Here is a 57,671-nt window from a genome sequence, read left to right as displayed (position 1 = left end):
CCCCGCCGGTCTCACACCTCGTCGAGCAGCGCCAGCTCGGCCCAGATCGTCTTGCCCTCGGCCGTGTGCCTGCTGCCCCAGCGCTGCGTCAGCTGGGCGACCAGGAGCAGGCCCCGGCCGCCCTCGTCCCAGGTCTTGGCCCGGCGCAGGTGCGGCGCCGTGTGGTTGGTGTCGGAGACCTCGCAGATGAGCGTGGACGCGTCGTGGATCAGCCGGAGCCGGATGGGCGGGGCGCCGTAGCGGATGGCGTTGGTGACCAGTTCGCTCACCACCAGCTCGGCGGTGAACGTGGCCTCCAGCAGCCCCCACCGTTCGAGCTGGTCGACGACCTGCTTGCGGATGGGCGCCACCAGCGCCGGGTCGGCGGGGATGTCCCAGGTCGCCACCTGGGAGGACGGCAGGCCCCGGGTGCGGGCCAGCAGCAGGGCGACGTCGTCGGCGGAGCCGCCCGGCGGCAGCAGGGCGTGCAGCACGCGGTCGCAGGTCTCGTCCAGGGAGTCGGCGGGGGCCGACAGGGCCTCGCGGAGCATGCGGTGGCTCGCTTCGACGTCCCGCTCACGGTGGGCGAGCAGCCCGTCCGTGTGGAACGACAGCACACTGCCCTCCCGCAGCTCCACATCGGCCGACTCGAACGGCAGCCCCCCGACCCCCAGCGGCGGGCCCGAGGGCAGGTCGAGCTGCCGGGCGGGGCCGCCGGGCGGGACGAGCAGGGGCGGCGGGTGCCCGGCCCGGGCGAGTGTGCAGCGCCGCGACACCGGGTCGTACACCGCGTACAGGCAGGTCGCGCCCACTTCGCCGGTGCCGGCGTCGCTGCCCGACTCCTGGGACAGCCGCACGACCAGGTCGTCGAGGTGGGTGAGCAGCTCGTCGGGGGCCAGGTCGATGTCGGCGAGGGTACGGACGGCGGTGCGCAGCCGGCCCATGGTGGCCGAGGCCTGGATGCCGTGGCCGACGACGTCCCCGACGACCATGGCGACCCGCATCCCGGAGAGCGGGATCACGTCGAACCAGTCGCCGCCCACGCCGGAGCGGGTCGCGGGCAGATAGCGGGAGGCCGCGTCCACCGCCGCGGTGCGCGGCAGCACCCGGGGCAGCAGGCTGCGCTGCAGGGTGAGGGTCGTCTCGCGCTCGCGGGAGTAGCGGCGCGCGTTGTCGATGCAGACGGCGGCCCGTGCCGTGACCTCTTCGGCCAGCAGCACGTCGTCGTCCGTGAAGGGCTCCGTGCGCCGGAAGCGGGTGAAGACGGCGACCCCGAGGGTCGTGCCCCTGGCCTGGAGCGGGACGGACATCGTCGAGTGGACGCCGTACTCCCGGACCCGCCGGAAGCGGACCGGGTCCCAGGCGAGCCACCGCTCCAGCTCGGCGGACGAGCCGGAGGCCACCACCGTGTGGCCCGCGACCAGCGAGGCGGCCTGCGGGGAGGGCTCCGGGTAGACGTCCACCTGGCCCGGCTTGGCGACGGCCTCGGGGCTGCCCGGGTTGACCGACCGGTGGGCGGCCCGGCGTAGGCTCACGGGCGGCGCCGGCGGCTCCGCGGACTCGCCGCCGTGCTCGCGCGGGTCGAGCAGGTCGACGCTGACGAAGTCGGCGAGCGCCGGGACGCACACATCCGCCAGCTCCTGCGCCGTACGGGTGACGTCGAGGGTGGTGCCGATGCGCACGCTCGCCTCGTTGACCAGTTGCAGCCGCTCCCGTGAGCGGTACTGGTCGGTGAAGTCGTGGGCGGTGACGCACACGCCCCGCACCCGCCCCGCGTCGTCGGTGAGGGGGGCGATCCGGGCCAGCCAGGCGTGCGCGCCCCGGCTCTCGCCGCTGGCCTTCATGTACGTCTGCATCTCCTGGCGCCGGCCCGTGCTCAGCACCCGGCGCAGGTACTCCTCCAGCTCGGCGTTCTGCGGCCGGCTGCCGATGTCGGTGGGCCTCAGACCCCGCAGGCGGTCGGCCGGCAGTCCGACGAGGTCCGCCATGGCGTCGTTGACGCCGCGCAGCCGGAGCCGGTCGTCGAAGATCATCGTGGCGCAGGGCGACTGGGTGAGGGCCGCCCGCACCAGCGGGTCCTCCGGCAGTTCCCGGTCGGGCGCGAGCGGCGGGGACACGGCGAGCCAGTCGGTGGTCTGCGGGCCGTCCGGCGGTCTGCGGTGGGCGAGCACCCACACGGGCACCGTGCGGCCGTCGCGGTGCCGCAGCGCGAGGGTGCCGCTCCAGCGGGAGTCCCGGGGCACGGGCGGGGCGTCCGCGCCGTCGGCCAGCAGCTCGGCGGCCGGGCGGCCCACGACCTCGGGGGCCGTGTGACCCAGCAGGCGGCGGGCCCCCTCGCTCCACTCGGTGAGCGTGCCGTCGGCGGCGATGACGGCACGGGCGGCCACGCCATCGTCGAACGGCTCGTCCGGGCTCATCGTCGCCACTCCATACGGACACTCACAGTAAACAGGGAGGTCACTTGAGTTCCAGACTAGTCCGTACACGCCCGGCGTGGACCGGTAACCCCCCGGCCGCCCGGCTCGCGGGACCGAGGAGGACATCCGGCCGATGTGACCTCCGGGGCAGAAGACGGCTCCCGCACTCTTGACGGCCCCATGTGACGCATCGACAGAATCTGTTTGTTCACGGTCGGTTGTGATTGCTTCTGAGTCCTCATGAGGGAGAACCGCCATGTCGGTCACGCGCAGATCGGTCCTGCTCGCCTCCGCCGCCGCCCCAGCGGCCGGAGCGCTGCTGGGTCCGCCGGAGGCGTGGGCCGCCGAGGAGGCGCGCGGCGCGTCCGGCCGCCGCACCGTCCCCCTGCGCGACGGCTGGCGCTTCGCGCTCGTCGACCCGGGCGGCATCACCGACCCGACCGGTGCGTATGCCGACGCCGCCCTGCCCGGGTACGACGACTCCGGATGGCGCGAGGTCGCCGTCCCGCACGACTGGAGCATCGAGCAGGCCCCCACCACCGAGCACGGCACCACCAGCGGCACCGGCTTCCTCCCCGGGGGCCTCGGCTGGTACCGCCTCGCCTTCACCCTGCCGCCCGCCCTCGCCGGCCGGCGGATCTCGGTGGAGTTCGACGGCGTCTACATGGACTGTGTCGTCCACTGCAACGGCAAGGAGGCCGGCCGCCACCCCTACGGCTACACGGGCTTCGCCCTCGACCTCACGGACCTGGTGCACACCGACGGCACCACCGAGAACGTGCTCGCGGTCAAGGTGCAGAACCGGCTCCCCAGCAGCCGCTGGTACTCGGGCAGCGGCATCTACCGCGAGGCCCGCCTGGTGATCACCGAGCCGGTGCACGTGGCCCGCTGGGGCACTCGCGTCACCACGCCCGAGGTCTCCCGCGAGCGGGCCGTCGTACGGGTCGCCACCTCGGTCGTCGACGCCTCGGGCGCCGGCGCGGACGTCGAGGTCGTCTCCCGGATCGTCGATCCGAAGGGCCGCACGGTCGCCCGCGCTTCCTCCACGGCCGCCGTCACCGGCGAGCACACCGAGACCCACGAGCTCACCGTCCCGCGCCCGCTGCTGTGGGACATCGACGCCCCGCACCGCTACACGCTGCACACGCAGCTGCGCGCCGGGGGCCGGACCACCGACACCTACCGCACGGTCTTCGGGATCCGCACCTTCCGCTTCGACCCGGACGAGGGCTTCTTCCTCAACGGCCGCCACCACAAGATCAAGGGCGTCGACCTCCACCACGACCTGGGCGCGCTCGGCGCCGCCGTGAGCCTCGACGCGGTCCGCCGCCAGCTCGAGATCATGCGGTCCATGGGCGTCAACGCCCTGCGCACCGCCCACAACCCGCCCGCGCCCGAGGTGATCCAGGTCTGCGAGGAGCTGGGCGTCATCATGCTGGTGGAGGCGTTCGACTGCTGGCGCACCGGCAAGAACCGCTACGACTACGGCCGCTTCTTCGACGAGTGGGGCGAGAAGGACGCCACCGAGATGGTGCTCGCCGCCCGCAACTCGCCCGCCGTGCTCATGTGGTCCATCGGCAACGAGGTCCCCGACTCCACCTCCACCGCCGGCCTCGCCATGGCCGACCGGATCATCGGCGCGATCAAGGCGGCCGACGACACCCGACCGCTGGTCATCGGCTCCGACAAGTACCGCCGCATGCCCGCCAAGGGCTCCGCCGCCGACCTGATGCTCGCCAAGCTGGACGGCCTCGGGCTGAACTACAACACCGCCAAGTCGGTGGACCAGCTGCACGCGGCCTACCCGCACCTGTTCCTCTTCGAGTCCGAGTCCTCCTCCGAGACCTCCACCCGCGGCGCCTACCAGGAGCCCGAGCACCTCAACACCGGCGAGAACCACACGCCCGGCAGACGCTCGACCTCCTCCTACGACAACAACCTCGCCTCCTGGACCATGAGCGGCGAGTACGGCCACAAGAAGGACCGGGACCGCAAGTGGTTCGCCGGGCAGTTCCTCTGGTCGGGCATCGACTACCTCGGCGAGCCCACCCCGTACGACGTCTTCCCGGTCAAGGCGTCCTTCTTCGGCGCGGTCGACACCGCGGGCTTCCCCAAGGACATGTACTACCTGTTCCGGAGCCAGTGGACCGAGCGGCCGATGGTCCACCTGCTGCCGATGACCTGGAACCACACCGAGGGCGACACCGTCGAGGTCTGGGCGTACGCGAACGTCGACACCGTCGAGCTGTACCTCAACGGAAAGTCCCTGGGCGTCCGGCGGTTCGACACCAAGAAGACCGTCGACGGCCGCGCGTACCTGGAGACGACCGAGGCGACCGAGGACGACAAGACCTACACCGACGGCCCCTACCCGGGCAGCTACACCAGCCCGAACGGCAGCGCCGGCAAGCTCCACCTGACCTGGAGGGTGCCCTACGCGCCGGGCGAGCTGAAGGCCGTCGCGCGGCAGGACGGCCGGGTGGTCGCCACCGACGTGCTGCGGACCGCCGGCGCCCCGCACGCGATACGCCTGACCCCGGACCGCGAGACCCTCGCCGCCGACGGCCGGTCCCTGGTCTTCGTGACCGTCGAGGTCGTCGACCGGCGCGGTGTCGTGGTGCCCGACGCCGAGCACCTGATCTCCTTCGACGTGGCGAACGGCTCCCTCGCCGGACTCGACAACGGCCGCCAGGAGAGCGCCGAGCGCTACCAGGCGAGCACCCGCACCGCCTTCCACGGCAAGGCCCTCGCCATCGTCCGCGCCGGCACCCGGCCGGGCCGGGTGACGGTGACGGCCCGGGCCGACGGCCTGCGCGCGGGCACGGCGGCCGTCCGCGCCACACCGGCCCGCGACCGGGCCGAGACCGAGCCGCCGGTGTTCAGGCCGGAGCACCCGGCGGCCCGGGACCTTCCGCACGCCGACGCCAGTTACTCGGGCCGCCCGGACACCCTGCCCGCCGCCATGCTCGACGGCGACCCGGCCACCGGCTGGTCCAACGGCTTCTTCAAGCAGGCCACGGCCCTGCTGCCCGCGTTCGACGGGGCGCGCGCCGAGGACTGGGTCTCGGTCGACCACGGGCGCACCCGCGGCTTCGACCGGGTGGACGTCTCCTTCACCGTGGACGCCACGCACAGCCTGCCCGCGTCGATCGAGGTGGCCGTGTGGGACGGCCGTGCGTGGCGGGCCGCGCGGGACACCGCGATCGACTGGGCCACCGCCTCGGGCGCCCCGACCGTGATCACCTTCGCGCCCCTGCGCGGCTCCCGCATCCGGCTCACCCTGACCAGCCGCCACCCCGACGAGGCCCGGGGCGCGATCCGCATCAGCCGGCTGGAGACCCCGGCCGCCTGACCGCCCGGGACGCGACGGTCCGGACGGGCGGTGAACGACCAGTCCTGTCCGGACCGTTGACGGGGTGTCACATCTGCCACAACCATGGCCTGCGTCCGCATCTGGGAGCGCTCCCATCGCGAGCGCCACCCGCACCTCCCCAGAGGAGCCCAGGCGTGAAACGACGCAGAACCGCCCTGTTGTCCCTGACAGCCCTCCTGGCGACCGCGCTCACCGCACTGCCCTCCGCACCGGCCGGGGCCGAGGAGGTCGAGCAGGTCAGGAACGGCACCTTCGACTCCACCACCGACCCCTGGTGGGCGACCAGCAACGTCACCGCCGGCCTGTCCGACGGCCGGCTCTGCGCCGACGTCCCCGGCGGCACCACCAACCGCTGGGACGCCGCCGTCGGGCAGAACGACATCACCCTCGTGAAGGGCGAGTCGTACCGCTTCTCCTTCAGCGCGACCGGGACCCCCGCCGGGCACGTGGTGCGGGCGATCGTGGGCCTGTCGGTGTCGCCGTACGACACCTACCACGAGGCGACGCCGCAGCTCAGCGTCTCCGGCGACACCTACTCCTACACCTTCACCTCGCCCGTCGACACCGCCCAGGGCCAGGTCGGATTCCAGCTCGGCGGCAGCGCGGATCCCTGGCGCTTCTGCATGGACGACGTGTCGCTGCTGGGCGGGGTGACGCCGGAGCCCTACGAGCCCGACACCGGGCCCCGGGTCCGCGTCAACCAGGTCGCGTACCTGCCCGCCGGGCCGAAGAACGCCACCCTGGTGACCGACGCCACGGCGAAGCTGCCCTGGCAGCTGAAGAACTCCGGCGGGACGGTCGTCGCCCGGGGCACCACCGTGCCGCGCGGCGTCGACGCCTCCTCCGGGCAGAACGTCCACTCGATCGACTTCGGCGCGTACCGCGTGAAGGGCACCGGCTTCACCCTCACCGCCGACGGCGAGACCAGCCGCCCCTTCGACATCGACGCGAGCGTCTACGAGCGGCTCCGGCTGGACTCGGCGAAGTACTACTACACCCAGCGCAGCGGCATCGCGATACGCGACGACCTGCGGCCCGGCTACGGCCGCCCGGCCGGTCACGTCGGCGTGGCACCCAACCAGGGCGACACGAAGGTGCCCTGCCAGCCCGGCGTCTGCGACTACACGCTCGACGTCAGCGGCGGCTGGTACGACGCCGGCGACCACGGCAAGTACGTCGTCAACGGCGGCATCTCCGTCTGGGAGGTGCTGAGCACCTACGAACGCGCGCTGCACGCCCGCACCGGCGACCCCGGCCGTCTCGGCGACGGCACCCTCGCCATCCCGGAGAGCGGCAACAAGGTGCCCGACCTCCTCGACGAGGCCCGCTGGGAGCTGGAGTTCCTGCTGAAGATGCAGGTGCCCGACGACAAGCCGCTGGCCGGCATGGCCCACCACAAGATGCACGACGAACAGTGGACCGGGCTGCCGTTGATGCCCCACGACGACCCGCAGAAGCGCGAACTGCACCCGCCGTCCACGGCCGCCACCCTGAACCTGGCCGCCACGGCCGCCCAGGCGGCCCGCCTGTACCGGCCCTACGACAAGGCGTTCGCCGCCAAGGCGCTGGCCGCCGCGCGCAAGGCCTTCTCGGCGGCGCTCGCCCACCCCGACCGCCACGCCTCCGAGAGCGACGGCATCGGCGGCGGCGCCTACGCCGACACCGACGTCAGCGACGACTTCTACTGGGCGGCGGCCGAGCTGTACCTCTCCACGGGCGAGAAGCGGTACGAGGACCACGTCCTGAAGTCACCGGTCCACACGGCCGACCTCTTCAAGCCCATCGGCTTCGACTGGGCCCGCACCGGTGCGGCGGGACGCCTGGACCTCGCCACGGTGCCCAACAAGCTGCCCGGCCGGGACAAGGTGCGCCGGTCCGTCGTCCAGGGCGCCGACCGCTACCTGGCCACCCTGAAGGCACACCCGTACGGCATGCCGTACGCCCCTGAGGGGGACAAGTACGACTGGGGCTCCAGCCACCAGATCCTCAACAACGCCGTCGTCCTCGCCACCGCCTACGACATCACCGGCGCCGCCAAGTACCGGGACGGCGCGGTCCAGAGCATGGACTACATCCTGGGCCGCAACGCGCTGAACATCTCCTACGTCACCGGCTACGGCGAGGTCAGCGCGCAGAACCAGCACAGCCGCTGGTACGCCCGCCAGCTCGACCCCGCCCAGCCCAACCCGCCGAAGGGCACCCTCGCGGGCGGGCCGAACTCGAGCATCCAGGACCCCTTCGCGCAGAGCAAACTCCAGGGCTGTGTCGGCCAGTTCTGCTACATCGACGACATCCAGTCCTGGTCGACCAACGAGCACACCATCAACTGGAACGCCGCCCTGACCCGCATGGCCTCCTTCGTGGCGGACCAGGGCTAGGGCCGCCACGAGCCCGTCGCGTGCCGGGGGAGTCCGCCGACAGGACGCCCCCGGCACCCGCGCGTAGCCTGGTGTCATGCCAGCGGTGCGGGTCGACGGCATCGAGGTCGCGTACGACCGGGTGGGCCGGGGCCCGCCCCTCGTGCTCGCGCACGCCGCGACGACGGACGCCCGCCTGTTCGGCCCGCAGCTCGCGGACCTGTCGGACGAGTTCACCGTCATCGCCTGGGACGAACCGGGCGCCGGCCGCTCCTCCGACGTCCCGCCCTCCTTCACCCTGGCCGACTACGCCCGCTGCCTCGCGTCGGTCGTCGAGGACGTCGGCCTCGGCCCGGCCCACGTCCTGGGCCTGTCCTGGGGAGGGACCGTCGTCCTGGAGCTCTACCGCAACCACCCCGGGCTCGTCCGCACGCTGCTCCTCGTCGACACCTACGCCGGCTGGAAGGGCTCGCTGCCGCCGGCGGAGGTGCGGCAGCGGGTCGAGGGGGCGGAGCGGATGCTCGCGGTCCCGGCCGAGGAGTTCGCGCCGACCCTGCCGGGCCTGTTCGCCGCCGAGCCACCCGCCGAGGCCGTGCGGCTGCTGTCCGTGATGTCGGCCGGCACCCGCGCCCGGACCATCCGCACCGAACTCACGATCATGGCCGGGACCGACCAGCGCGACCTGCTGCCCGCGATCGAGGTGCCGACCCTCCTGCTCTGGGGCGAACTGGACGCGCGTTCCCCGGTGGAGCCCGTCGCCCGCCGGTTCCTCGAAGCGATCCCGGAGGCCACGCTGGTCGTGCTGCCCGGCGTCGGGCACCTCAGCAGCATGGAGGCCCCGGACGCGTTCAACCGGACCGTCCGGGAGTTCTGCCGCGCCCGGTCCTGAGCGGCCCGGCCACGGCCCGGCGCGACGGCCCGTACCCGACGGGTTCCCCCGGCCGCTCATGGGCGGTCAGGGTGTGCAGCCGGACCTGGTCCAGCGGCTCGTGCACCTCGACGTACTCGCCGTGCGGCAGCCGCCTGATCACGCCGGTGGGGCGGCCGTGCGCCACCAGGTCCCGGTCGCGCTGCCGCAGCCCCAGGCAGATGTGCCGGGTGACGACGAAGACGGCCGCCGGGACGACGAACATCCCGATCCGCACCGCCCACGTCACCGTGTTGATCGACAGGTGGAAGCGCGTCGCCACGACGTCGTTGCCGCCGCCCGCCAGCAGCACCAGGTAGAGGCTGATCCAGGCCGCCCCGATCGCCGTGCGCACCGGGCGGTCGCGCGGCCGGTCCAGCAGATGGTGCTCGTGCCGGTCCCCGGTGAACCGGGCCTCCAGGAACGGGTACACGCCGATGAGGACCAGCAGCAGCGGGAAGACCACCACCGGTATCAGCACACCCAGCACCAGGGTGTGCCCCCACAGCGTGATCTCCCAGCCGGGCATGATCCGCACCAGGCCCTCGGCGAAACCCAGGTACCAGTCGGGCTGGGCGCCCGTCGACACCTGGTCGGCGCGGTAGGGGCCGTACGACCAGACCGGGTTGATCGTCGCCACCGCCGCCATCAGCGCCAGCACCCCGGACACCAGGAAGAAGAAGCCGCCCGCCTTCGCCAGGTACACCGGCATGAAAGGCGCCCCCACGACATTGCGTTCGGTGCGCCCGGGCCCCGCGAACTGGGTGTGCTTGTGGTACACGACGAGCAGCACGTGGACCACGATCAGCGCCGCCATGATCCCGGGGACCAGCAGCACGTGCAGCGCGTAGAAGCGGGCCACGATGTCGTCGCCGGGGAACTCCCCGCCGAACACGAACATCGCGAGGTACGTCCCCACGATCGGCACCGACAGCAGCGCCCCGTGCACGAACCTCAGGCCCGTGCCCGACAGCAGGTCGTCGGGGAGCGAGTAGCCGAACAGCCCCTCGAACAGGCCGAGGAACAGCAGCAGCCAGCCGAACAGCCAGTTGACCTCCCGGGGCTTGCGGAACGAGCCCGTGAAGAAGTGCCGCATCATGTGCGTCAGCATGGCGGCGACGAAGACCAGCGCCGCCCAGTGGTGGATCTGCCGGATCAGCAGCCCGCCGCGCAGGTCGAAGCTGATGTCCAGCGTGGACGCGTACGCCCCGGACATGCGCACGCCGTTCAGCGGCGTGTAACTCCCGTCGTACACCACCTCGTTCATCGAGGGGTGGAAGAACAGCGTCAGATACACGCCGGTGAGCACCAGCACCGCGAAGCTGTACAGGCAGATCTCGCCGAGCAGGAAGGACCAGTGGTCCGGGAACACCTTGCGCAGGTACTTCCGGCCGAGTGTGTGGGTGCCGAGCCGGCCGTCGAACCAGTCGGCCAGGCGCTCGCCGCGTCCGGCGCTCATACCGCCTCCTTGGGCACGTGGGCGAGCTTGTCCGGGTTGGCCACCACGTAGATGCCGCGCACCCGGTCGCCCTCGGGCGTGAGGTCCAGGACCAGGACGGCGAAGGGCGCGTCGCCGTCGAACAGCACCGCCGCGTCGTCGCCGTTGACGCGCCGGTAGCGCCAGACAGGGTGGTCCGGACCGCCCCGGCCGGACGTGAGCAGACGCGTCACCTTGTCCCGGCCGTGCACCGGGCGCAGGTTGGCCGGCCGGCGCTTGCCGCCGGCGTCCGTCCACGCCGTGACGTCCGGCGCGAGGATCTCCATCAGCGCGGTGATGTCGCCGCCCATCGCGGCCCGCACGAACCGCTCGGTGGCCTCCCGCCGCACCCGCGGATGCGCCTCGTACCGCGGCCGCCGCGCGTGCACGTGCTCCCGCGCCCGGCGCGCCAACTGCCGTACGGCGGCGGGGGAGCGGTCGATGATCTCGGCGATCTCGGCGTGCGGGTAACCGAACACCTCGCCCAGCACGAACACGGCCCGCTCCAGCGGAGTCAGCGACTCCAGGACCACCAGCATCGCCAGCGACACCGATTCGCTCCGCAGCGCCGGCCCGTCGGCGGTGCCGGCGTCCTCCTCGGCGACCAGCGGCTCGGGCAGCCACGCCCCCACGTACGTCTCCTGCCGGCGGCTGATCACCGCGCGGCGCCGCAGCGCGTGGTTGACCGCCACCCGGACGAGATAGGCGCGCGGGTTGTCGATCCCGGCGAGCGGGGCGCCGCCGCCCCGGGCCGTCCAGGACAGCCACGTCTCCTGCAGGACGTCCTCGGTGTCGGCGACGCTGCCGAGCATGTTGTAGACGACGCCGAACAGCAGCTCGCGGTGGTCGACGAACACCCCGGTCGCCTCGTCGAGCGGGGCGGCGGTGCCGGGTACGGGGATCTCGGTCATGCGGGGTCCTCCCAGAGACGCGCTCACCACTGCGAGGCCCTGAGGGACCCGGAATGTGACATCGCGCCGCCGGATGTGACCCACATCTCAGCGACAGGCCGTGCCGGACGGCCGGTAGGTACCGTCCGATCCTTGCGGTGACCTGGGGATATTTACGAGTCAGTACCCGAGCGGTACCGTGAACGCATGCCAGCTCTCAACGTCGAGTTCAGCGATCGCGAACTTGAGGACCTGCGGCAGATCGCCAAGGAGCGCGGTACGTCCATGAAGGCGCTCGTGCGCGAGGCGGCCGCGGCCGACATAGCCCGCCACCGGGCCCTGCAGGAGGGCGCGGAGGCCTTCCGCCGGTTCTTCGCGACCCACGCCGACGAGTTCGCCGCCGCCTTCCCCGACGACGAACCGTCCGCCAAGAGTGAGGGGCGGGTCGCCTGACCGATGGCACCCGTCCTCCATATCGACGTGCCCTGGCTGCTCCAGCGCCACGAAGAGGTCCTGCCGGACCAGCCGACGATCAACGACTTCTCCGCGCTGGTCGCCGCCGTGGCCCGGCACCGGGTGGATCCGCCGCGCCTCGGGGTCAACTCCGACCCGGCCTGGCGGGCGGCCGCGCTGCTGCACACCCTCGCCGTGCTCCGGCCGCTGCCCTCGGCCAACGCCCGCTTCGCCTGCTCGACCGCCGTGGCGTACATGTTCGTCAGCGGCGTCGGCATCGACCCGCCCTACGGCGCCCTCGTCGACCTCGCCCGCGATCTGATGTCCGGTACGACAGACGTCTACGGCGCGGCGGACCGACTGCGCTCCTGGCAGATCTGAACGGAGGGCCGCCGGCCGAGGGCGGAGGGACGGGGCCGGCGGCCCCGGGGCGCGGGAGAGCCGCCGTCCCGCGCGGGCCTCCGAGAAGGGCCGATCCCCAGTGGACTGCGCCGGAGCGTGCGCCGGGAGCGTGTGCGGCGCACCCGTCGCGGGTGCCCGATTCACACGGGGCGCATGGAAATGTCGAAAACCGGTGCGAACGGTGTGCGCGCGTTCCCGTTTCTGACTTTCTGTCAAGGGCGGGGATGTTGCCCGCGCGCCTTGTTGGCCGTGTGTGGGTTGTGCAAGAGTGAAACACGCGTGCGGGGGGAATGGCCGAGTGTCGCACGTGATTTGTTGACCGGGTCCGATTCGCCGTCGGCGAATTCGCCCCTCCCGCGCCGCGCCAAAAAAGGTACGCACCAACCGGGCTCCTTTTTCGGCGTCAGGACTTCTGTGTGTCACATGCGCGTGGGAAGGAACCATCTCAGTGCCCACCCCCCACCCCCCTCGTCCCCCGTATCCCCCGCCCGGCGGGGATCCAGGGGAATCCGACGAAAGCCTCGCCGCCCCGCTCAGAGGCAGCCCGGAGGGCGAGGTCGCCGCCCATTCCGTCGCGCTGCTGATGGCGCGGCACTGGCAGCCGGTGCATGACTACGCGGTCATCTGTCTCGCCTCGTCGGCCAAGGTCGCCGCGATGGTCACCGGGACCGCCTTCCACCGGACCCTCAACCGCCTCGCCTTCGGCGAGTCGGCCGTCGCGCTGCGCCCGGCCCTTCTGGTGACCGTGCGCGACACGATCCGTGAGTGGTCCGGCGACGATCGAATATCGGCCGTCCTGCCCGCCTTGCAGAAACCGGCCGGAGGGCGCGGACTGCGCGCGGCGACGTCCATCACGCCCGAAAATCGCGCCCTCGCGGAGCGGGCATTCCAGGCACTTCCCGCGGCCGCTCGCTGTCTGCTGTGGCACGTCGAGGTCGAGGCCGATCCTTTAAGCGTCCCGGCCGGTCTGCTGGGCATGGACACCGACATCGCGTCGGCCGCCCTCGAACAGGCACGGGACACATTCCGCGAGGGTTGTGTACATGCCCATCGCGAACTGGCGCCGACCCAGGATTGCCGCTTCTACAACCGCCTGCTCGACGTCCCGATCCGCCGGGGCGGCACATTGCTGCCGGACGTCCAGGAGCACCTGGCGGAGTGCCGCTACTGCCGTAACGCGGCCGAACAGCTGAGCCATTTCGAGGGGCCGCTGGGCCCGTTGATCGCCGAGGCGGTCCTCGGCTGGGGCGCACGCCGGTACCTCGACTCGCGTCCGGGCCGGTCCTCGCACGGCACGCGGGGCGGTCGCGCCGGCCGGCGCGGCGGCGGGCGGCGCGGCGGCGGAGCCCGGGGGGACGGGCGGCACCGCCTGCTGTCCAGGATTCCCCTGCCCGCGCGCCGGGTCCCGGACGCGCTGCGGTCCCCCCGGGCGCTGCTCTCGGGCGTCGGCGCGGTGTCGGCCGGGGTGCTGGCCACCGTGCTCATCATCAGCGCCTCGTCGTACGACGGCGGCCAGGCCGACCCGGCCGGCTCCAACAGCGCCGCCGGTTCCGACGGCGCCGGGTCCGTGTCCCCGCCCGGCACGGCGGGGCTGCCCACGGCACCGGGCGCGACGCGGCTGCGCAACGCCGGCGCCGACCTGTGCCTGGACATCCGGGACCTGCCGAAGGAGGGCTCGGCGACGAAGCTGGCGGAGTGCTCGACGGTGTGGACCCAGCAGTGGACGTACGAGGACGACGGGCTGCTGCGCAGCGTCGCCGATCCCGGGCTGTGCCTGGACTCGCACAAGGACGCGGGTGTCGTGGTCCTCGGCGCCTGCGCCGACGAGGACGCCGAGCGGGGCGACGACGTGCGCTACGACCTCACCGTGCAGGGCGAGTTGCTGCCCCGCTGGGACGAGCGGCTCGCCCTCGCGGCCACGCACGACGACCCGGACGCCGACATCGTCGTCAAGGTCCGGGACCGTTCCGACGTCCAGCGCTGGCAGCCGGAGCCCGTGCCGACGACGGCGGGCTCCCTGTCGATCGAGGAGCAGGAGGACCAGAAGGCACGGCAGGTGACCCTGCCCCACGGCCGGACGGCGTGAGCACGGTCCCCGCGGCCTGAGCACGGCCCCCTGCGGCCTGAGCGGGACCCCTGCGGCCTGAGAGCGGGGCTGCGCGGTGGTGTGAGCGCCGCGCAGCCCTCCCGGCGTCAGGCCGGGTCCTCGACGAGGTCGGCCGGACCGATCGTGCCCGGGGTGGCATGGCCGGACAGGGCGAGGGTGAGGTCGAGTTCGGCCAGCAGGCAGCGGATGACGTGCTCGACACCCGACTGCCCGTCGAGGCCGAGGCCGTAGACGTAGGGGCGGCCGAGGAGGACGGCCCTGGCGCCCAGGGCGAGCGCCTTGAAGACGTCGTCGCCGGTGCGGATGCCGCTGTCGAAGAGCACGGTGAGCCGGTCGCCGACGGCCTGGGCCACGCGGGGCAGCGCGTCCGCCGCCGCGACCGAGCCGGCCACCTGCCGTCCGCCGTGGTTGGAGACCACCACGCCGTCCATGCCCGCCTCCGCGGCCAGCCGGGCGTCGTCCGGGTGCAGGACGCCCTTGAGGACGATCGGGCCGTCCCAGTTCTCCCGCAGGAACACCAGGTCGGGCCAGGTCTTGCCGGGGTCGCCCTGAAGCCCGATGAAGTGCCGCACCGCCGCCGCCAGGTCCTCCTCCACCGGCTTCGACAGACCCGCCTTGAAGGCCGGGTCCGTGAAGTAGTTGGCCATCCCCACCCCGTTCAGGAACGGCAGGTACGCCTGGTCGAGGTCGCGCGGGCGCCACGCGAGCAGGGGCGTGTCCAGCGTGACCACCAGCACGCTGAACCCGGCGGCCCCGGCCCGGTTCAGGAAGCTGCGGGCCACCTCCCGGTCCTTGGGCCAGTACAGCTGGAACCAGCGCTCGGCCTCGCCCATCACCTCGGCGACCTGCTCCATCGGCGTGCTCGACACGGAGGACAGGGTGTACGGCACACCCTGCGCCGCCGCGGCCCGGGCCGCCGCGCGCTCCGCGTCCGGATGCATGATCGACAGCACGCCCACCGGCGCCAGGGCCAGCGGGGCGGGCAACGGACGGCCGAGGACCTCCACCGACAGATCCCGCTCGTGCACGTCCCGCAGCATGCGCGGCACGATCCGGCGACGCTCCAGCGCCGCCCGGTTGGCGCGGGCCGTGCTGCCGTTCCCCGCGCTGCCCGCCACGTAGCCCACCGGACCGGCGCCGAGCCGCCGCTCGGTGAGTTCCTCCAGACGGGTCAGATCCGTGGGCAGCCGCGGGACGACCCCCGCCATGCCGTTGAGGTAGATCTCGTACTGGTAGTCGGCCCAGTGCTGTGCCATCGGCCTGTCCCGCCTCTCGTCGTCGAGCCTGCGTCGACCCGACGATACGGCGAGCGGCCGTCGGCACGGACGAAGGTCAGGAGCGCGAGACCGACGCGCGCAGCACACCGGCCAGTTCACGCGGCTGCGAGAACATCGGCCAGTGGCCCGTGGCCATCTCCACCAGCTCCCACCGGTCACTCCTGAGGAGCCGGGCCACCGCCGGCATCGGCTCGTCCCCGTCGAGGAGGCACTTCACATACGTCACCGGGAGGCCGGTCAAAGGGCGCTTTGGCGTGGCCGGTTCGGTGAGTGTGGCACCCGGATGCGGGGTCGCGCCGTCGACGAACCGGGCGATCTGTTCGTCCGTCAGCCCCTGGCCCGCGCACTCGTCCGGGCCGAGCGGGGGCCAGAACCCGTCGTGCTCGGCGAGGGACCGCCGCACGCCCTCGCTCGGCCGGCCCGACAGGAACGACTCCCCGGCCACCGGCACGTTCGCGTCGACGAACACCAGGCGCCGCAGCCGGTCACCGATCCGCTCGGCGGCGAGTCCGACCGGCAGACCCGCGTAGCTGTGTCCCACGAGGACGACGTCGCGCGGGCCGAGACGCTCCACCTCGTCGACGACGTCCCGCACGTGCGTCTCCAGCCCGGCCGCCGCACCCCGCTTCTCGGCGAGGCCCGACAGCGTCAGCGGATGGACGTCGTGCCCGGCGCCGCGCAGCTCGGCGGCCACCTCGTCCCACGCCCACGCCCCGAGCCAGGCACCTGCCACCAGTACGAAGTCGGTCATGCCCGCAAGGTGGCCGACGGCACCGACAACGCCCCCGGCCCGGTGATCGGCGGCACGGGCACGTCCACGGTCCGGGCCAGCCGCGGTCCCGCGGGGCCGTAGGCCGCCCGGGGTTCGGGGAACAGCCGCAGCAGCGTCAGGAACAGCGCCGCCGCCGCGGTCAGGGACACCGGCAGACCGATGTCGACGCCGTGCGCGAGGTCGCCGAGCGGGCCGACGAACTGACCGGGGACGTTGGTGAAGAGCACGCCGAGCAGTGCCGAGACCCACCAGGCGGTCATGCCCCGCCAGTTCCAGCCGTGCGCGAACCAGTAACGGCCGCCGCGCTGACGGCGGTTGAAGACCTGCAGCGCCTCCGGGTCGTACCAGCCGCGCCGTGTCCAGTAGCCCAGCATCATCACGACCATCCACGGGGTGGTGCACGTGATGATCACGGTGGCGAAGGCCGAGATGGACCGCACGAGGTCGAGCCCGAACCGGCCGGCGAAGATGAACCCGATGGACAACGCCCCCACCAGCAGGGTGGCCTGGACCCGGGACAGCCTCGGGAACACCGAGGAGAAGTCGAGCCCGGTCCCGTAGAGCGCGGTCGTGCCCGTCGCCATGCCGCCGATCAGCGCGAGCAGGCACACCGGCAGGAAGAACCAGCCGGGCGAGATCGCGAGCAGCCCGCCCACGAAGTCGGGGGCCGCCGGATCGACGTACTCCGGCGCCCTGGCCGCGATGATGCTCGCCGTCGTCAGACCGAACAGGAACGGCAGCAGCGTCGCGAGCTGAGAAAGGAACGCGGCCCCGACCACCTTCCGGCGCGGGGTGCTCGCCGGGATGTAGCGCGACCAGTCGCCGAGGAACGCCCCGAACGACACGGGATTCGAGAGCACGATCAGTGCCGCTCCGATGAACGACGGCCAGAACAGGGCCGCCGTCGCCGGGTCCGCCGCGTCGGTGAAGGCGCCCGCGTACGACGGGTCGAAGTCGTCCGCGAAGGCCACGGCGCCGAGCAGGAACAGCGCGCTCGCCGAGGTCACCGCGATCTTGTTGACGAAGAGCATGAACCGGAAGCCGTACACGCACACCGCGAGGACCAGCACCGCGAACAGCGCGTACGCGACGGCGTACGACAGGTCGCCGCGGCCGAGGCCGAACAGCCGGTGGGCGCCGCCGACCAGGGCGTCGCCGGAGCTCCACACCGAGAGGGAGAAGAACGCGACCGCCGTCAGCAGGGAGAGGAACGAGCCGACCACGCGGCCGTGCACGCCCAGGTGCGCGGACGACGACACCGCGTTGTTGGTGCCGTTGACCGGGCCGAACACCGCCATTGGGCAGAGGATCAACGCGCCCGCGACGACCCCCAGGAGCGTGGCCGCGAGGCCCTGCCAGTAGGAGAGCCCGAACAGGATCGGGAAGGCGCCGAGGACACAGGTGGAGAAGGTGTTGGCGCCGCCGAAGGCCAGCCGGAACAGGTCGAAGGGGGTCGCGGTGCGCTCGGCGTCGGGGATGCGGTCCACACCATGGGACTCGACCTCCGTCAGGGACGGGGCGGACACGGCGGGGGAGGGGTGGTCGGCCGACGAGGACAAGGGGGGCTCCAGCGGGGACGGGGCGGTGGAGCGCGGGGTGACGCGGCGGCGGGGCGGACGGCCGCTACGCCGGCGCCGGGGTGTGCGGCGGCGTGCGGGACCCGTCCTCTGGGGGTGTGCCGACCGTAGAGCGGCGCGGACGGGGTCCACCAGAGGACGGTTCATCCATTCTCGGGGCTGTCGGTGGATGGATCCTCCACTCCGGCATCACTCCTCGTCGTCCGTGTGCGGCGGGTGGTCCGCTCCGGCGTCCGGCCCTTGTGCCCGCACCCGCTGCACGTGTTCCAGGGAGTCGCGCAACTCCGTGAGCCAGTCGTCGGTGTGACGCTGGACCAGGCGCACGCACCACGCCAGCGCGTCGCTGCGGCTGCGGGCGACGCCGCCGGCGATCAGGGTGTCGAGGACCTGGCGCTCCGGCTGGCGCAGCCGCGTCATGACGGGCGCGGCCACGTGCGTGAAGAGGGCGCGCCGCCCGCCGCACTCCACACCCCAGGACACCTTCCGGCGGAACCGGTGCTCGGCCTCCCGGGCCACGGCCATCCGGTCCTCGCGCGTGCGCTCCCGGAACTCCTGCACACGGCCCTCCAGGGCCGCCTCCCGTTCGGCGGCCGGGGCGTCCTCGGCCAGCCGGGGTTCGGGGATACGGCCGATCACGGTGATCTCCTCGCGGTCGACCGTGATCTCGGTCAGCTCCTCGAAGAGGTCCTCGGGAAGGCGGCCGGCGAACCAGTCGCGCAGTTGCTCTCGCTGCTCGCTCGTAATCATGTAATGACGATTACTCGGCGCGAGCATGAACGCAAGCGGTTGCAAAGTGGTCGGCCCAGAGCGGAATCGGAATGTTTCAGGCCTATTAACGAACAGCCGGAAATCAGCCATCTGGCCGCTTCGAGCCCCCGGAGTCCGCGCAGTTACGGGCTTCACGCGTGCCCGTTCCGTAACTTCGCGCCACTGATTCAATACGTAACGTTACTGAAACCGGTGGGGTCGATGTGTGTTTCGGCGACGGACTCGGCAGACTCGCGCTCGCCGTTCCGGGCACCGACCGAGCACGGACCGGCACCCCCTGTAATCGAGCGGAAGGATGCACACAATGCGGAACACCGCGCGCTGGGCCATGACCCTCGGCCTGACGGCCACCGCCGTCTGCGGACCCCTCTCCGGGGCCGCGCTCGCCACCCCGGGTCCGGCCCCCACCGCGCTCTACGCCCCCTCGGCCCTCGTCCTCACGGTGGGCCACGGGGAGAGCGCGATCGCCGCGACTCCGGAACGCGCGGTCACCCTGACCTGTGCCCCGAGGCCCGCGGGCACCCACCCGGCCGCCGGCGAGGCCTGCGCGGAACTGCGCGGCGTGGGCGGCGACTTCGACGCCCTGACCGCCACGGAGGGCGTGATGTGCACCAAGCAGTACGACCCCGTGGTCGTCACCGTCGACGGCGTCTGGCAGGGGCAGCGGGTGAGCTACGAGCGCGTCTTCTCCAACGACTGCATGAAGAACGCCTACGGCACGGGCGTCTTCTCCTTCTAGGGACCACCCTCCCGAGGACCGGGATCGCGCTGTTCCCGTGAAGCACGGCGGCTCGTTGCTGGGGAGCCGGGCCGCTGTCACGGAAAGGCCGCGATCTCGTACAAGGGGGCCGGCGGGCGGAGTGGGGCCGCCCGCCGGCCCCTGGATTCTCAGGTCCGGTGGATCTTCAGGTCCGGTGGATCTTCAGGTCCGGTCGCGGTGGCTCGTGTCGCACCACGGGTAGCGGCGGCTGCGGCGACAGGTGCACAGGGCCACGCGGAAACGGTCCGAGGTGACGACGGAGCCGTCCTCCAGCTCCACCTCCACCGGGCCCTCCATCAGCAGCGGACCCTTGCGCTGGACGCAGACGCGGCGCGGTGCCTCGGACGACCGGTCAGACGGGGAGTTCGGCACGGACGACCACCAGCTCTTCCTTGTCCTCGGCTTCGGACAGCAGCCCCCGCTCCCGCAGCCAGCGTTCCCGGCCCCGCAGTACCGGGCCGAACGCGATCCGGTGCCGGCGGGTCACCGCGGCCTTCAGACCGGCGGCGCGCAACTGCCCGACGGTGAGGTCCGGGGCGCTCAGCGCCGACTGCACCACCAGCAGCACCCCGCCCGGACGCAGCAGGCCGGGCGCCTCCTGGCAGATCCGGTCCACGACCAGCCGCCCGTCGCCCCCCGCGTCCCAGGCGCGCGCGGCGCCCCGCGGCGCATGCCGGCCGCCCGGCGCCGGCACGTACGGCGGATTGGCCAGGACCAGGTCGTACGACTCCCCGCGGACGGGCTCGAAGAGGTTCCCGTGCCTGATGCGGACCGGGAGCCCGGCCAGCCGGGCGTTCAGCCGCGCCGCCCACACGGCGCTCCAGGACACGTCCACCGCGGTCACGCGGAAGCCGCGGCGCGCCGCCTCCAGGGCCAGGGCGCCGGTCCCGGTGCCCACGTCGAGCACCTCGGCGCCCGGCGGCAGCGGTTCGTCGGACAGGGCACCGGCCAGCAGCTCGGTGTCTTCCTGCGGGGCGTACACGCCCGGGAGTACGAGTGGATTCACGGGCGTCGAGTACCCCGCCACTCAGGAGATATAGGTGGTTTCACGGGCAAGTGGTGCGTTCAGTGATGAACGGGATGCCCGCCAGTCGGTGAGCAGCCGCGCGCCGAAGCGCTCCTCGACGAACTCCGTGGCGTCGATGCCGAAGGCCACGTCCGGGGCGAGGTGGGGCTCCCGCTCCAGCAGACCGCCGATCACGTCGTGGCGCACGACCTGCTCGTGGACCGCGTCGGCCTCCACGTGCTCGTCGTAGAAGTGCTCGGCCGCGGGTCCGGCGCCCGTGCGGCGCATCGCCTCGGCGAGCCGCCGTGACCCCGGGGACGAGGTGATCTCGACCGCCGCGAAGTGGCCCACCAGGGCGCCCCTGAGGGCCCGGTGCAGGCCGAAGAGGGACATCATGTTCACCGTGACCAGGGCTTCGGCGGACGCGGCGTCGAGGTAGCGGCCGTACGTGGTGTCCAGGCCGAGGTCCGTCATCAGGTCGGCGAACAGCCGGGCGTGCACGCGGTCGGCCCGGCCGCCGCCCCACTCGTCGAACTCCACCGCCGCCATCGCCGCCTTCGCCCGGCCCCACAGCCGCGGCAGCACCCAGGCGTGCGGGTCGGCCTCCTTGAGGTGGTAGAGGGAGCGCTGCGCCGCGTACTCGCGCAGGTGCCACAGCTCGCCCTCGTCGCGCAGGAAGTGGGTGACGCCCGTGCCGTCGACGGGCTCGACCAGGAGGTCCGCCAGCGCCGCGTCGAGGCTGTCGTGGACCCGGGCGTCGCCGCGCAGGGCGGACAGGAAGCGGTGCTCCAGGGCCGCCCGGAGGCGCAGCAGGTCGGGGTCCCACTCGCGGTCCGGGGACACGCCCGCGAAGCCGCGGTAGTGCAGCTCGTAGCAGAGGTACAGGGCGAGCTGGAGGTCCTCGCCGTACACCTCGGCACGGGCGACCTCCTCCAGGCGGGGCAGTCGGCCCGCGCCCCGCAGATACGTCTCGACACCCCGGCTCAGCGGGCCGCGCGGGATGGGCAGGCGTGGTTCTTCCAGGTCGTGCTCCATGGGCCCCGGGTACCCGCGCGGCGCCTGGTCACCCGCCCGCGTGGTACCGGCGCGCCGGGGGCCCCGGACAGGGCGCGGGCCCGGGCGGCCGTCCGGCGCGCCCGGGCCCGCGCCCGGCTCGGTCTTCCGCGGCTCTCAGTCGCCTTCGGACTCCTCCTGGGCGCGGGTGTTGGGGGTGATGGCCTCCCCGGCCTCACCCCGGTGGCGTCGCTGCTCGGGGGAGTCCTCGGTGCGCTTCTCGGCGTCCTCGATCTCGCGCAGGACCTCCTCGAGCGCCGTCTCGGGCTGCTTGCCGGAGCTGTTGTGGTCCTTGTGGTGGGACACGGGGTCTCCTTCCTGCTTGCGGTGGGGCTCACTCAGTTCGAGGCGGTGGCGATGCGCAGTGGGACCGGTTCGGGAGGGGCCGTCTCCTCGTTGCGGCGGGTCACCTCCGCCCACCAGGAGGGGCCGTCCTCGATGTGGCGCAGCAGCACTCCCTCGCGGATCGCCCAGGGGCAGACGGTGACGGACGTGATGCCGGTCAGCTTCATCGCGGTGTGCCCGACCACCGCGCCGGCCAGGCTCTGCGCGGCCCGCGGCGCGGAGATCCCGGGCAGCCGCGCGCGTTCGGCGGCGGGCAGGGCGGCCAGCCGTACGATCGCCTCGCCCAGGTCCGTGCGGTGCAGCTGCCGGTCCACGAACGGGCCGTGGCGTCCGGGCGCGGCCCCGCACAGCCGTCCCAGCTGCTGGAACGTGCGGGAGGTGGCGACCGCCGTGCGCGGCCCCTCCCAGCGGATCCGGGCGGCGACGTCCCGCAGTTGATGGCGCACCCTGCGGCGCAGCGCCCGCACCCGCTCGGGCGACGGCGGGTCCTCGCCCTCGAAGAACTCGTGGGTGAGCCGCCCCGCTCCCAGCGGCAGCGACGCCACGAAGTCCGGCAACCGGCCGCGCCCGAAGGCCACTTCGAGGGAGCCGCCGCCGATGTCGAGCAGGGCGAGCGGCCCGGACCGCCAGCCCATCCAGCGCCGGGCCCCGAGGAACGTCAGTTCGGCCTCGACCTCACCCGGCAGGGTGCACAGGTCGACGCCCGTACGGGCCCGGACGGTGTGCAGCACCTCGTGCCGGTTCGGCGCGTTCCGTACCACGGCGGTCGCGAAGGCGAGCGGGCCGGCGGCGCCCCACCGGGTGGCGGTCCTGCTCGCCTCGGTGACGGCGTCGACCAGTTGCCCGACCGCCGGTTCCGGGATGGGTCCCCCCGGTGTGACCTGCTCGGACAGCCTGAGCCGCCACTTGGAGGTGTGCACCGGAAGGGGCACCCCGCCCTCCGCGTCCGCGACCACAAGTCTGACCGTGTTCGATCCCACGTCCACCACGCTGATTCGCATGCGCGGTGGGTACCCATTTCCGCGGCAGACCAACGGGTCGGTCCGCCGCGGAGGGCGAAGACGCGCCACCCGCGCGGACGCCAGGGGCCGCCGCGTCCCTGCGCACGGCGGCCCCTGGCGGCTTCCGAACGATCACATGTGCACGACCGGAGCCGCCTCGGAGTCCTGCCGCGGCACTCCGCGCCGGTGCAGCGCCAGCGCGATCAGCGCGCCCGCGGCGAAGAAGCCGGCCGACCACCAGAAGGCGGTGGTGTAGCTCTCGATCGTCGCCTGCGCCTGGACCAGCTTGCTGCTCGGGTCCCGGCCGGCCAGGTAGTCGGTCGCCGCGCTCGCTGCGAGGGTGTTCAGCAGCGCGGTGCCGACCGAACCGCCCACCTGCTGCATGGCGTTGACGGTGGCGGAGGCCACGCCGGCGTCCTCGGCGGCGACCCCTCCGGTGGCCAGCTGCATGGCGGACGGCATCACCAGACCGAGGCCCAGGCCGATCACCACGAGCTGGGGCAGCACGTCGCCCGCGTAGGAGGAGCCGACGCCGATGCCGGTCAGCCAGGCCATGCCGGCCGTGGCGACGGCGAAGCCCAGCGGGACGACGGCCTTCGGGCCGAACCGCGGCAGCAGCACCGTCGTGCCCACCTGCGCCATCACCATCAGGGCGGCGACCATCGGCAGGAACGCCACACCGGTCTTGGTGGGGCTGAAGCCCAGGTGGAGCTGGAGGTAGTAGGTGAGGAAGAGGAACACGCCGAACATGCCCGCGCCGCTGATCAGCACGGCGAGGAAGGACGCCCCGCGGTCGCGGTCGAGCAGGATGCGCAGCGGCAGCAGCGGGTGCGCGGCCCTGGTCTGCCACCAGGTGAAGGCCGCCAGCAGCACGCCGCCCGCGATGAGGAAGCCCCAGGTCAGGGGCGAGCCCCAGTCGTGCGTCTCCGCGTTGGAGAAGCCGTAGACCACCGAGAACAGGCCGCCGGCGACCAGGATCGTGCCGGGCACGTCCAGCTTGGCGGTCCTGGCGTCGCGGCGGTTGCTCAGCAGCAGCCAGCCGCCCGCGAAGGCCGCCACGGCGATGACGACGTTGACGTACAGCGTCCAGCGCCAGTCGAGGGCGTCGGTCAGGATGCCGCCGAGCAGCAGGCCCACCGCGCCGCCGGCTCCGGCGATGGCGCCGTAGACGCTGAACGCGCGGGCCCGTTCGCGGGCGTCGGTGAACGTGGTGTTCAGCAGGGAGAGCGCGGCCGGGGCCAGCAGGGCACCGAAGACGCCCTGGAGGGCGCGGGCGACGACCAGCATCTCGAAGCCGTTGGCGGCGCCGCCGAGCGCGGAGGCGGCGGCGAAGCCGACGATGCCGACGAGGAAGGCGGGCTTCCGGCCGAACAGGTCGGCTATCCGGCCGCCGAGCAGCAGCAGGGAGGCGAACGCCAGGGCGTACGCGGTGACGATCCACTGGCGGTTGCCGTCGGAGAAGTGCAGGTCGGCCTGGGCCGAGGGCAGGGCGATGTTCACGATCGTGGCGTCGAGCACCACCATCAGCTGCGCGAGGGCGATGACCGCGAGGATCCACCAGCGCTTCGGCGAGGCCGCGGAGGGCGCCTGCGCGGTGGTGTCCTCGGCCGGGATGTCGGTCAGGGATTTCTGTGGCATGGGAAGCACCCGTTTTCAGGGACGGTCCAGGAGGGTAATGAGTACGTAAACGAAACGGTTTCGTACACTCACTGAGGCTAGAACAGTCCCAGCGAAACGGCAACGTTTCGCTGGGACTGTGGGGGAGTGCGCTACGTCACGCCATCTGGCGGCGCACCAGCTCGTGCAGCCGGCCGCTCGTGTCGGCGAGCAACTGGGCGGGCGGACCCTGCTGGATGACCTTGCCGTCCTCCATCACCACGACCCGGTCGGCGTCCATCACCGTCGACAGCCGGTGGGCGATCACGATCCGCGTCGCGTTGAGGGCCTTGGTGCTCTCGATCACCGTGCGCTGCGTCTCGTTGTCGAGGGCACTGGTCGCCTCGTCGAAGAAGAGGATCCGCGGCCGGCGGATCAGCGCCTGGGCGATCATCAACCGCTGCCGCTGACCGCCGGAGACCGCCCCGCTGCCGGAGACGATGGTGTGCAGCCCCATCGGCATCCGCTTGATGTCCTCGGCGAGCCCGGCCATCTCGGCCGCCGCCATCGCCTCCTCCGGCGTGTACGGCTCGGTGCCGCAGATGACGTCCAGGATGGAGCCGGTGAACGGCTGCGCGTGCTGGAGCACCACACCGCACTGGCGGCGGACCGCCGACTGGTCGAGGGCCGCCAGGTCCTGACCGTCGTACAGCACACTCCCCGACACCGGACGGTCGAAGCCGATCAGCAGGCGCAGCAGCGTCGACTTGCCGCAGCCGCTCGGGCCGACGATCGCGACGAACTCGCCGGGCCGCACCTCGAACGACACGTCGTCCAGGACCAGCGGACCGTCGTCCGCGTACCGGAAGGACACCCGCCGCGCCTCGATCGCCCCGGTCAGCGGACCCGGCCGGGTGCTCGCCGTGCGCACCTCCGGCGTGGCCTCCAGCACCGGCTTGATCTCCTCGAACAGCGGCAGCGCGGCCACCGCCGAGACGAACGAGCCCGTCAGCTGGGTGACGGAGGTCAGCACCATCGTCACCGACGTGTTGAACGTCAGGAACGCCGCCGCCGACATCGAGCCCCGGGCCGGACCCGCCAGCAGCATGAACATCAGCAGGGTGCACAGCGGCAGGTACACCGCGCCCAGCACCGACGTGAGGTTCTTGATGCGGCCGACCTTCTGCTGCAGCTCCCGGCTGCGGGCGAACTCCGACGCCCACGCGGCGTACGCGTAGTTCTCGGCGGCGGCCACCCGCAGCTTCGGCAGGCCCCGCAGCGTCTGGAACGCCTGGTTGTTCAGCTTGTTGGAGAGCACCACCAGCCGCCGCTGCCAGCGCACCTGCCACAGCCCGAGCCCCAGGAACACCGCCGCGATGACGACGAGCATGCCGATCGCGGCCATCGCCATCGGCACGCTGAACCAGAACAGCAGCCCCAGGTTCATCGCCCCCACCGTCACCGACTGGGCGACGGTCGGCCCGACACCCGCCAGCAGCCGGCGGATCGAGCTGATGCCCATGGCGGCGCTGGCCAGTTCACCCGTGGAGCGCTCGGTGAAGAACTTCGTCGGCAGCCGGAGCAGCCGGTCCCACACTGCCGGCTGGAGCGTGGCCTCGATCCGGCCCTCCAGCCGCAGGATGGTCAGGTTCTGCAAGAGCATGAAGGCCGCCGCCACCACGCTGCTCAGCATCACCGCCAGACACACCTGCACGATCAGGTCCGTCTGCGCCTTCGGCACGAACTCGCCCAGCACCTTGCCCGTCGCGATGGGCACCAGCGCGCCGATCGCCACCGTGACCAGACCGCTCAGCAGCAGACCCACGAGGTCGCCGCGCATGCCCTGCGTGCAGAACCGCAGCAGCCGCAGCGGACTGAGCCCCCGTTCGGGCAGCGGACGGTAGAACATCACCGCGCGCGGCTCGAACTCGTCGGCGTTGGCCTTCTCGATCGGCGTCTCGCGCCCGGTCGACGGATGGACGGCGACGTAGCCGCCGCGCCGCCACAGCAGCGCCACCGGCGCGCCCGACAGGGCCCGGTGGCCGACCAGCGGCCCCACGTTGTCCCGCCACCAGCGCCCGTCCAGCCGTACGGCCCGGGTGCGGACCCGGGAGGCCAGCGCGACCTGCTCGACCGGATCGAGGCGGTCGCCGCCGGTGCCCTTCTGGGTGGGCTCGGCGATGCCGATCCCGGCGGCCTGCCCGACGAGCTTGCACGCCGCGTACGTGGCGTCGGCGTCGGCCGCGGTGGTCCGCTTCGACGACCGCTTGCCGATGGAGGCGAGCAGCGTCTGATCGGCCTGGGCCCGGACCGCCTCACCGGCCTTGATGCCCTCGGCCGTGCGGTCCTCGTGGGTGCGCTCCAGCTGCTCGATCCAGCGGTCCAGCGTGGTCAGCAGCCGGTACTGCTGGTCGACCATGGACTGCCACAGCGCCGGATCCATCAGCAGGTCGGCCGCCGCCTCCGCGCCGTACAGCGAGCCGTACTGCACGCTGCCCGGCGGCACCTGCATCCAGAACACGTCGTCGTCGGTGGGCGCCGCGGCCCGCTCGGTGGCCATCGGCGCCTGGAAGAGGATGGACAGACTGCGGCCCACCCCGAGCGCGAGCGCGTACTCCAGCGGGCTCGTCGTCGGCGGCACGTACTGCGGGTTGCCGTACTCGTCGTACGACCAGGTCGCGGTGTTGGCCGGCTGGTACAGCTCGCGCAGGCCGATGCGGTGCACCACGCAGTCCCGCAGCGGGCGGGCCACCAGTGTGTGCTGCGGGCCCGGCACCGGGCCGAGCACCAGCGAACCCGCCTCCAGCCGGCCCAGGTGGTGCCAGTGGCCCTGCTGCCCCGCGTCGACCGCGAACAGGTCGACGGCGCCGGACGCGACCAGCCACAGCACCTGCGGGCCCTCCAGGTCCAGGCGGTTGAACCCGGCGCAGTCGATGCGCGAGCCCATCTGCCCGAAGGCGCCCAGCACGAGGTCCCCGTCGTGTCCTTCGTGGACGGTCGTCATGTCACCGTTCCCTGACCAGTGCCGCATAGGCGCCGCCGCGCGCCACCAGTTCCTCGTGCCGCCCGCGCTCCACGACCGTGCCGTGCTGCAGGACGACGATCTCGTCGCTGTCGCGCACCGTGCTGAGCCGGTGCGCGATCACCACGCAGGCGCAGCCGCGCCGGCGCAGGTTGTCCATCACGACCAGCTCGGTCTCCGCGTCCAGCGCGCTCGTCACCTCGTCGAGCACCAGGATGCTCGGCCGGCGCACCAGCGCCCGCGCGATCTCCAGGCGCTGGCGCTGCCCGCCGGAGAAGTTGCGGCCGTCCTGCTCGACCTTGCTGTGGATGCCGCCCGGGCGGCGCATGATCACGTCGTACAGCGCCGCGTCCCGCAGCGCGTCCTCCACCGCGTCGTCGGGGATCGACGGGTCCCACAGCGCCACGTTGTCGCGGACCGTGCCCTCGAAGAGGAACACGTCCTGGTCGACGAAGGAGACGGAGGCGGCGAGCGCCCCGCGCGGGATGTCCTCGATGCGCTGCCCGTCGATGCGGATCACCCCCTCCCACGGCGCGTACAGGCCGGAGATCATCCGGGACACCGTGGACTTGCCGGAGCCCGAGCCGCCGACCAGGGCCACCTGCTGCCCGGGCCCGACGGTCAGGTCGAAGCCGGTGAGCAGGGGCTTGTCGAGCGGGCTGTAGCCGAAGGTGATGTTCTCCAGCTCGACATGGCCCTGGAGGCGGCGCGTGGACTCGCCGGCGCCGGGGCGGCCGTAGAGCGGGTCGGCCTTGAAGTTCTCCACGTCCTTCAGCCGGGCCACGTCGGCGGCGAAGTCCTGGATGCGGCCCGCGACGCTGTTCAGCCGGGTCAGCGGGGCGGTGAACCGGGTGACCAGGGCCTGGAAGGCGACCAGCAGGCCGACCGAGATGTGCCCCTCGACGGCCCGCATGCCGCCGATCCACAGGATCAGCGCGCTGTTGAGGGTGGCGAGCGTCGGCGCGACCACGCCCAGCCAGGCGCTCGGCACGCCGAGCCGCTGCTGCTCCTCCAGCGTGGTGGCGTGCTGCCCGGCCCACTTGCGGAAGTAGCCGTCCTCACCGCCGGTCGCCTTCATCGTCTCGATGAGCTGCAGGCCCGTGTAGGCGGTGTTGGTGAGCCGGGCCGTGTCGGCGCGCAGCTTCGCCGTGCGGGTGGCGCGCAGCCGTACGACGACCCGCATGGCCACGATGTTCAGCAGGGCCACGCCGATGCCGACGAACGTCAGCTGCGGGTCGTAGGTGTACAGCAGCACCGCGTACAGCACGACCACGATGGCGTCCACGCCCGCCGCCGCGAGGTCGCGGGAGAGGGTCTCGGCGACCGCGTCGTTGGACTGCAGCCGCTGCACCAGGTCGGCCGGGCTGCGCTGGGAGAAGAACGTCACCGGCAGCCGCAGCAGGTGCCGCAGGAACCGGGCGCTGGACAGGGTGGAGGAGATGATGCGGCCGTGCAGCAGGTTCGCCTGCTGGAGCCAGGTCAGCACGACCGTGAGCAGCACGCACGCCGCCATCGACGCGAACAGCACGCCGAGCAGCGAGGTCTTGTTCCCGATCAGGAACTCGTCGATGTAGGTGCGGCTGAGCGCGGGCACCGCCGCACCGACCGCCACCAGCAGCAGGCTCGCCAGGACGGCGGCGGGCATGGTGCCCGCGGTGCCGCGCAGCCGGGCGGGCATCGCGCCGAGGACGCCGGGCTTGCGCCCGCCCCGGGCGAAGTCATCGCCGGGCTCCATGACCAGCACGACACCGGTGAAGCTGCCGTCGAAGTCCTCCATGGGCACGAAGCGGCGGCCCTTGCCGGGGTCGTTGATGTAGACGCCCCGGCGGCCGAAGCGGCGGCCCATGCCGTCGTAGACGACGTAGTGGTTGAACTCCCAGAACAGGATGGCCGGCGACTTCACCTCGGCGAGCGCGGCCAGGTCCATCTGCATGCCCTTGGCCGTCAGGCCGTAACTGCGGGCCGCCTTCAGCAGGTTGCTGGCGCGCGAGCCGTCGCGGGAGACGCCGCAGGCGATGCGCAGCTCCTCCAGCGGGACGTGCTTGCCGTAGTGGCCGAGCACCATCGCCAGGGAGGCGGCGCCGCACTCCACGGCCTCCATCTGGAGCACGGTGGGCGTGCGGACCGTCTTCGCGCTGCCCTTGGGCACCTTGCGCTTCGGCGGGGCGGCGCGGCGCCGGCCCCGGGTCTCCTGCGCGGTCGCGCTCATGGCAGCAGCCAGTCGACGGGACGCTCGTCGGCCAGCCGGATCGACCCCGTGGCCAGCGTCATGGAGGTCAGCTTGTACGGCGGCCCGTCCGCGGACGACCACCGGTAGCCGCTCTTCGTGGCGGACGACTTGTCCAGCCGGACCGTGACGGCCACCGGCCTGCCCTTCTTCGTGAACTGCTCGCCCAGCTGGCTGTCCCCGAGGAACGCGGAGATCTGCTGCGGGGACTGCGCCGAGCGGTCCACCGACTTCACATGGCCGCGCAGCACGCCGTACTCCTGGGTCGGCACCGACTGCACGGTCAGGTCGACGGCGGCGTCGTCGGGGATCGAGGCGGCGTTCTCGGCGGGGACGTACACGGTCGCGTACAGCGGGTCCCGGGCGCGGGCGACCTTCTCGACGGCGGCGACGTTCGCGCCCGTCTGGATGATCTGCCCGACGGTCGCGGCGAGTGCGGAGACGCGGCCCGCGTCGAGCGTGCGGACGACCGTCTCGCCCCTGGCCGTACGGACCTTGAGCACCGGGGAGTCGGCGGGCACCTGCTGGCCCTGCTTGGCGAGCACCGCCGTGACCTGGCCCGCGACGGGGCTCTGGAGGACGTAACTGCCCTGCCCGTGCGTGAGGATGGCGGGCGCGCTGACGGTGGAGGTCACCGAGCCGGTCACCGCCCACACCGAGGCGGCGGCCATCGCGACCACCGTCACCGAGAGCACGAGCCAGCCCTGCGGACGGGCGAAACGCACCGGGAGGTCGAGTTCCTCCGGTGACTGAAGCTTGGCGAGGGCCTGTTGGCGGAACTGCAAGGAACTTCCCTCACCCGTAGAAGAGGTACTGACGGCCGTGACCGAGGTGGTCATGGCACCCGAAAGACCCGGAACCGCCGGCTGCGGCTCCGGGACTCAACGGCACAAGGGCTCGATCAGAGACCGGAGACCAGGTTGGTGACCGGGGCCGTGTTCAGGCCGGTGACGCCCTCGACGGTGCCGACAGCGGTGTTCACCAGGCCGGAAACCGGGGCGATGCTGTCGACCGTGTCGGTGACGGTGTTCACGGCGTTCACGGACAGGCCGCCGGAAACGGCGTCGAGCTCGGCGTCGGCGATCTCGACGGTCTCAACCTGGGGGGTGGAGTTCATGATGGAACTTCCCTTCATATGGATATCTCACAAGGGGGGAGCGGCCCCCTCTGGGGGACAGATGACGGCCGCGACCGCGAGCGCCGGGCATCCGTCTCCGAGTGCCCTTCGCGGCCCCCGCGGTGCGATGGATCAAAGCACGCTGCGGGCGGCCGCTTCCAATCAACCAGCAGCCTCACCAGGGAACTTGCGTCGCAGGAGCCCCGTTCCGTGCAGGTGCGTGCACGCCACGGTGGCGAGTTCTTCACATGCGACACGGCATCGGCTCATCCGATCCCTTGCCTTCGGGAGCGGCGAATCCGGCACTCCCGCCCCAAAGGCGTGACTGCACCGGCGGGCCTGTGGACAACCCTCGACTTGGTGACCGGGTTGAGCATTCGATGTGCAGATTCGCTGAAGTCGGGATTCAAGTCGGCGATCGCAACAGATCGTTTCCAGGCGGATACGGACCGTGTCTGTTCGGCGTGTCGGACTGACGCCCCCTGCTGACACGCCGTCATCCGGCCATCCGGCCGCCGTGGGCGATCCGCTCCCCTCCTCCGGAGCGGCCTGCCGTGACCAGGGCAGTCACGGACCGCGCGGTCGGTGCGCGGGCGGCGGGAGTTGGCTGGTTCCGCGATGCGAAGGGATCACTTGCAAACGGAATTGAACGCCCCACTCGGCCCGTGCGTACCAACAGCCATCCAGGCGCCCCCCGAAGCTGCCGGACGGCGGCACATACTCCGTCCCTCAGGAGGAGAGAAGTTTGAGTCACAAGCGAATTCCGAAGCGCAAGGCCGCGATAGCGGCGGGCAGCGTGGTGGCGCTCGGCGCGGCCGCGATCCTGCTCCCCAACGCCAACGCGTCGCAGGACGGTTCGTCCGACGACGCGGCGGCCGCGCCGAAGACCCTGAAGGCGGGCGACGCCTCGGATCTCGCCTCGCAGCTCTCCGGGCTCCTCGGTGAGGCGTTCGGCGGCTCCTACTACGACGGCGACAGCCAGCAGCTCGTCGTGAACGTCGTACCCGGCGACAACAACAACGTCATCGTGCAGGCCAAGGCGGCCGGCGCGAAGGTGCGCGAGGTCGAGAACAGCTGGTCGGAGCTCCAGGACGGGGCGTCGACGCTGAAGTCCGAGGCGACCATCGCGGGCACCTCGTGGTCGATCGACCCGCGCACCAACAAGCTCCTGGTGACCGCCGACAGCACCGTGACCGGTGCCAAGTGGGACAGACTGGAGAGCACCGTGCAGAGCCTCGGCTCGGGCATGGCCACCATCAAGAAGTCGTCGGGCACCTTCAAGCCGTTCGTCTCCGGCGGTGACGCCATCTTCGCGGGCGGCTCGCGCTGCTCCCTCGGCTTCAACGTCACCGCGGGCGACGGCTCGCCCGCCTTCCTGACGGCCGGTCACTGCACCCTCGGCGGCAACGAGTGGTCCGACACGCAGGGCGGCCAGCCGATCGCCACCGTCGACCAGTCGACCTTCCCCGGCGACGGCGACTTCGCGCTCGTGAAGTACGACGACCCGGCGACCGAGGCGCCCAGCGAGGTCAACACCGGCAACCAGACCGTCCAGATCACCGAGGCCGCGGAGGCGACCGTCGGCCAGGAGGTCTTCCGGATGGGCAGCACCACCGGGCTCGCCGACGGCCAGGTCCTCGGCCTCGACGCCACGGTGAACTACCCCGAGGGCACGGTCACGGGCCTCATCCAGACCAACGTCTGCGCCGAGCCCGGCGACAGCGGCGGCTCCCTGTTCACCCAGGACGGTCTCGCGATCGGCCTGACCTCCGGCGGCAGCGGTGACTGCACGGTCGGCGGCGAGACGTTCTTCCAGCCGGTCACCACCGCCCTGGAGGCGGTCGGCGCGACGCTCGGCGGCGGCGCCGCGGGCGGCGCCGGGGCCGGTGCCGGCGAGGAAGCGGGCGCCGGTGAAGAGGCCGGCGCCGGTGCCGGCGAAGAGGCGGGCGCCGGTCAGGACGCCGGGGCTGGTGCCGGTGAGGAAGCGGGCGCCGGTCAGGAGGCCGGGGCTGGTGCCGGCCAGGAAGCGGGCGCCGGTGAGGACGCCGGTGCCGGTGAGCAGGCCGGAGGCGAGGAAGCGGGCGCCGGAGCCGGTGCCGGCCAGGACGCGGGCCAGGGTGTCGAGGACAACTCGGACCTGACCGAGTCCCGCTGACCTGAGACCGTCGGCAGCCGGTCCGACGCCGCCGGCCCGGTCCCGCCCCCTTCCAGGCGGGACCGGGCCGGCCCACCGGCGTTCCCAGCCACCGTCCGTCCCGGACGCGGTTCCGGCCGGCGGTGGACCGGGCCGGCCCTCCGGCGGGAGGACCGGCCCGTCCGAGCGCCACCGGGATCCCGCTCCCGCCGGCGTCCGAGCACCACCGGGATCCCGCCCCGGACGCCGGCCGACGAGACGCGAGGCGGACGACCGGAGTCGCCGGGGTCCACGAGCCCCCATCCCTCTCACCCGACGACGCCGCCTACGTTGTCCGGCTCGAACCGGCCCGATCCGATGGCCGCGGGCCCGGCGCCAGGGCGCTCGGCAGCCGCAGAACGGCGCCACCCGAGAGCCCGGAGGAGCGCCGCTCGGCATCCGCCGGACGGTCCTACCCGAGAGCCCGGATGAGCAACAGGGCGATGTCGTCGAGGCGTTCCTCGCCGTCCGTATGGAGCCGCTGGTGACGCACCAGGCTGTCGGCCAGCTCGTCCAGCGGCCCGTCCCCGGCATCCGTCAGACGCCCGCCCAGATCCGCCAGGGCCTCCTCGAAGTCCGTGCCGGGGGACTCCACCAGCCCGTCGGTGTACAGGACGAGCAGGGAGCCGGGAGGCAGGGCGACCTCCGTCGTCGGGTACACCGCCGAGGCGTCGATGCCCAGCAGCGGGCCCCCGGCGAGGTCCAGGACGCGCACCCGTCCGTCCGGCCGTCGCAGCAGCGGCGGCGGATGACCGGCCCGGGACATCACGGCCCGGCCGTGCGCCGGGTCGAGCCGCAGGTACAGGCAGCTGGCGAACAGGTCGGAGCCCAGGTCGAGCAGCAGCCGGTTGGTGCTGCGCATGACCTCCTCGGGCGCCTGGCCGACGGCCGTGTAGGCCCGGACCGCGGTGCGGACCTGCCCCATCAGCCCGGCCGCCGTGACGTTGTGGCCCTGCACGTCCCCGATCACCGCCGCCGCCATGCCCTGGGTGCGCACCAGGTCGTAGAAGTCGCCGCCGATGTCCATGCCCTGGGTGGCCGGCACGTAGCGGCCGGCCGCCTCGATGCCGGGCAGCGACGGCAGGGAGTGCGGCAGCAGGGCCTCCTGGAGGCCGTGCGCCAGCCGGTACTTGGCGTCGTAGAGCAGGGCCCGCTCCAGCGCCTGGGCGATGAGCCCGGCCAGACTGGTCATCACCGCCCGCTCCTCCGTGGGGAACGGGTGCGGCTCGGCGTAGGAGAGCACGCACGTCCCCACCGGCCGCCCCTGGGCGATCAGCGGCAGGTACGCCCAGGCCGCGAACCCGTCGGGCGTCATGACCCGCGCCGGATACAGGCGTTCCAGCTGTTCCTGCGACTCGAAGAACGCGGGCACGCCGGTCCGCAGCACCTGTGTGCCGGGCGTCGGCTCGGTCAGCGGCATCCCGTCGAACCGCTCCACGACGTGCGCGTCCCGGTAACCGCGGTGCCCCAGCACACGCAGCCGGTTCGCCCGGGAGCCCAGCACGACCAGGGCCTGGCTGCCCACGGCCGGGGCGATCTCGTCCGCGACCAGCTGCACCACGTCCTGCACCCCCACCGCCTCGGTGAGCGCGCTGGCCAGGTCCAGCACCTGCGACATGGTGACCAGCCGCGACGGCTTCCCGTCGGGCGGCGGCGCGGCCCGGTTCATCTCCGACACGGCCCGCGACCTGGTGATGCGCACGCTCAGGCCCGTCGTGCTCGGATACAGCCGGAACGACAGCCACTCGCCCGGCGGGCGCAGCGCCACGAACGAGGTGGTGTGCTGGCTCATCAGCGCCGCCCGGTAGCGGTCCTCGTAGACGGGGTCGTTGAGCCACGGCACCGACGCCCACAGCTGGGTGCCGAGCAGCCGGCTGACCGGGACGTTCAGCAGCTCGGCCGCCGCCGCGTTGACGAAGCCGACCCGCCCGTGCAGATCGAGCGAGACCAGTCCGTAGGGCAGCCGGCTGACCATCCGGGCCGCCTCGACCGTGCCGAGCGTGCCGGCGATGCCGCCCACCAGGGGAGAGGCGACCAGATCGGTCTCGGGGTACGGCGGGATGCTGTGCTCGGCGGCCCGCTGCAGCCGGACCGCGAGCCGGCCGCAGGCCGCGGTCAGATGCTCGCGCTCGTGGTCGGACAGCTCCGGCGGATGCGCGCCCGGCCAGGTGACGAAGACCGCGCCGTACACGGTGGACTCGGTGGCCACCGGCACCGCGGCGAGGGCGAACGGATAGGGCAGCACGACGGCGATCCGCGGATAGTGCCGGGCCATCTCCTCCTCGCCGCCGACCCAGACCAGCCGCCGCTCGCGCGCCGCGTCGGCGACCGGGATCGGCGCGCTCAGCCCGACCCGCTCCCAGGGCGCCGCGAACGCCCGGGGCAGGCCCGCCATCACCGCCATCTCCAGCACGGGCTGGTCCGGCGACAGCAGGTAGACCGCGCCGGAGTGGGCGTGCACCTCGTCCATCATCGAGGCCAGCGCCAGGGACAGCAGCGGACGGCCGACCGGCGACCTGACGGCTGCCGGTGCCTGCGCGGACGACTGCCCGTCGGACACGCCGACCACCTCCTCGCACGGCCGCGCGACCGGGCCCAGGAACAAATCTCCCCCCTGGCGGCCCGTCGCGCACGACGAGCGGCTCGGGGACCGACCGCGGTTACCGTCGGTCACATGCCCGCGGCCCCGGAGGAGCCGCGGGCGTACCCCGAGTGCCGCGACCCATGCCCACGAAGTCGAAGCGCGGCTGGGCGTACAGGCGCCGCGCGTGCGCCCCCGCGCACCCTGATGGCCGGTTCTCCGCGCCCACGCAGGGTCACGATCGCGAACAATGGGGCACGCGCTCGACAGGACGAGTAGGGCGCAGTGCGAGCCGAGGGGGTGGCAGTTGATCCGGGTGCTTCTGGTGCACGACGAGTGTCTGGTGCGATCGGTGCTGGCTGAGTGGCTGCGGGGGGAGTCCGATCTGGCGGTGCACGACACCTCGTGGCGCGGTGCGCCGGGCATGGTGCGGTCCGTGCGGCCGGATGTGTGCGCGGCGGACCTGGAGTGCGCGGACTCCTACGGCATTCCGCCGCTGGGGGAGCTGTGCCGGCCCGGCCCGGACCGCACCCGCCCGCGGCTGCTCGTGCTCGCCACCGCCAACCGGCCCGGGCTGCTGAAGCGGGCGGTCGAGGCGGGGGCGCTCGGCTACGTCGACAAGGAGGGCTCGCCGCAGAACCTGCTGCGCGGGATCCGCCGGGTCGCCGAGGGGGAACGTTTCGTCAACGACTCGCTGGGCTTCGGTTTCCTCAAGGCGGCCGAGATGCCGCTGACCCGAAGAGAACTGAGCGTGTTATCCCTCGCGGCCGAGGGAGCCTCCATCGCGGAGATCGCCGGGAGCCTGCACCTGTCCCACGGGACGGTGCGCAACTACATGGCGGCCATCACCCGCAAGACCGGGGCCCGCAACCGCATCGACGCGATCCGCATCTCGCAGGGCCAGGGCTGGCTGTGACCACCGCCGGGACGGCGCGGGCGTCCAGCTGCCGACGAGGTCCCGGTACAGCGCCGAGGACCGCAGCAGTTCCTCGTGGCCGCCGTACGCCGTGCTCCGGCCGTCCATGACCAGCACGCGGCCGGCGCGGCGGGCGGAGCTGATGCGGTGGGCGACGACCACCAGGGTCCCGCCCGGCCGCGCGGCGAAGGCCCGCTCCGCCCGCTCCTCCGCCTCGGGGTCCAGATGACAGGTCGCCTCGTCCAGCAGGGCGAGCGGGGCGTGCGACAGGAAGGCCCGGGTCAGGGCGACGAGCTGCCGTTCGCCCGCCGACAGGGCCGCGGGGTCGACCCGGGCGTCGAGGCCGCCGAGCCGGTCGGCCAGCGCGGTGAGGCCGACCGCGTCGGCTGCGGCGGCCATGTCCTCCTCGGGGACCGGGTCCGGACGCAGGTACGCGAGATTCTCGGCCAGCGTGCCGTCGAAGACGTACGCCTCCTGCGGGATGAGCACGCGCGCGGCGGCGGCCTCCGGCCCGGGCACGGCGTGTCCGCCCACCGTGATCGTGCCCCGGTCCGGTGTGAGGAGCCCGGCGACGAGGGCGGTCAGCGTGGACTTCCCGGCGCCGCTGGGGCCGACCACGGCCAGGTGCGCACCGGGCGTGAGGGTGAGGTCGAGGCCGTCGACGACCGGGGTGCTCGCCGGGCCGTAGGCGAAGGTGACGGAGGTGAGGGAGAGGGCCGGGGGCGGGGCCGTGGCGTGTTCCGCCGGTGCGGACGCGGCGTTTCGGCGGGGCGCGTCGGTGTCTGCGGTTGCGGTTGAGGTCGTGGCTGCGGCTGCGGTTGCGGCTGCGGCTGCGGCTGCGGCTGCGTTTGCCGTGGGCCGGTCCTGCCCGCCTCGGTGAGCGCCCGGGAGGGACGGGCCCCCGGGCCTGCCGGGGAGGCGTGTCTCGTGTCCGGCCGGGGTCCCGGTCAGCCTGCGCAGCACCACCGTCAGGCGGGAGCCGCTGGTGCCCAGGCCGTGGACCAGGTTGCGCAGGGCCGGCAGCAGCGACTGGGTGACGTAGGCGAGGGCACCGACGAGGGAGCCCGTGGTGACGCCGTGGGCCAGGAGCCACGGGGCGGTGGCGAGCAGCAGCACGATCGGCAGCTGGCCGCCGATGGCCAGGGAGGCCACCCGCAGCACGCCCCAGCGGGCCAGGGCGCGCGCGGCCCGCAGTTCCGCCTCGACCCGTTCACCCGTGGCGGCGGCGAGTTGCGCCTCCGCGCCGGTCGCCGTGATGTCCCGCAGGCCCGGGCAGACCGCGCCCAGGTGGCCGGCCAACTCCTCGTCGGCGACGAGGAACGCCTCCTGCCGCCGGGCGAGCGGCCGCAGGGTCGCCGCGAACAGCACCACACCGGCGGCCAGGGGCGGCCCCACGACCAGCAGCAGCGGCGGGGCGAGCGCGAACAGGCCGGCCAGGGCGCCGACGGCGGTGAACACGAAGGAGCGGGAGACCATCACCAGCCCGGCGAAGGTGTCCCGGGCGATCTCCACCTGCTGGGTGAGCCCCGACAGGGCCCCCGCCTCACCGGTCCGCACGCCGCGGGAGACGACCCGCTCCACCAGCCGGTCCCGGAGCGGTTCGACGAGCGCGGCGACGGCGGCGTAGACCCGCGCGGTGCCGTACGCGCCGAGCAGGACGCCGAGCCCGGTCACCGCGAGCCAGGCGAGACCGACGTCCGGCCGCCCCCGCAGGAACCCCGCGTCGAGGGCACGGGCGGGCCCGTACCCGATGAGGAAGGTCTGCCCGGTCTCCAGCACCGACCAGGCGGCGAGCCGCAGCAGCACTCGTCGGCGGGCCCGCAGGAAGCGCAGGCCCCGTGCGGGCAGGGTCGTACTCCTCGCGCCGCTCATGCCTCCGCTCCCGCCCCGGCCCCCGCGCACGCGGTGCCGTCGGCCTCCCCGAACACCGCCCGGTACTCCGCGCTCCGCCACAGCTCCTCGTGCCGCCCCACCGCCCGCACCCGCCCGCCGTCCAGCCAGGCCACCGCGTCCGCGCACGCGGCCGTCGCACTGCGGTGGGCCACCAGCAGCCGGGTCGCGCCCGGCCCGTCGCCGAGGAGGGCGTCGGTGATGCGGCGCTCGGTCACCGTGTCGAGGCTGGACAGGGCGTCGTCCAGGATCAGCAGGCGGCCGCCGTGCGCGAACGCCCGGGCCAGTCCGAGGCGTTGGGACTCGCCGCCCGAGCGCGGGGCGTCGGCGACCGGCGTGTCGTAGCCGTCGGGGAGGCGGCGCACGAAGTCGTCCGCGAGGGCCGTACGGGCCGCCTCCCGGACGCGGCCGGGGGAGGGGGAGGGCAGGCCGAGGCCGATCGCCTGCCCGACCGTGCCGCCCAGGAGGGCCGGGCGGGCGAAGGCGTAGCCGACGGCGCGGCGCAGGTCGTCGCGGGGCAGCTCGCGCAGCGGCACCCCGTCGAGCAGGACCTCGCCCGCGTCCGGGTCGGCCAGCCGGCCGGCGAGCGCGGCCAGCAGCGACTTGCCCGTGCCGGACCGGCCGACCACGGCGAGGGTCGTGCCGCCCGGTACGACGAGGTCCACTCCGTCGAGCACGGTGCGTCCGCCCCGCCGGGCCGTCACACCCCGCAGTTCCAGCCGCCCGGGGCCGTCCGGCAGCCGGCGTGCGCCGTACGCGGGGGCGGGCTCGGTCTCGACCTCGCCGAGGCGCCAGGCCGCCGCCCGGGCCCGGGCCAGGCCCGCGAGCCGGCCGACCAGGACGCCGACGCCCGTCGCGAGCACCGCGTACCGGGAGGCGGCGAGCACGTCCCCCACCGACAGCCGGTGCCGGGTGAGCAGCACACCGGCCACCGCGACGACCCCGAGGTGCAGCAGCGGTGCCACGGCGACCGCCTGCGCGGCGGCCCGGCCCTGCACCCGCCACATGCGGTGACCGGCCCGGGACAGCTCGGGCAGCGGCCGCAGGACGCGGGCGGTCTCCCGGTCCTCCGTACCCGCCGCCCGGACGGTGCGGACCCCCTCGACGGCTTCGGCCAGCGCGGCGGCGATCCGGCCCTGGGCCCGCTGGTAGCGCGTCGCGCTCTCCGTGGTGTCACGGGCGACGGCGCGCAGCAGGAGAGTGAGCACCGGCGCTCCGGCGAGGAAGACCGCCGCGAGCCGCCAGTCGATCAGGCCCAGCGCCACCACACCGCCGGCAGGACCGGCGAGGGCGGCGAGCAGCGCCGCCCGGGCCGCCGGGGTGGTCCCGGCCTCGGCGGCGTTGCCCACCAGACGTGCGACGAGGTCACCGGAGCCGAAGCGGTCGGCGGCCCGCGGTCCGACGCCCAGGACGTGTCCGGTCAGCCGGCGGCGCAGCCAGGCGGTGCTGCGGGCGTCGACGGTGCCGGTGAGCACGGTCTGGGCCGCGTCCAGCAGGGCGAGCAGCAGCACGAGTGCGGCGCAGTACAGCACCCAGCGGGTCGCCGGGGACTGCGCCAGCAGAAGGTCCAGGGCCCGGCCCAGCGCGGCCGGCAGCAGCAGCCCGGCCCCGGTCGCGGTCATGCTCACCAGGCACAGGGCCGCGCAGCGGAGCCCGCTGTACCGGGTGGCCGTGCGCAGCAGCGTGCGGGCGTGCGCGGCCGCCGGGTCGTCGTCGGCACGCGTGGTCATACGGGCCTTCCATGGGACGGGTGGACCCCGGGCGGTCCCTCCCCGCAGGGGGAGAGCCGCCCGGGGCCGCGCAGACCGCAGGTCAGAGACAGAGCAGGACGCTCGCGGCGCTGATGCAGGAGAGCAGGCTCACCGTGCTGGCGCCACCGCCGTCCGTCCGCTCCTCGGACTCGATGGTCTGCAGGTCGAGAAGTGCCATGATCTGTCCTTCCGGTTGGGTGTCCGTCCGTGGTCATCCGTGGGGACGGGGTGGTGTCACGACTCCGCCGGATCGCGGAACCGCGTCATGTGGGCCGCCGGTGGGGCGGCGGGAGGAACGGCAGGTGGGCGCCGGTGGCCGGGTCGAGGGCCGCGCCGAGCGCCAGCAGGCACCCTGCCGTTCCGGTGGCGAGGTCCATGGACAGCCGCATCATCTGGTGACCGGGGAAGGCCAGTTGGCCCTGGTACGCCATCGCGAACCAGCCGAGCCCGGCGATCTGCCCGGCCAGCCGGTCTTCGGTCGCGCCCGGCGTGTTGGTGCGGCTGAGGTGCAGGATCATTCCGGCGCGGCCCTGGAACAGCCCGGGCTGCGCGTAGAAGCGCGAGGTGGCCGCGGTGAGGACACCGGAGCGCGCGGCCTCGAACTCCCCGGCGAGGGCGGGGGAGTGGGCCACGAGCTCGTCGAGGACCATGCCCACTCCGGCGCTGCCGTCGCCGAGGTAGGGCAGGGTCCGCCAGCCCTCGTCGACCTCCAGGGCCCCGTTGTCGCGGGTCACACAGGACGCCAGGTCCTGGCGCAGTGCCACGGCCGCCGCCTCCAGCCACGCGTCCTGGCCGGTCCACTCGTACTGCCGCAGCAGGAACAGGGCCGGTCCGGTCGCGCCCCGCAGCAGTCCGGCGCGTCGCCGGGAGGTGGCCGGGGGCGGCTCGGCGAGCCGGTGGACGAGGATCCGCGCGGTGTCGTCGGCCCGGTCGCGCAGCTCCGTCTCGCCGGTCGTGCGGGCCAGATGGCCGAGGACGAGACCCAGTCCGGCCAGTCCGCCGTGCAGGTCGGAGGAGAGGTTCTGCCACCGCTCCGCCAGGATCCCCTCGACCAGGTCCAGCGCGCGCTGCCGGTGCCCGAGCCGGTCCAGGACCAGCGCGACGCCCGCGAGCCCGTCGTATAGGCCGAGCGGTGTGCCGACCGGGGCCGGGGCGGTGTGCTCCAAAAGCCAGCGCTCGCCCTCTTCGTACCGCTCGGCGCCGGCCGCGTCCAGCGCGAACAGCACGCCCGCGGCACCGTGGGCGATCCCCAGCCCGCCGCCGTCCGAGAACTGGGCGACGTCGCCCGGGAAGAGCCGGTCGTCGCGCTCCGGGGTGGCCGAGGCGAGGATCGCCTTGACCATCGAGTCGCGGCTGTACGGCCAGTCGCCCGGGTCCACCGGCGAGGAGGGAGCGGCCGGCGTACGCCCGGACACCTCCCGGGTGATCTCCGCGACCGCCTCGTCGAGGAACTCCCGCGGCACGTCCGGGAACTGCTCCGCGATCACCTCGGCCAGATGGGCCGCCTTGCCGCGGTCGACGACGAACAGGGTCGTCACGGGCAGGAACAGGGCCAGCCGCAGACAGGCCAGGGCGTAGCGGTCCACGTCGGCGCCCCGGCGGTCCGGCGGCGCGAAGAAGCCGGGGTGGGCGACGACCTGGCGGCCGTTCTCCTCGGCCGGGGCCGCGGCCTCGAAGTCGAGGAGGAAGACCGACTCCTCGTCCGGGGCGACCATGATGTTGAAGACGTGCAGGTCGTTGAAGACGATGCCCCGCGCGTGCACAGCCGCCACCGCCTCCTCCACCCTGCGGTGGATGCGCAGCGCCCACGCCGTGTACGAGGCGACGGCCTCCGGGTCGGGGTCCTGCGCGAGCAGCGGATGCCGTTCGGCGAAGAACGAGTTGAGCGGACGGCCTTCGAGGAAGTCCATCACCAGGAAGCGGTGGCCGCCGAGCTCGAACCAGTCGCGCACCTCCGGGACCACGCCCGTGCCAGCGACCTGCTCCAGCGCCCTCTTCTCCCGCTCCAGCCGGGCGATCGCGTCGGCGCCGTCCGAGGCGAGCCCGGCGTGCGGCCGGCCCTCCTTCAGGACCACCTTGCGCCCGTCGCGGGTGTCGGTGCCGGCGTACACCCCGCCGCCGTTGGAGAAGTGCAGCGCCTTCTCGATGCGGTACGGCAGGTCACCGACCGTCGTGGTGTTGCGCGCGTCGAGGTGCGGCTGGAGGAACGCCGGCAGCGTCACCCACTCGGGCACCTGGAAGGACGGCGACCGCCGGTCCGGCACCAGCCGCCCCTCGCCGTCCCGCACGGCGGGCACCAGCGAGCCCCGGTCGTCCACGACGAACGAGCGTGCGAAGGCCCCGTAGCGGACGTACAGCGGTCCCTCGCCCCACCGCAGGTCGGTGAGGATGTACGGCCCCTCGAACCCCTCCAGCAGCGCGCCCAGCTCGCGCAGCACCTCGTGCAGCTGCTCCTCGTCGGCCGGGTACACCGTGACGAACTTGCCGCTGCCGTCGCGGGGCGCGTACTTCGTGTTGCGCAGGTGCAGCAGGTGCGGGCCGGGCACGAACTTGAAGGGGATCCGGCGCTCGACGCAGTAGTCCCACACGATCCCGGCGATCTCCTCCGCGTTCGCGCGGATCGCCGAGGCGTGGATCTTCCAGCCCTGCGCCGGGCCCTGCACCGGCTTGCCGTCCGGGCCGAGCGGCGTCATCGTCAGCCAGTCGCCGATCCGCGCCGCCTCCCAGCCCTCGGGCACCGGCCGGCGGGCCGTCTCGTAGAGGTGCGCGGCACTGTCCTGCCCGCCGCGCGCGAGCCGGTCCGGCGTCTCGTAGAAATGCCGGTCGGCGAGCGCGTACACCTCGTACCGCTTGTCCATGCGTCCCCCTCCGTGACGGGCACCGAGCCTTCCAGCCACGCGCCAGGGCCCGACAGTCACGGCTGTCACGAGGTCACCGTGCGGAACGCATGCGTTAAGAGATGTTCGACGGCTTTCGAGCGCGCTTGTGTGCGCGGGTCCACGGAACGCTCACAGGGGCTGCGCAGGTGTCCCATAAGCGCTGTAATGGCCAACGTGGTCAGTCAGGGCGCCCAGGAGCGCGGAACGCGAACGCTGCGTGCCGAAGGTGCCCTCAGAGCGATCGCGGCCGGTCAGGAGTCGCCCGAACGGGTGCGCCGCGTCCTCGAACAGGCGCTCGTCTTCGCCGGGGCGTCCTTCGCCGCCGTGTACACGCCCACCGAGGACGGCGAGCTGCTGTGCCTGATGGAGTCGGCCGGGGTGCCGAGGACGCTGTACGGACTGCGCGACAGCTATCCCCGCGCCGGCCGCTCCCCGGTCGCCGAGGCCCATCGCGAGGGACGGCCGGTCTTCCTGGGCCCGGCGGAACTGGCCGAGCACGCCCAGGCGCGGCGCGTCCCCTCCCGGGACTTCTTCCTGACGGCCCTGCCCGTGCACGGCGACGGCGGCGGCTGCCTGCTCGCCGTGAGCGAGCGCCCGGAAGGGTTCGGCACCGACGACCGCGAGTGCCTGGAACTCATCTCCGAGGCGTTCGCCTTCTCCGCCCCGGCCGCTGCCGTCGAGGGCGCCGAACTGCCGCCGGGCGCGTTCAGCCTCGCCATGGACACCGGCCGTGTCCGCGTCGGGGACGACCTGCTCGACCTGTTCGGACTCGACCCGGTGGAGTTCGACGGCCGCGTCGAGACCCTGCTGAGCCTGACCGTGCCGGAGGACCTGCCCTCGCTGATGTCCGTGGTGGAGGCCGACCACATGTCCATCGGCGACCGCGAGCTGGAGTTCCGGGTGCTCCAGCCCGCCGGGCCGCCGAAGTGGCTCCGGCTGCGCGGGCGCCTCCTGCCCGGCGGGGAGGGCCACCCGGCACGGCTCGTGGGCACCGTCGCCGACGCCTCCACCCTGCGCTCCGACGTCACCGACGTGGCCCGCGTGCAGCGTCTGGCCGCCGCGCTCGCCACCGCCGTCACCGTCCGCGACGTCGGCAGGGCCGTGGTCGCCGCCCTGCGCCGGCCCCTCAGGGCCGACCGGATCGCGCTCGCCGAGCTGGAGAGCGACCGGCTCGTCGTCTCCGTCCTCGACCCGCCCGAGCCCGAGGCCTGGCCCCAGCTGTGGCGCACGGAGTGGCGCGGTGAGTGGCCCGACGCGCCCGTGCGCGCCATGCCCACCCTCGCCGCCGCGCTGCGCGAGGGCCGCGCCCGGATCTGGCCCGCCGGCAGCCCCCTGGAACGCGCCCTGGGCGAGGTCGGCCCCGGCGGCCTCGCCGTCCTGCCGCTGCCCGCCGGGAACCGCATGGCCGGCGTGTGCCTGATCGGCTGGGACACCCCGCACGACTTCGGCTCCGACGAACGCGCCCTGCTCACCGCCTGCGCCGGCCTCGCCGGACAGGCCCTGGTGCGGGCCCGCGCCTTCGACGCCGAGCACGAGCTCGTCGGCATGCTCCAGCGCCAGCTGCTGCCCCGCCGCCTGCCCCGGCTGCCGGGCGCGGTGGCCGTCGCCCGCTACCTGCCCAGCACGGCCGGGCTGGAGCTCGGCGGCGACTGGTACGACGTCATCCCGCTGCCCGACAACCACGTCGCCCTCGTCATCGGCGACGTCCAGGGCCACAGCGCCGGGGCCGCCACCCTCATGGGGCAGATGCGCACCGCCCTGCGCGCCTACGCCGTCGAGGGGCACCCGCCGGACGTGGTGGTCGCGCACGCCAACCGGCTGCTCACGGACATGGAGAGCGACCTCTTCGCCACCTGCTGCTACGTCGACGTCGACCTGGAGGAGGGCTCCGCCTGGTGCGTGCGGGCCGGGCACCCGCCGCCGGTGCTGCGCTACCCCGACGGCGGGACCGAGATCGCGGAGGCCGAGGGCGGCCCGCCCCTCGGCGTGATCGCGCAGGCCGACTTCCCCATGAGCCCGCTGCGGCTGCCGCCCGGCACCCTGATCGCCCTGGTCACCGACGGGCTCGTCGAGTCACCGGACACCGACATCGACGAGGGCATGGACCGCCTCGCCGCCCGGCTGGGCGCCGCCGCCCCCACCGACCTGGGACTGGTCGCCGACGCCCTCCTCGGCAACGCCCGGCGCAGCGACGACGTCGCCCTGCTCCTGATGCGCTACGACGGCCTGACCCTGCGGCCGCTGCGGGAGAGCTGGACGGTGTGGCGGGTGCCGCAGGCCGTCGGGCACGCCCGCCGCTTCGCCCGGCGCACCCTGCGCTCCTGGGGCGTCACCGAGGACTTCGACGCGGCCCTCCTCGTCGTCTCCGAACTCGTCACCAACGCCCTCGTCCACACCGACGGCCGGGTCCGCATGGACCTCACCCTCGTCGGCGACCGCCTGCGCATCGCGGTCGCCGACGCCTCGCCGCGCTCCCCGGTCCGGCCGACCAGCATCGGCTGGGAGGCCACGGGCGGCCGCGGCATCCTCCTGGTCGAGGCGCTCTCGGCGACCTGGGGCACCCTGCCGGTCAGCGGCGGCAAGCAGGTGTGGGCCGAGCTGGTGCTGGGCCGGCGCTGAGCGGTCCTTCCGCGGGTGACCCTGCGGCCCCGGCGGGTACCCGGCGCCGCGTAGGACGGAGAAACCGCCAGCGAGCCGAAGAAAGAGGAACGTCATGGCTCAGCATGTCCGCGACATCATGACCGGCGACCCGGTCACCGTCGAGCCGCAGACCTCCGTCGCCGAGGTGGCGCGCATCATGCGCGACGAGGACCTCGGAGTCGTCCTGGTGACGGACGGCGACGATCTGCGCGGTGTGGTCACCGACCGTGACCTGGTGGTCCGGTCGATCAGCAAGGGCGGCGACCCCGAGCGGACCACCGTGGCCGGCGCGTGCAGCGACGAGCTGGTCACCGTCGGCCCCGACGAGGACCTGATCCACGCGGTGCAGCTGATGCGCGAGCACTCCGTGCGCCGGATCCCGGTCGTCGACCACGGGCGCCCCGTGGGCATCGTCTCCCTGGGCGACCTGGCCATGGAGCGCGACCCGGAGTCGGCGCTGGGCGACATCAGCGCCGCGCGCCCCAACGCCTGACGACGACACCCCACCCACCGGACGGCCCCGCGCGCCCACCCGTGCGCGGGGCCGTCGCACGTCGCCCGAAGGGGGTTGGCGGAAGGGCGAGTTGGGCATCGCGGCACAGGCGTCCCGGCCGGGGTTTGTTCGGTTTGTCCCTGGGGACTCGAACGGCAGCGGATGCAGAAGGAAGATGATGAGTCGTGACGTCCATGGAGACCACCGAGAAGCCCGTCGTCCGTCGGCCCGAGACCGGCTGGTCGAAGGCACGCCGCCTGCGCGGAAAGGCCGCGCTGCGGACCTGCCTCCCCGCCGTGGAGGACCGGGTCGCCCCCGCGAACGCGCGCAGCGGGCCCGAGTGGAACATCGTCCGGGGCGAGGACTGACCGCTTCCCGGGAGGCCGCGGGGTGACGTTCCGTGTAACTCCGCGCGTCGACAACCCGAAGAAGTGATGTTCACATCCGCCGGATCGCGACTAAGGTGAGCTGAATGAAGGCTCTCGTGCTGTCCGGCGGCGCAGGAACACGGCTGAGGCCGATCACACACACGTCGGCCAAGCAACTGGTGCCCGTGGCCAACAAGGCTGTGCTGTTCTACGGGTTGGAGTCGATCGCCGAGGCCGGCATCACCGACGTGGGGATGATCGTCGGGGAAACGGCCGCGGAGATCGAGGAAGCGGTGGGCGACGGGTCGAAGTTCGGCCTCGACGTCACCTACATCCCGCAGGAGCGGCCCCTGGGGCTGGCCCACGCGGTACTGATCGCCCGTGACTACCTCGGCGACGACGACTTCGTGATGTACCTCGGCGACAACTTCATCGTCGGCGGCATCACGGGCCTCGTCGACGAGTTCCGCAGACACCGGCCCGACGCCCAGATCCTGCTCACGCGCGTGGCCGACCCACGCGCCTTCGGTGTCGCCGAACTCGACCCGACCGGCCAGGTGATCGGCCTGGAGGAGAAACCCGACCAGCCGAAGAGCGACCTCGCGCTGGTCGGCGTCTACATGTTCACGCCCCAGATCCACGACGCGGTCCGCGCCATCGAGCCGTCCTGGCGCGGCGAGCTCGAGATCACCCACGCCATCCAGCACCTGATCGACTCCCGCGCCGACGTGCGCTCCACGGTCATCAAGGGCTACTGGAAGGACACCGGCAACGTCGGCGACATGCTCGAGGTGAACCGCACGGTCCTCGAAGGCATGGAGCGCCGCATAGACGGCGACGTGGACGACGCCTCGCAGACCATCGGGCGGGTGGTCGTGGAAGAGGGCGCGCGGATCGTCAACTCCCGCATCGTCGGGCCCGCCGTCATCGGCTCGGGAACCCTCGTCAGCAACTCCTACGTCGGTCCCTTCACCTCCGTCGCGGAGAACTGCCGGATCACGGACAGCGAACTGGAGTTCTCCATCGTGCTGCGGGACTCCTCGATCCGGGGCGTCGGCCGGATCGAGTCCTCGCTGATCGGCCGGCACGTCGAGGTGACCCCGGCCCCCAGCGTCCCCAGCGCCCACCGCCTCGTCCTCGGAGACCACAGCAAGGTGCAGATCACTTCATGAACCTCCTCGTCACCGGCGCCGCCGGGTTCATCGGCTCCCGCTACGTCCGCGCGGCCCTCGCCCCGGACACGCCCGACGCGCCGCGCATCACCGTGCTGGACAAGCTCACCTACGCCGGCACGCTCGACAACCTCGAACTGACCCACCCCCGGCTGGAGTTCGTGCAGGGCGACATCTGCGACGCCGAGCTGGTCGACAAGCTCATGGCCGACGCGGACCAGGTCGTGCACTTCGCCGCCGAGTCCCACGTGGACCGCTCGATCACCGGCGCCGCCGACTTCGTCCGCACCAACGTGCTGGGCACCCAGACCCTGCTCGACGCCGCCCTGCGCCACGGCGTGGGCCCCTTCGTGCACGTCTCCACGGACGAGGTCTACGGCTCCATCGAGACCGGCTCCTGGCCGGAGACCCACCCGCTGCAGCCGAACTCCCCCTACTCGGCCTCCAAGGCCTCCTCCGACCTGCTCGCCCTCGCCTACCACCGCACCCACGGCATGGACGTGCGCGTCACGCGCTGCTCCAACAACTACGGCCCGCACCAGTTCCCCGAGAAGGTCATCCCGCTGTTCGTGACCAACCTCCTCGACGGGCTGAAGGTGCCGCTGTACGGCGAGGGCCGCAACGTCCGCGACTGGCTGCACGTCGACGACCACTGCCAGGGCATCGACCTCGTCCGCACCCAGGGCCGGCCCGGCGAGGTCTACAACATCGGCGGCGGCACCGAGCTGACCAACAAGGAGCTGACCGGCCTGCTCCTGGACGCCTGCGGCGCGGGCTGGGACCGGGTGGAGTACGTCGAGGACCGCAAGGGTCACGACCTGCGCTACTCCGTCGACTGGTCCAAGGCCCGCGACGAACTCGGCTACCGCCCCCGCCACGACTTCACCACCGGCCTCGCCGAGACCGTCGCCTGGTACCGCGACAACCGCGCCTGGTGGGAGCCCCTGAAGCAGCGCGTCGCCCAGGAGCGCGCATGAGGTGGCTGATCACCGGCGCGGGCGGCATGCTCGGCCGTGACGTCGTCGACGAACTCACCCGGCGCGGCGAGACCGTCGCGGGCCTCGACCGCGCCGCCCTCGACATCACCCGCCCCGAGGCCGTCGAAGCGGCCGTGCGGGAGCACCGCCCCGACCTCGTCGTGAACTGCGCCGCGTACACGGCCGTCGACGACGCCGAGACCGACGAGGCCCGCGCCCTGGAGATCAACGGCGACGGCCCGCGCCTGCTCGCGCGGGCCTGCGCCGCCCACGGCGCCCGCATGGTCCACGTCTCCACGGACTACGTCTTCGACGGCGAGGCCCGCACCGCCCCCTACCCGGAGGACCACCCGACGGGCCCGCGCACCGCCTACGGCCGCACCAAACTGGCCGGCGAGCGGGCCGTGCTCGAAGAACTGCCCGGGGCGAGCGCGATCGTGCGCACGGCTTGGCTCTACGGGGTCCACGGCGCTAACTTCGTGCGGACCATGATCGGTCTGGAATCCCGCCGCGACACCGTCGACGTCGTCGACGACCAACGCGGGCAGCCCACCTGGAGCGCGGACGTCGCCGAGCGGATCGCCGACCTCGGCCCCCGGCTCGGTCCCGACGCGCACGGCGTCTTCCACGCCACCAGCTCCGGTGAGGCCACCTGGTACGAACTGGCCCGAGAGGTGTTCGCCCTGCTCGGCGCCGACCCGGACCGGGTGCGCCCCACCACCAGCGCGGCCTTCCCCCGGCCCGCGCCCCGCCCGGCGTACAGCGCCCTCGCACACCACCGGTGGCAGGAGATCGGCCTGCCGCTGCCGCGCGAGTGGCGCTCCGCCCTGCACGAAGCCCTGCCCCGCATCCGCAAGGAAGGTCTCCCCTCGTGAAACGCCATGAGTTCCTCCGGGAACTGCACAAGGTCAGCGCCAATCGCAACTACCTGGAGATCGGCGTCAACGACGGGCGCAGCCTGACGCTGTCCCGCGTCCCCAGCATCGCGATCGACCCCGCCTTCAAGGTGGTCTCGGAGCTGAAGTGCGACGTCCACCTGGTGAAGGCCACCAGTGACGACTTCTTCGCCCGCGACAACCCCCTGCAGCACCTCAAGGGCGGCCGCCACCCGCTGCGCAACCTGCGGCGCGGCCGCAGCCCGATCGGCTACTGGCGCAAGACGACGCTGGACCTGTCGTTCATCGACGGCATGCACCTGTTCGAGTTCGCGCTGCGCGACTTCATGAACGTCGAGAAGTACTCGGACTGGGGCAGCGTGATCGTCCTCGACGACATGCTGCCGCGCAGCGTCGACGAGGCGGCCCGGGACCGGCACACCAACGCCTGGACCGGCGACGTCTTCAAGATCACCGAGGTGCTGGCCCGCTACCGCCCGGACCTGGTCACCATCCAGGTGGACACCGCCCCCACCGGCCAGCTGGTCGTCTTCGGCGCCGACCCCGACAACCGGGTCCTGCACGAGAAGTACGACGAGATCATGGCCGAGTACAAGGTGCCCGACCCGCAGAAGGTCCCCGAGGCGATCCTGGAACGGGCCGGCGCCGTGCGCCCCGAGGCGCTGCTGGAAGCCGGCTTCTGGCGTCCCCTCACCCAGGCCCGCAACCGGGGCCTGCCCCGCTCGATGGGCTGGGAGCCGCTGCGCAGGGCCCTGGAGCAGGTGGGCGTCAGCCGCTGACCCGAGCCCGGCACGCGGAAGGCCCGGACGCTGTGCGCGTCCGGGCCTTCGGCGTGTGCGGTGACACCCTCCTCGGCTGCCCGCCGGGAGTCAGGCGCCCTTCCCGCCCCGCAACTCCTCGGCGTAGGCGAGGCACGCCTCGTACGACGGCAGCAGGCCCTGCCGTTCCGCCTCCGCCAGGGTGGGGGCCTGCTCGTCCTTGGGGGAGAGGAGCGGGGTGATCCCCTCGGGCCACTCGATGCCCAGGGCCGGGTCGAGCGGGTGGATGCCGTGCTCGCGTTCCGGCGCGTAGCCCTCCGAGCAGAGGTAGACCACCGTCGCGTCGTCGGTCAGGGCCATGAAGGCGTGGCCGAGGCCCTCCGAGAGGAACACCGCATGCCGGGTGTCGTCGTCGAGCCGGGCCGCCTCCCACGTGCCGTACGTGGGGGAGCCCACCCGGATGTCGATCACCACGTCCAGGACGGCACCGCGCACGCAGGTGACGTACTTGGCCTGGCTGGGCGGCACGTCGGCGAAGTGCACACCGCGCAGCACGCCCCGCCGGGAGACCGAGCAGTTGGCCTGCGCCAGGGCCAGGTCACGGCCCGTGGCCTCGCGGAACTCCTCGCCCCGGAACCACTCGTGGAAGCTGCCCCGGTCGTCCGGGAAGATCTTGGGCTCCAGAACCCAGGCGCCCTCTATCCCCAGTGGTCGCATGCTGTCACTGCCCTCCGGTCCTGATACGGGAAACCACCTTCCGGCGCGCGGCCCCGAGCACCCGTCGCGCCCGCCGCGCCAGGCGCAGCGCGGCACCCGGCCCGGGCACCGGCGCCACGAGCACACTCCCGTCCCCGGCGCGCAGGGCGAACGGCAGTCCGGTGAAGCGGGCCCCCTCGGCGCCCGGCGTCAGGCACAGGGCCACCCGCCAGATGCCGCTGGACAGGTCCTCGGCGGGCAGGGCGGCCGTCAGGACCGAGCCCGCCCCACCCGGGGACAGGGTGCCCGCCGCCTCGAGGATCCGGCTGGACGAGACGAACCTCAGCCGCACGTCCGTGTCCCCGGGCACGTGCAGCGGAAGCCGCACCCGGAACACTCCCTCGGAGACCGTGACGTCCCCCTGCTGCACGCCGCCCAGGCCGAGCCGCTTGCCGCGTGTACCCAGTTCCAGGGAGAGATTGCCGTGCGGATCCGTCCAGTACGGCAGGACCGCGCGCTCGCCGACGACCCCCGCCCCGGGCGTGGGCCGGTCCGGCAGCGCCGCCGGGCCCAGGCGGCACTCCTTGGTCCAGCCGCCGAGCTTGACCCGGACGACCGCGTCCCAGACGCCGTCACCCGGCAGGTCGGCCGGATCGACCGTGGCGGTCGCCCGCAGCACCAGCCGGACCTCCTCGCCGTCCCCGACGGGCACGGTCTCGCGGCTGAACTCCACCGGCTGGAAGTACTGCGCGGCGCTGGAGCGCTCCCGCAGCAGCAGATCGGCCGTGGCCTGCCCGAAGCGCGCGGCGGTCTCCGAGGCCACCCACGCCACCGCCTCCGGCACGTCCTTCGGCACGTCGGTCAGCGGCGTCGCCTCGGCGCCGGCGGGGAAGGTCATCGGCTCGCCGCCGGAGAGGTACTCGGCGGTGAAGGCGACCCGCAGGGAGCCCTCCCGCCACGCCACCTCCCCGGGGGTCGCCCGGGGCGCGACCCCGGCCTCCCACTGGGCGAAGGACACCACGTCGTCGTACCGGTCGGCCGCCGTCAGCGCGGCGACGACCTGCTGCGTCGGCTGCAGACCTGCCGCCACACCGGGGCCGAAGCGCTCGACGACGACGTCGTGGATCTCCGCGAACAGCTTCCTGCGGTAGTCGTCCGGCAGCTTCAACAAGCGCCGGGCCCGCAGCCGCTCGACCATCTCCACGCGCAGCCAGCGCCGGAAGAGCCGGTCCCGCACCGGGCCGGGCTCGGTGTAGCGCTCGACGACGTCGAGGGCCTCGCGGAGGTTCTTGAAGTAGCCCACGGGATCGAAGCGTTCGAAGCCGGCGTTGGAGCCGTCGTCCCGCCGCAGGTGGTAGTAGCAGACGTAGTCGCTGAGCACGGAGACGTTCTCCGCGCGCAGATACGCCTCGGCGATGAAGACGTGGTCCTCCAGCCGCCGCCTGCCCTCGGGGAAGCGCAGGCCGATGCGGTCCAGGAAGGCCCGGCGGATCATCTTGTGCGGGGTGAGGCTGTCGATGAGCGGGGCGTTCTCGACGGTGGCGCGCGGGTGGTTGCGGCGGAACAGCTCCACCGGCACGCCGCGGCCCTTGCCGGCCATCTTGCCCACGATCACGTCGGCGCCGTTGGCCACGCCGTAGTCGTACATCCGCTCCAGGGCCTCGTCGCCCAGGTAGTCGTCGTTGTCGACGAACATGACGAACTCGCCCCGGGAGGCCGCGATGCCGACGTTGCGGGGCTTGCCCGACCAGCCGGAGTTCTCCTGGTGGATGACCTTCATCCGGGGGTCCTCGGCGGCGAGCCTGTCGAGCCGGGCCGGGGTCTCGTCGGTGGAGCCGTCGTCGACGAAGATCACCTCGAACTCGTCCGGAGGCAGCGACTGCCGCTGCAGCGAGGAGATGCAGTCCTCGATGTAGATCCCCGGGTTGTAGACGGGGATGATGACGCTGACCTTGACCGGCATCGGGTTTCCGGGCCCCTTCGGGTCGCTCGCCGTAGACGTCCTGTTGTACTGCGCGTTGCCCGATGCTAACCCGGTCGGCGATGTCTCCTCACCTTTCGAGACCGGGCCGTGATCATCCCGCGCGGGGCAACTGAGCTGCGCTGTCTGTCTGTTCGCGGTCAAGCAGGGTGCGGTGCGGAGCGGCGGCCGGCCTCTAGGCTGAGCTCGTGCGCCTGCTCCTCATGTCCGACACCCACCTGCCCAAGCGGGCCAGGGAACTGCCCGCCCCCCTGCTGGCCGAACTCCCGCGGGCCGACGTCGTCTTCCACGCCGGGGACTGGGTCGACACGGCCACCCTCGATCTGCTCCAGGCCCGCTCACGCGAGCTCGTCGCCGTGTACGGCAACAACGACGGGCCGGACCTGCGCGCCCGGCTGCCCGAGGTGGCGTACGCGGAACTGGGCGGGCTGCGCTTCGGCGTGATCCACGAGACGGGCCCCGCCCAGGGCCGCGAGCAGCGCTGCGCCGCCCGCTTCCCCGACCTCGACGTGCTGGTCTTCGGCCACAGCCACATCCCCTGGGACACCACCGCCCCGACCGGCCTGCGGCTGCTCAACCCGGGCTCGCCGACCGACCGCCGCCGGCAGCCGTACTGCACGTACATGACCGCCACCGTCGCCGACGGCCGGCTCACCGACGTGGCACTGCACCGGTTGCCGCCCCGCACACCGCGCTGACCGCCTACGCGCGCGAGAACCCGTTGCTGCGCTCCACCTTCGCCACGTGCAGCGTGTAGCTCTCGTACCACTCGGCCCGTCCGCGCTTCTGCGCCTCGCGGTGCTCGGCGTCGGACCGCCACTCCGTCAGGGCGTCGGCGTCGCGGAAGTACCCGACGGTGATGGACAGCCCGCCGGGAGTCTCAGCGTGGTCCATCCCCAGGAACCCGGGCACCTCCTTCACCAGGGCTTCCATGCGGGCCGCGGTCTCGCTGTAGCCGCTCTGGTCCTGGGTCCGTACCGAGGTGAACACCGCCACGTAGTAGGGAGGTTCGAACGCCTCGACGGGTGCGACAGGAGCTTCGGAGTGGTTGCTCATGGCGTCACTGTAGGACAGGGTGCGCCCGGCGATCCGGCGTTTCACCGGGGGCGGGGCGGGTGCACCGCTCCCTCGGTGGCGGTCAGCGGGGCACCGGTGCCGCCCCAGCGCAGCGCCACGATCTCGGCCGCGACCGACACCGCGACCTCCTCGGGCGTACGGGCCCCGAGGTCGAGCCCGACCGGCGAGCGCAGCCGGGACAGCTCGCGGGGCGTGAGCCCGGCCTCGGCCAGCCGCTCCGCCCGGTCGTCGTGGGTACGGCGGCTGCCCATCGCCCCGATGTAGGCGGCCGGGCGGCGCAGCGCCTCCGTCAGCAGGGGCACGTCGAACTTGGGGTCGTGCGTGAGCACGCAGATCACCGTGCGCTCGTCGGTCTCCGTGTCGCGCAGATAGCGGTGCGGCCACTCGGCGACCACCTCGACGCCGTCGGGGAAGCGCCGGGGCGTCGCGAAGACCGGGCGGGCGTCGCAGACGGTGACCCGGTAGCCGAGGAAGTCCCCGATGCGGGCCACGGCCGCCGCGTAGTCGATCGCACCGAAGACCAGCATCCGCGGCGGCGGCGCGAAGGACTGCAGGAACACGCCGACGGAGTCCTCGCGGCGCTGCCCCTCGGGCCCGTAGTGCCGCAGGCCGGTGGCGCCCAGGGCGAGCTCGCCGCGCGCGTCGGCGGTGACGGCGGCGTCCAGGCCGCCCGCGCCGAGCGTGCCCGAGACCCGGTCCGGCCAGACGGCCAGCGCCGCCCCGCGCCGGGCCGGACCGCCGGTGACCGTGGCCACCGTCACCGGCTCTCCCGCCGCGACCGAGTCCGCGACCGCGCCGAACGCCGGATCCAGCCCGGGCGTCACGGGACGCACGAGCACCGTCAGCTCACCACCGCAGGTCAGGCCGACGGCGAAGGCGTCCTCATCGCTGTAGCCGAAGGTCTCCAGCCGGGCCTCGCCGCTCGCCACGACCTCCTGAGCCAGCTCGAACACCGCACCCTCGACACACCCCCCGGACACGCTGCCCACGACCTCGTCGTCCGGTCCCACCGCCATCGCCGCACCCGGGTCGCGCGGCGCGCTGCGGCTGACCTCGACGACCGTCGCGAGGCCGAACGGGAGCCCGGCCGCGTACCAGCGGCCGAGCACCGGGAGAACGTCACGCACGAGCCGCTCCTCTCCTGGCACACGCCCCCCGGGTACCCCGGGCGGCGGTTAATTCCGTTGTGACTGCCCGGGCCGGTCTGCTGCACTGCACGGGACGACCACGTCCCCGAGTCCCGAGGAGTTCCGGATGCGCACTGCGCTCATGTCCCCCCAGGCAGGAACAGCCCCCTCTCCGAAGGACATGACGCTTCGTGCACATGCTCAACCTTGGAATCCTCGCCCATGTCGACGCGGGTAAGACCAGCCTGACCGAGCGGCTGCTCCATTCGGCCGGGGTGATCGACGAGATCGGCAGCGTCGACGACGGCAGCACCCGCACCGACACCCTCGCACTGGAACGGCAGCGCGGCATCACCATCAAGTCCGCCGTCGTCTCGTTCCCGCTGGACGGTGTGACGGTCAACCTCATCGACACGCCCGGTCACCCGGACTTCATCGCCGAGGTGGAGCGCGTGCTCGGCGTGCTCGACGGGGTCGTCCTCGTCGTCTCCGCCGTCGAGGGGGTGCAGGCCCAGACGCGGGTGCTGATGCGGACGCTGCGGCGGCTGCGCATCCCGACCCTGCTCTTCGTCAACAAGATCGACCGGCGCGGGGCGGGCCACGAGGAGGTGCTGCGGGGCATCTCGGCCCGGCTGACCCCCGCGATCGTGCCCATGGGGACCGCCACCGGCCTCGGCACGCGCGCGGCCCGCTTCGTCCCCGGGCCCGGACCCGCCGCCGCGCTGGACGTCCTCGCGGACCACGACGACACTCTGCTGTCCGCGTACGTCGAGGACACCGTCACGGACACCCTCCTGCACCGGGCCCTCGCCGCGCAGACCCGTCAGGCCCTGGTGCACCCGGTCTACTTCGGCTCCGCCGCCACGGGCGCCGGCGTCGACGCGCTCCTCGCGGGCATCGAGGCACTGCTGCCGGCGGCCGACGGGGACGCGGACGGGCCGGTCTCAGGAACGGTGTTCAAGGTCGAACGGGGCCCGGCGGGGGAGAAGGTCGCCTACGCGCGGATGTTCTCCGGCACCCTGCGCACCCGTGACCGGATCCCCTGCGGGGCGGACGGCACCGAGCGCCGGATCACCGGCATCAGCGTCTTCGGCCACGGGACGGACACCCCCGCGGACGCCGTCGCCGCCGGCCGGATCGCCCGCCTCTCCGGACTCGGCGACATCAGGATCGGCGACGCGCTCGGCGCGCCCCGCAAGGGCTACGAGCAGGTCTTCGCCCCGCCCACCCTGGAGACGGTCGTCGTCCCCGGCCCGGGGACGAACCGGGGGGCGCTCCACCTCGCGCTCACCCGGCTCGCCGAACAGGACCCGCTGATCGGGCTGCGCCACGACGAACGCCGGCAGGAGACGTCCGTCTCCCTCTACGGCGAGGTGCAGAAGGAGGTCCTCCAGGCCACGCTCGCCGACGAGTACGGCCTCGACGTCACCTTCCGCGAGACCACACCGCTGTGCGTCGAGCGGGTCACCGGCACCGGGCAGGCCGCGGAGTTCATCAAGAAGGACGAGAACCCGTTCCTCGCGACGGTCGGCCTGCGCGTCGACCCCGCGCCGGCCGGCTCGGGCGTCTCGTTCCGGCTGGAGGTGGAGCTGGGCGCGATGCCGTACGCCTTCTTCAAGGCCGTCGAGGACACCGTGCGCGAGACCCTCGACCAGGGGCTGCGCGGCTGGCGGGTCACCGACTGCGTGGTCACCATGACCCACAGCGGCTACTGGCCCCGCCAGAGCCACGCCCACCAGGGCTTCGACAAGAGCATGTCGAGCACCGGGGCCGACTTCCGCGGCCTGACGCCGCTGGTGCTCGTCGAGGCGCTGCGGCGGGCCGGGACCCGGGTCCACGAGCCGATGCACCGCTTCCGCGTCGAGGCCCCGGCCGACACCCTCGGCGCCCTGCTGCCGGTGCTGGCCGGGCTCGCGGCCGTACCCGAGACGACGCGGAACCGGCAGGACGTCTGCGTCCTCGAAGGCACCGTGCCGGCGGCCCGGGTGCACGCCCTCGGACAGCGGCTGCCGGGGCTCACCCGGGGCGAGGGCGAGCTGGAGAGCGCCTTCGCACACTATGCGCCAGTTGCGCACGGCACGGTTCCCGAGCGTCCGCGCACCGACCACAACCCGCTGAACAGGAAGGAGTACTTGTTGAATGTGACACGAAGGGTGGGCGGCTGAGGTGTGCGCGCTGGCCGAGAGGGAACTTACTCCAGAGTCAGGGGTGTTGACGGTGTCCTGATATCACCGGACTGTAGTGGACATGCCGACTATCCGAGCGCGTCTCCTGGTCGTCCTGTCCGTCCTGTTCGGCTCCGTGTCGGTGGCGGGCGTCCCCCCCCCCCCCCCCCCACCCCCACCCCGGTGCCCCGCGGGAGAGGCCGCCGGTCCGGCCCCCCCACCCGCCCCGGGGGCGCCGGCCGCCCCCC

43 protein-coding genes and 1 pseudogene are annotated in these 57,671 nt (G+C 73.1%); 18 read left to right on the top strand and 26 right to left on the bottom strand.

Annotated elements, in window-relative coordinates:
* Window positions 1-11: 11 nt before the first annotated feature.
* Complete coding sequence (locus ABZ948_RS08380) at window positions 12-2,396, bottom strand: SpoIIE family protein phosphatase (protein WP_359758152.1); 2,385 nt, start codon at window positions 2,394-2,396, stop codon at window positions 12-14.
* Window positions 2,397-2,652: 256 nt separating this feature from the next.
* Between ABZ948_RS08380 and ABZ948_RS08375 the strand changes: the two genes are divergently transcribed.
* The 3 genes from ABZ948_RS08375 to ABZ948_RS08365 all read left to right on the top strand — a co-directional run bounded on the left by ABZ948_RS08375 (window position 2,653) and on the right by ABZ948_RS08365 (window position 9,015).
* Window positions 2,653-5,748 (top strand): glycoside hydrolase family 2 TIM barrel-domain containing protein, encoded by a 3,096-nt coding sequence (locus tag ABZ948_RS08375; RefSeq protein WP_359758151.1) that lies wholly within the window; start codon window positions 2,653-2,655, stop codon window positions 5,746-5,748.
* A 155-nt stretch (window positions 5,749-5,903) separates the two neighbouring features.
* Window positions 5,904-8,147 carry a glycoside hydrolase family 9 protein gene (locus ABZ948_RS08370; RefSeq protein ID WP_359758150.1) on the top strand — a complete coding sequence of 748 codons (2,244 nt, stop codon included), beginning with the start codon at window positions 5,904-5,906 and terminating at the stop codon, window positions 8,145-8,147.
* A 76-nt stretch (window positions 8,148-8,223) separates the two neighbouring features.
* The gene (locus tag ABZ948_RS08365) at window positions 8,224-9,015 is read left to right on the top strand and encodes an alpha/beta fold hydrolase (RefSeq protein ID WP_359758149.1); all 792 of its coding nucleotides are present in this window, start codon (window positions 8,224-8,226) and stop codon (window positions 9,013-9,015) included.
* Here ABZ948_RS08365 and qcrB read toward each other — a convergent pair.
* On the bottom strand, window positions 8,975-10,492 hold the full coding sequence (qcrB, locus tag ABZ948_RS08360; protein ID WP_359758148.1) for a cytochrome bc1 complex cytochrome b subunit: 1,518 nt from the start codon (window positions 10,490-10,492) through the stop codon (window positions 8,975-8,977). The genes ABZ948_RS08365 and qcrB overlap by 41 nt on opposite strands.
* Window positions 10,489-11,421: a sigma-70 family RNA polymerase sigma factor gene (locus ABZ948_RS08355; protein WP_359758147.1), complete on the bottom strand. Its 933-nt coding sequence runs from the start codon at window positions 11,419-11,421 to the stop codon at window positions 10,489-10,491. The genes qcrB and ABZ948_RS08355 overlap by 4 nt, the downstream gene beginning before the upstream one ends.
* Window positions 11,422-11,607: 186 nt before the next feature.
* Between ABZ948_RS08355 and ABZ948_RS08350 the strand changes: the two genes are divergently transcribed.
* The 3 genes from ABZ948_RS08350 to ABZ948_RS08340 all read left to right on the top strand — a co-directional run bounded on the left by ABZ948_RS08350 (window position 11,608) and on the right by ABZ948_RS08340 (window position 14,341).
* Window positions 11,608-11,853 carry a hypothetical protein gene (locus ABZ948_RS08350; RefSeq protein ID WP_031117794.1) on the top strand — a complete coding sequence of 82 codons (246 nt, stop codon included), beginning with the start codon at window positions 11,608-11,610 and terminating at the stop codon, window positions 11,851-11,853.
* 3 nt (window positions 11,854-11,856) lie between these two features.
* Window positions 11,857-12,234 carry a hypothetical protein gene (locus tag ABZ948_RS08345; protein WP_031117795.1) on the top strand — a complete coding sequence of 126 codons (378 nt, stop codon included), beginning with the start codon at window positions 11,857-11,859 and terminating at the stop codon, window positions 12,232-12,234.
* Window positions 12,235-12,703: 469 nt separating this feature from the next.
* On the top strand, window positions 12,704-14,341 hold the full coding sequence (locus ABZ948_RS08340; RefSeq protein WP_359758146.1) for an RICIN domain-containing protein: 1,638 nt from the start codon (window positions 12,704-12,706) through the stop codon (window positions 14,339-14,341).
* Between the two features lie 107 nt (window positions 14,342-14,448).
* Here ABZ948_RS08340 and ABZ948_RS08335 read toward each other — a convergent pair whose 3' ends face one another.
* The 4 genes from ABZ948_RS08335 to abmR form a co-directional block, all read right to left on the bottom strand.
* A complete protein-coding gene (locus tag ABZ948_RS08335; RefSeq protein WP_359758145.1) occupies window positions 14,449-15,618 on the bottom strand; it encodes a lactate 2-monooxygenase in 1,170 nt (389 codons plus the stop codon).
* Window positions 15,619-15,694: 76 nt separating this feature from the next.
* Window positions 15,695-16,390, bottom strand: coding sequence for an alpha/beta fold hydrolase (locus ABZ948_RS08330; protein ID WP_359758144.1), 696 nt, complete (start codon window positions 16,388-16,390; stop codon window positions 15,695-15,697).
* Window positions 16,387-17,970: a purine-cytosine permease family protein gene (locus tag ABZ948_RS08325; protein ID WP_359758143.1), complete on the bottom strand. Its 1,584-nt coding sequence runs from the start codon at window positions 17,968-17,970 to the stop codon at window positions 16,387-16,389. Before ABZ948_RS08325 ends, ABZ948_RS08330 begins: the two co-directional genes overlap by 4 nt.
* 207 nt (window positions 17,971-18,177) lie before the next feature.
* Window positions 18,178-18,735, bottom strand: coding sequence for an ATP-binding transcription factor AbmR (abmR, locus tag ABZ948_RS08320; RefSeq protein ID WP_359758142.1), 558 nt, complete (start codon window positions 18,733-18,735; stop codon window positions 18,178-18,180).
* A gap of 325 nt (window positions 18,736-19,060) precedes the next feature.
* Between abmR and ABZ948_RS08315 the strand changes: the two genes are divergently transcribed.
* Complete coding sequence (locus ABZ948_RS08315) at window positions 19,061-19,495, top strand: protease inhibitor (RefSeq protein ID WP_359758141.1); 435 nt, start codon at window positions 19,061-19,063, stop codon at window positions 19,493-19,495.
* A gap of 183 nt (window positions 19,496-19,678) precedes the next feature.
* Here ABZ948_RS08315 and ABZ948_RS08310 read toward each other — a convergent pair whose 3' ends face one another.
* The 10 genes from ABZ948_RS08310 to ABZ948_RS08265 all read right to left on the bottom strand — a co-directional run bounded on the left by ABZ948_RS08310 (window position 19,679) and on the right by ABZ948_RS08265 (window position 30,883).
* On the bottom strand, window positions 19,679-19,888 hold the full coding sequence (locus tag ABZ948_RS08310) for a CDGSH iron-sulfur domain-containing protein (protein ID WP_359758140.1): 210 nt from the start codon (window positions 19,886-19,888) through the stop codon (window positions 19,679-19,681).
* Complete coding sequence (locus ABZ948_RS08305) at window positions 19,869-20,522, bottom strand: HemK2/MTQ2 family protein methyltransferase (protein ID WP_359758139.1); 654 nt, start codon at window positions 20,520-20,522, stop codon at window positions 19,869-19,871. Before ABZ948_RS08305 ends, ABZ948_RS08310 begins: the two co-directional genes overlap by 20 nt.
* A gap of 21 nt (window positions 20,523-20,543) precedes the next feature.
* Complete coding sequence (locus ABZ948_RS08300) at window positions 20,544-21,557, bottom strand: iron-containing redox enzyme family protein (RefSeq protein WP_359758138.1); 1,014 nt, start codon at window positions 21,555-21,557, stop codon at window positions 20,544-20,546.
* Between the two features lie 135 nt (window positions 21,558-21,692).
* Window positions 21,693-21,881 (bottom strand): hypothetical protein, encoded by a 189-nt coding sequence (locus tag ABZ948_RS08295; protein WP_359758137.1) that lies wholly within the window; start codon window positions 21,879-21,881, stop codon window positions 21,693-21,695.
* 32 nt (window positions 21,882-21,913) lie between these two features.
* Entirely contained in the window at window positions 21,914-22,921 is a 1,008-nt protein-coding gene (locus ABZ948_RS08290) for a Ppx/GppA family phosphatase (RefSeq protein ID WP_359758136.1), read from the bottom strand.
* 132 nt (window positions 22,922-23,053) lie between these two features.
* A complete protein-coding gene (locus tag ABZ948_RS08285; protein WP_359758135.1) occupies window positions 23,054-24,559 on the bottom strand; it encodes an MFS transporter in 1,506 nt (501 codons plus the stop codon).
* Between the two features lie 136 nt (window positions 24,560-24,695).
* Window positions 24,696-27,521, bottom strand: coding sequence for an NHLP bacteriocin export ABC transporter permease/ATPase subunit (locus ABZ948_RS08280; RefSeq protein WP_359758134.1), 2,826 nt, complete (start codon window positions 27,519-27,521; stop codon window positions 24,696-24,698).
* Between the two features lies 1 nt (window position 27,522).
* Entirely contained in the window at window positions 27,523-29,748 is a 2,226-nt protein-coding gene (locus ABZ948_RS08275) for an NHLP family bacteriocin export ABC transporter peptidase/permease/ATPase subunit (RefSeq protein ID WP_359758133.1), read from the bottom strand.
* Window positions 29,745-30,551: a biotin/lipoyl-containing protein gene (locus ABZ948_RS08270; RefSeq protein ID WP_359758132.1), complete on the bottom strand. Its 807-nt coding sequence runs from the start codon at window positions 30,549-30,551 to the stop codon at window positions 29,745-29,747. The genes ABZ948_RS08275 and ABZ948_RS08270 overlap by 4 nt, the downstream gene beginning before the upstream one ends.
* Window positions 30,552-30,667: 116 nt before the next feature.
* Entirely contained in the window at window positions 30,668-30,883 is a 216-nt protein-coding gene (locus ABZ948_RS08265) for a hypothetical protein (protein ID WP_010040515.1), read from the bottom strand.
* Window positions 30,884-31,628: 745 nt separating this feature from the next.
* Between ABZ948_RS08265 and ABZ948_RS08260 the strand changes: the two genes are divergently transcribed.
* Window positions 31,629-33,038, top strand: a complete 1,410-nt coding sequence (locus ABZ948_RS08260) for a S1 family peptidase (protein WP_359758131.1) — start codon at window positions 31,629-31,631, stop codon at window positions 33,036-33,038.
* 430 nt (window positions 33,039-33,468) lie between these two features.
* On the opposite strand, the gene ABZ948_RS08255 is transcribed toward ABZ948_RS08260, so the two are convergent.
* Complete coding sequence (locus ABZ948_RS08255; RefSeq protein WP_359758130.1) at window positions 33,469-35,616, bottom strand: SpoIIE family protein phosphatase; 2,148 nt, start codon at window positions 35,614-35,616, stop codon at window positions 33,469-33,471.
* A 271-nt stretch (window positions 35,617-35,887) separates the two neighbouring features.
* On the opposite strand from ABZ948_RS08255, the pseudogene ABZ948_RS08250 reads away from it, so the two are divergent.
* Window positions 35,888-36,469, top strand: a pseudogene (locus ABZ948_RS08250) (response regulator transcription factor); the annotation flags it as partial.
* Here the strand turns inward: ABZ948_RS08250 and ABZ948_RS08245 are convergent.
* The 4 genes from ABZ948_RS08245 to lanKC form a co-directional block, all read right to left on the bottom strand.
* Window positions 36,392-38,425, bottom strand: coding sequence for an ATP-binding cassette domain-containing protein (locus ABZ948_RS08245; RefSeq protein WP_359758129.1), 2,034 nt, complete (start codon window positions 38,423-38,425; stop codon window positions 36,392-36,394). The pseudogene ABZ948_RS08250 and the gene ABZ948_RS08245 overlap by 78 nt on opposite strands.
* Complete coding sequence (locus tag ABZ948_RS08240; RefSeq protein WP_359758128.1) at window positions 38,422-40,173, bottom strand: ABC transporter ATP-binding protein; 1,752 nt, start codon at window positions 40,171-40,173, stop codon at window positions 38,422-38,424. Before ABZ948_RS08240 ends, ABZ948_RS08245 begins: the two co-directional genes overlap by 4 nt.
* Window positions 40,174-40,255: 82 nt before the next feature.
* Window positions 40,256-40,372 (bottom strand): SapB/AmfS family lanthipeptide, encoded by a 117-nt coding sequence (locus ABZ948_RS08235; RefSeq protein ID WP_010040504.1) that lies wholly within the window; start codon window positions 40,370-40,372, stop codon window positions 40,256-40,258.
* Between the two features lie 85 nt (window positions 40,373-40,457).
* Window positions 40,458-43,052, bottom strand: coding sequence for a class III lanthionine synthetase LanKC (lanKC, locus tag ABZ948_RS08230; protein ID WP_359758127.1), 2,595 nt, complete (start codon window positions 43,050-43,052; stop codon window positions 40,458-40,460).
* 186 nt (window positions 43,053-43,238) lie between these two features.
* Here lanKC and ABZ948_RS08225 point away from each other — a divergent pair, with 186 nt between their 5' ends.
* From ABZ948_RS08225 to ABZ948_RS08195, 7 genes are all read left to right on the top strand, one after another.
* Window positions 43,239-45,692 (top strand): SpoIIE family protein phosphatase, encoded by a 2,454-nt coding sequence (locus ABZ948_RS08225; protein ID WP_359758126.1) that lies wholly within the window; start codon window positions 43,239-43,241, stop codon window positions 45,690-45,692.
* Between the two features lie 94 nt (window positions 45,693-45,786).
* Window positions 45,787-46,206 carry a CBS domain-containing protein gene (locus ABZ948_RS08220; protein WP_031117822.1) on the top strand — a complete coding sequence of 140 codons (420 nt, stop codon included), beginning with the start codon at window positions 45,787-45,789 and terminating at the stop codon, window positions 46,204-46,206.
* 185 nt (window positions 46,207-46,391) lie between these two features.
* Window positions 46,392-46,574, top strand: coding sequence for a hypothetical protein (locus tag ABZ948_RS08215; RefSeq protein WP_359758252.1), 183 nt, complete (start codon window positions 46,392-46,394; stop codon window positions 46,572-46,574).
* A 104-nt stretch (window positions 46,575-46,678) separates the two neighbouring features.
* Window positions 46,679-47,746 carry a glucose-1-phosphate thymidylyltransferase gene (locus ABZ948_RS08210; RefSeq protein WP_359758125.1) on the top strand — a complete coding sequence of 356 codons (1,068 nt, stop codon included), beginning with the start codon at window positions 46,679-46,681 and terminating at the stop codon, window positions 47,744-47,746.
* Entirely contained in the window at window positions 47,743-48,723 is a 981-nt protein-coding gene (gene rfbB / locus ABZ948_RS08205; protein ID WP_359758124.1) for a dTDP-glucose 4,6-dehydratase, read from the top strand. Before ABZ948_RS08210 ends, rfbB begins: the two co-directional genes overlap by 4 nt.
* The gene (gene rfbD, locus ABZ948_RS08200) at window positions 48,720-49,598 is read left to right on the top strand and encodes a dTDP-4-dehydrorhamnose reductase (RefSeq protein ID WP_359758123.1); all 879 of its coding nucleotides are present in this window, start codon (window positions 48,720-48,722) and stop codon (window positions 49,596-49,598) included. Before rfbB ends, rfbD begins: the two co-directional genes overlap by 4 nt.
* Window positions 49,595-50,398, top strand: a complete 804-nt coding sequence (locus tag ABZ948_RS08195) for a class I SAM-dependent methyltransferase (RefSeq protein WP_359758122.1) — start codon at window positions 49,595-49,597, stop codon at window positions 50,396-50,398. The genes rfbD and ABZ948_RS08195 overlap by 4 nt, the downstream gene beginning before the upstream one ends.
* A 90-nt stretch (window positions 50,399-50,488) precedes the next feature.
* On the opposite strand, the gene rfbC is transcribed toward ABZ948_RS08195, so the two are convergent.
* Both rfbC and ABZ948_RS08185 read right to left on the bottom strand, forming a co-directional pair.
* The gene (gene rfbC, locus ABZ948_RS08190) at window positions 50,489-51,094 is read right to left on the bottom strand and encodes a dTDP-4-dehydrorhamnose 3,5-epimerase (RefSeq protein ID WP_359758121.1); all 606 of its coding nucleotides are present in this window, start codon (window positions 51,092-51,094) and stop codon (window positions 50,489-50,491) included.
* A 4-nt stretch (window positions 51,095-51,098) separates the two neighbouring features.
* On the bottom strand, window positions 51,099-53,036 hold the full coding sequence (locus tag ABZ948_RS08185; RefSeq protein WP_359758120.1) for a glycosyltransferase family 2 protein: 1,938 nt from the start codon (window positions 53,034-53,036) through the stop codon (window positions 51,099-51,101).
* Between the two features lie 206 nt (window positions 53,037-53,242).
* On the opposite strand from ABZ948_RS08185, the gene ABZ948_RS08180 reads away from it, so the two are divergent.
* Entirely contained in the window at window positions 53,243-53,752 is a 510-nt protein-coding gene (locus tag ABZ948_RS08180) for a metallophosphoesterase family protein (protein WP_359758119.1), read from the top strand.
* Between the two features lie 4 nt (window positions 53,753-53,756).
* Here ABZ948_RS08180 and ABZ948_RS08175 read toward each other — a convergent pair whose 3' ends face one another.
* Both ABZ948_RS08175 and ABZ948_RS08170 read right to left on the bottom strand, forming a co-directional pair.
* Entirely contained in the window at window positions 53,757-54,110 is a 354-nt protein-coding gene (locus ABZ948_RS08175; RefSeq protein ID WP_359758118.1) for an antibiotic biosynthesis monooxygenase family protein, read from the bottom strand.
* 41 nt (window positions 54,111-54,151) lie between these two features.
* Window positions 54,152-55,258, bottom strand: coding sequence for an XdhC family protein (locus ABZ948_RS08170; RefSeq protein ID WP_359758117.1), 1,107 nt, complete (start codon window positions 55,256-55,258; stop codon window positions 54,152-54,154).
* 191 nt (window positions 55,259-55,449) lie between these two features.
* Here ABZ948_RS08170 and ABZ948_RS08165 point away from each other — a divergent pair, with 191 nt between their 5' ends.
* The gene (locus ABZ948_RS08165; protein WP_359758116.1) at window positions 55,450-57,423 is read left to right on the top strand and encodes a GTP-binding protein; all 1,974 of its coding nucleotides are present in this window, start codon (window positions 55,450-55,452) and stop codon (window positions 57,421-57,423) included.
* The last annotated feature ends 248 nt before the right edge of the window (window positions 57,424-57,671 follow it).

This window comes from Streptomyces olindensis, assembly GCF_040645895.1.
GTDB classification, from domain to species: Bacteria; Actinomycetota; Actinomycetes; order Streptomycetales; family Streptomycetaceae; genus Streptomyces; species Streptomyces olindensis.
Note: the sequence above shows the minus strand (reverse complement) of the source record. Positions and strands in the feature narration are given on the sequence as shown.

What these genes read in the sequence shown, in the direction of transcription:
- ABZ948_RS08380 (WP_359758152.1), bottom strand. Translation starts at nt 2,396, where the DNA reads ATGAGCCCGGACGAGCCGTTCGACGATGGCGTGGCCGCCCGTGCCGTC.
- ABZ948_RS08375 (WP_359758151.1), top strand. Translation starts at nt 2,653, where the DNA reads ATGTCGGTCACGCGCAGATCGGTCCTGCTCGCCTCCGCCGCCGCCCCA.
- ABZ948_RS08365 (WP_359758149.1), top strand. Translation starts at nt 8,224, where the DNA reads ATGCCAGCGGTGCGGGTCGACGGCATCGAGGTCGCGTACGACCGGGTG.
- qcrB (WP_359758148.1), bottom strand. Translation starts at nt 10,492, where the DNA reads ATGAGCGCCGGACGCGGCGAGCGCCTGGCCGACTGGTTCGACGGCCGG.
- ABZ948_RS08355 (WP_359758147.1), bottom strand. Translation starts at nt 11,421, where the DNA reads ATGACCGAGATCCCCGTACCCGGCACCGCCGCCCCGCTCGACGAGGCG.
- ABZ948_RS08350 (WP_031117794.1), top strand. Translation starts at nt 11,608, where the DNA reads ATGCCAGCTCTCAACGTCGAGTTCAGCGATCGCGAACTTGAGGACCTG.
- ABZ948_RS08345 (WP_031117795.1), top strand. Translation starts at nt 11,857, where the DNA reads ATGGCACCCGTCCTCCATATCGACGTGCCCTGGCTGCTCCAGCGCCAC.
- ABZ948_RS08335 (WP_359758145.1), bottom strand. Translation starts at nt 15,618, where the DNA reads ATGGCACAGCACTGGGCCGACTACCAGTACGAGATCTACCTCAACGGC.
- ABZ948_RS08330 (WP_359758144.1), bottom strand. Translation starts at nt 16,390, where the DNA reads ATGACCGACTTCGTACTGGTGGCAGGTGCCTGGCTCGGGGCGTGGGCG.
- abmR (WP_359758142.1), bottom strand. Translation starts at nt 18,735, where the DNA reads ATGATTACGAGCGAGCAGCGAGAGCAACTGCGCGACTGGTTCGCCGGC.
- ABZ948_RS08315 (WP_359758141.1), top strand. Translation starts at nt 19,061, where the DNA reads ATGCGGAACACCGCGCGCTGGGCCATGACCCTCGGCCTGACGGCCACC.
- ABZ948_RS08300 (WP_359758138.1), bottom strand. Translation starts at nt 21,557, where the DNA reads ATGGAGCACGACCTGGAAGAACCACGCCTGCCCATCCCGCGCGGCCCG.
- ABZ948_RS08290 (WP_359758136.1), bottom strand. Translation starts at nt 22,921, where the DNA reads ATGCGAATCAGCGTGGTGGACGTGGGATCGAACACGGTCAGACTTGTG.
- ABZ948_RS08285 (WP_359758135.1), bottom strand. Translation starts at nt 24,559, where the DNA reads ATGCCACAGAAATCCCTGACCGACATCCCGGCCGAGGACACCACCGCG.
- ABZ948_RS08280 (WP_359758134.1), bottom strand. Translation starts at nt 27,521, where the DNA reads ATGACGACCGTCCACGAAGGACACGACGGGGACCTCGTGCTGGGCGCC.
- ABZ948_RS08275 (WP_359758133.1), bottom strand. Translation starts at nt 29,748, where the DNA reads ATGAGCGCGACCGCGCAGGAGACCCGGGGCCGGCGCCGCGCCGCCCCG.
- ABZ948_RS08265 (WP_010040515.1), bottom strand. Translation starts at nt 30,883, where the DNA reads ATGAACTCCACCCCCCAGGTTGAGACCGTCGAGATCGCCGACGCCGAG.
- ABZ948_RS08245 (WP_359758129.1), bottom strand. Translation starts at nt 38,425, where the DNA reads ATGAGCGGCGCGAGGAGTACGACCCTGCCCGCACGGGGCCTGCGCTTC.
- ABZ948_RS08240 (WP_359758128.1), bottom strand. Translation starts at nt 40,173, where the DNA reads ATGACCACGCGTGCCGACGACGACCCGGCGGCCGCGCACGCCCGCACG.
- ABZ948_RS08235 (WP_010040504.1), bottom strand. Translation starts at nt 40,372, where the DNA reads ATGGCACTTCTCGACCTGCAGACCATCGAGTCCGAGGAGCGGACGGAC.
- lanKC (WP_359758127.1), bottom strand. Translation starts at nt 43,052, where the DNA reads ATGGACAAGCGGTACGAGGTGTACGCGCTCGCCGACCGGCATTTCTAC.
- ABZ948_RS08225 (WP_359758126.1), top strand. Translation starts at nt 43,239, where the DNA reads ATGGCCAACGTGGTCAGTCAGGGCGCCCAGGAGCGCGGAACGCGAACG.
- ABZ948_RS08220 (WP_031117822.1), top strand. Translation starts at nt 45,787, where the DNA reads ATGGCTCAGCATGTCCGCGACATCATGACCGGCGACCCGGTCACCGTC.
- ABZ948_RS08210 (WP_359758125.1), top strand. Translation starts at nt 46,679, where the DNA reads ATGAAGGCTCTCGTGCTGTCCGGCGGCGCAGGAACACGGCTGAGGCCG.
- rfbB (WP_359758124.1), top strand. Translation starts at nt 47,743, where the DNA reads ATGAACCTCCTCGTCACCGGCGCCGCCGGGTTCATCGGCTCCCGCTAC.
- rfbD (WP_359758123.1), top strand. Translation starts at nt 48,720, where the DNA reads ATGAGGTGGCTGATCACCGGCGCGGGCGGCATGCTCGGCCGTGACGTC.
- rfbC (WP_359758121.1), bottom strand. Translation starts at nt 51,094, where the DNA reads ATGCGACCACTGGGGATAGAGGGCGCCTGGGTTCTGGAGCCCAAGATC.
- ABZ948_RS08185 (WP_359758120.1), bottom strand. Translation starts at nt 53,036, where the DNA reads ATGCCGGTCAAGGTCAGCGTCATCATCCCCGTCTACAACCCGGGGATC.
- ABZ948_RS08175 (WP_359758118.1), bottom strand. Translation starts at nt 54,110, where the DNA reads ATGAGCAACCACTCCGAAGCTCCTGTCGCACCCGTCGAGGCGTTCGAA.